This is a genomic window from Tenacibaculum aquaeponti (assembly GCF_057221555.1).
Genome location: NZ_CM170147.1, coordinates 115,343 through 173,013, shown reverse-complemented (window position 1 = coordinate 173,013; position 57,671 = coordinate 115,343). Strand labels below are relative to the sequence as shown.

Below are 57,671 nucleotides of genomic sequence, written 5' to 3'. Positions count from 1 at the left end.
AAAATATTATAGAAATACATATCAACACGGAGGTATTTCATTAGAAGAAATTATTATACCTTGCGCTATATATAATTCTAAATAATTTATGAATAAAAATTATTCGTTAGAAGAAATTGAAATGATTGCTAAAGAATTAATTAGCAATTCAAAACATAAAATTTTACTTTTTAACGGTGAAATGGGGGTTGGAAAAACTACACTTATTAAAGAAATCTGTAGAGTTTTAGGAAGTAATGATATTATCAGCTCACCTACTTTTTCTTTAGTAAATGAATATCACACAACAACAGATGACATCATTTATCATTTTGATTTTTATAGAATAAACCATGAAGAAGAAGCCTTAGATATTGGTATAGAAGAATATTTTGATTCAGGTCATTGGTGTTTAATCGAATGGCCTAATAATATTAAAAATTTATTACCTTTAAATGCTAGTGAAGTAACAATCACTTTAGCCGACAATAATCTAAGAAACATTCAACTTAACTAAATTAATGAGTTCTATCACACCATTTACTAAAGAGCAGCTACTTCCTCAACCTGAAATGCTAGAAATTAAGAAGCAAAAAGGCGAGTTATTTATAGGATTACCTAAAGAAACCAGATTAGAGGAAAAAAGAATAAGTTTAACACCTGACGCTGTTGCCGCTTTAGTAGCACATGGTCATAGAGTTGTTGTTGAAAATAACGCTGGAGAAGGCACTAATTATACTGACAGAGAATATTCTGAGGCTGGTGCTAAGATATCTTATGATATAAAAGAAGTTTTTGCTTGTAATTTGGTAGTCAAAGTTGAACCACCCACATTAGATGAAATTAAATTAATGAATCCACAATCATTTTTAATTTCTGCATTACAATTAAAAACTCAAGATAAAAAATACTTCGAAGCTTTAGCAAAAAAGAGAATTACTGCTATAGCATATGATTATATAAAGGACGAAGATGGTGTATATCCTGTTTTAAAATCGTTAAGTGAAATTGCAGGTATATCATCTATGCATATAGCAGCAGAATTAATGTCTTCTGCAAATGGAGGAAATGGTTTATTATTAGGTAATATAAGTGGTGTTCCACCAACAGATGTAGTCATTTTAGGAGCTGGAACTGTAGGTAAATATGCTGCTAGTACTGCCTTTGGTTTAGGTGCTCGTATAAAAGTTTTTGATAATTCAATTACTAAATTAAGAAAATTACAAGAAGCCATTCCTGGACCTATTTATACATCTACTGTTCAACCAAAGTCTTTATTAAAAGCATTAATGCGCTGTGATGTTGCCATAGGTGCAATCAGAGGAGTTGATAGATCTCCTATCATTGTTACTGAAACCATGATAGAACAAATGAAAATAGGCGCAGTTATTGTTGATGTTTGTATCGATAGAGGTGGTTGTTTTGAAACTTCTAGGGTTACCACACACAGTAAACCTACGTTTAGAGAACATGACGTTATTCATTATTGTGTTCCTAATATTCCATCTAGATATGCAAGAACAGCTTCCGTTTCTATTAGTAATATTTTAACTCCTTACTTATTAAACATTGCTGAAGAAGGTGGTTTTGAAAATGCTGCTAGGTTCGATAAAAGCTTACGAAATGGTATGTATTTTTATCATGGAATTCTAACAAATAAAACTGTTGGTGATTGGTTCGATATTCCTTTTAGAGATATTAATTTATTAATTTTGTAGTATTCGGTAGCGAAAACATAAATTCTGATCCTTTATTTTTTCCTTCTGAGAAAATCATAAGATGTGTACCATGCAATTCAATAATTTTTTTTGAAATAGCTAAACCTAAACCTCTACTTTCAATTGTATTTCCTGAAGTATACCACCTGTCTAAAACAGAATCAAGTTCGGTCTTTGTTATTCCTAAACCTGAATCTTTTATACTAACGATTATTTTATCTAATTTTGTTTCTAAAGATAAAGTTATACAACCTTTTTGGGGAGTGAATTTTAATGCATTATCTAAAATGTTTTGAATAACTCTTTCAATTAATAATTTATCTCCAAACACAAATTGATTTTCATCTAATTTACATATAACTTTTATCGAAATTTCTTTATTTTCAGATATCATCCCATAACGCATAACAATCTCATTTATTAATTTAGGTAAATTAAATTTCGTTTTGTTTAATTGTAATTCTTTTGCATCTAAATTAGAGTATTCATATAACTGATTAACTAAATCTGACAAGATGAAAGTACTTTTCTCTATAATTTTTAAAAAATCCTGTCTATTTTCTTTTGTCATTTTTATTTCATTTCCACTTAAAGTTTCTGCATATCCCCTTATAATTGTAAGTGGAGTTCTAAGATCATGCGAAATATTTGCTATTAGTTCTTTTTTAAAATTATTAATTGATTTTATCTCTTCTATATGGTAAGCAATAGTATCTGCCATTTCATTAAAAGTTGTTGCTAAAATTGACAAATTTGTAGTAGAAGCCTCTGGTATTCTACTTTGTAAATTCCCTTCTTTAAAATTATTCACATGATGAATTATAATCAGTAAACTTTTTGAAATGAAAAATATACTTAAAAAACCTACTACTAAAGATAAAAATGTAGTTATACATATTGTAGTGATAGTTAATTTAGAAAAATAAGATTTAAATAAGCTAGTACAAATCTGTTCAAAATCATGACTAGCAAGTAAAACATATATATAGCCTTGCTTTCCATTATTATTAAATGATGCTGCTGAAAATATTTTTCTTTCAGAAGTATTTTTAGGATCATCTCCTAAAATATATTCATTTTTATTTTTAATAAACTCTCGAATAGGAATCAAATCTACTTTTTTTATAGGTTCAAACTCATCTGAATGATCTAAAACCACTGAATGCAGTACTACTCCTTCAATATCTAACAAATACACTTCAATGGCCCTATTCACAGCCATCATATCGTGCATTACATCGTCAAATAACTCAACATTAACATCTCCATTTTCTAAAAAAGGTGCTGTATTTTTAAATTTTTCTTCAATTAAATGATTTGCTACATTAGCATTTAAACGTTGTGTTGTTTGACTATAAAATCGATTCAATAAAAAGAACGTTATCGATATATAAATTATACCAATTATTAAAATTATAAGTAGAAAAGAAATACTTAATTTAACAATAAATCTATTAGACAATGATCGGTATTTGCTCATCTAAATAGGATGTTAATGATTCATTAAACTTATAACCAACTCCCCACTCTGTTAGAATATATTTAGGATTAGTCATATCATACTCGAGTTTACTTCTTAATCTATTTATATGTGAATTTACAGTATGCGTATATCCTTTAAAGTTATATCCCCACACAAGCTGTAAAAGAGTGGACCTACTATAAATTTTACCAGGATTATTTGCGAATAAAGTCAATAAATCAAACTCTTTTGGAGAAAGATTAATTCTAGAATTCTTTTTATAAACTATTCGTTTAGGAATATTAATAGATAAATCATCAAAAACCAAAGTCTTATTAATATCTAAATTAAAATTGTATTCGTATCGTCTTAAAACAGCTTTAATTCTAGCCATTAACTCTCTAATTCCAAATGGTTTGGTCACATAATCATCTGCTCCAAATTCAAGACTTAAAACTTTATCTAGTTCATCAGTTTTTCCTGTAAGCATGATAATTGGAACTTCTTTTTTTTGACGAATTCTTTTACAAACTTCAATTCCATCGAGTTTAGGTAAAGTAATATCTAAAAGAATTAAAGCATATTCATTAGTTATTGCCAAATCGAGTCCTTGAGTTCCATCAAAAGCTAATTCTGCGACATAACCATGATTTAAAATGTTAATTTTTAAAAGATTTGAAACTGACTTATCATCATCTATAATTAATATTTTTTTCATTTGAGAGTAGATTTATTCGGGGTTGCGCTAATATAAAAAAATTAAAATGTTACATATATTTTATACTTCTGTGATACTTCTGTGATACTTTAAAAAGTTATTTGTTCTTGTAAAATTGAACTGCAGTTCTTCAATTTTAGTATTAACCTTTATTAAAATAGATCATGAAAAAATCAATTATCAATGATGATAATAACTTCTCTTTGATTTTAAAAGAAAAAATCAATCTACAACGAAAACAGATTAATTTAAAGGAAATTAAACATCTATCATCAGAAGATCAAAACTTATTTATTGAATATGGAATAGCTCCAACAATCGATACTCCATACAAAAATGTTATTCATGCTTTTGAATATTGGGTATCAAAAACACCTGGTAATATTGCCGCAACTTTTCAAAATTTAAGTATTACATACAAGCAACTTGATGATGAAGCTACAATACTTGCTTTAATCTTAAAACAAAAAGGCATAAAAAGAGGTGATAAAGTAGGTTTGTATACACATCGTTCTTTAGAAATGTTAATTGGAATTATAGCTGTTTTAAAATTAAGAGCTGTATATGTTCCCCAAGATCCAAGAATAGTTCCTAAAAACATGCTCAGTGAAATCACTAAACTTAGTGATATTAAAATCATTTTAACGCAATCGGATTATTCTGAAAAGTTAGACTTTTTCAAAAACGACAATCTAATTAAAATAGATATAGAGTTAGAGAAAGATATCTATAAGAACCTATATGGAAATATCAGATTAATTCATCATGTGAATGATGACACTAACAATTCTTGTTTCATTTTATTTACTTCTGGAACAACAGGAACTCCAAACGGTGTAGAAGTAACACATAAAAACTTATGTAATATTCTATATAATGCTCCAGGTAATCTTGGTATTTCTCCTGGAATAAAGGTTGCTCAAATTTTAAATATCTCTTTTGATATGGCTGCTTGGGAAGTTTTAGGCTGTTTAGGAAATGGTGGAACTTTACTAATCCGTGGAAAAGATATTGAAGAAACCGCTAAACAAGCCAATGTTATTATTGCTACTCCTACTATTCTTACCACTATAGATGCAGAACAATGTCATGAAATTAAAACTGTTGCGGTGGCAGGAGAACCTTGTCCTGTAATTTTAGCTAATACTTGGTCTAAGAAATGTGATTTTTACAATTGTTGCGGACCAACGGAAACTACTATTGTGAATACCATGAAAAAATGTGTTCCAAACAGTTATGAACTTTCTATTGGAAAACCAACACCAAATAACACCGTTTATGTATTAGACAATGATAAAAACCCAATAAAAATTGGCGATGTTGGCGTAATGTGGGCTGGTGGCGATTGTGTTACTAAAGGATACATCAATAACGACAAACTAAATAAAACTCGATATGCTAAAGATATTTTTTTGAAAGGAGAGAATATGATGTTCAATACTGGTGATTTAGGAAGATGGGATGAAAATGGAGAATTAATTCATTATGGAAGAATTGACGATCAAGTAAAAATTAAAGGTTTTCGTGTAGAACTTGATGCTATAACTAAAATCATCGAAAACTTTAATGAAGTTAAACGAGCAGTTACTTTGAAACATAAAAATCATTTGGTTTCTTTTATTAGTTTGACTGATCAAAAAGCTACTGAAACTCTTTTGAACCATATAATTGAAGCTATAGAAAGAGATTTACCTTATTATTATGTACCAAGTGAATTTAAGTTTTTAAATGAACTTCCGAAGACTTCTAGAGGTAAAATAGACAAACGTAAAATTAGAACTTCCTACTTAAAATAAGCAATCATGAATACGATAATTTTACCACCAAAAAAGAGTTTTCTATATCGATTAGGAAAACATCCTTTGCTTATTCCCTACAAACGATTATTTATTTTAATCACGTTAATAAACTTTATCGTTTTTTACAAAGGATTAATTTCATGGAATTGGTTTAATCCAGAAAGCATAGCTATTTATAAGATTTCTAGAGTAATTCTTTTCAATTTTACACTCGCGATATTAATTCGACAACAGTATGTAATAAATCTTTTATTTACAATAGCTACAAGTGTTCCAAAACATTGGCCTTTGTTTATTCGAAGAAAATGTGCCAAAGTATATCATTTTGGCGGTTTACACAGCTCTAGTGCAACTATGGGAACTTTATGGTACTTTGTGTTTGTTTGGGGGATTTATAAGAGTTTATCTAACAATGTATATCAAATCAATAATCCTATAGTAATTATTACCACATTCATCTTGGTATTATTAGTTACTATTGTAGTTATGGCTTTGCCAAAAATGAGAGCCAAATATCACAATCAGTTCGAAATTACTCACAGAATTGGTGGCTGGTCAGTTTTAATATTATTCTGGGTTCAAATGTTATTATTTGTACGACTAGAATCTCCTTCAATTCCTTTGTGGAATAAATTAGATTTTTGGATTTTAATTGTTCTAACCGCAAGTGTAATAATTCCGTGGTTACGTTTAAAAAAAGTAAATATCAATATCGATAGTCCTTCTAATCACGTTGCCTTAACTAGCTTCGATTACGGAGTTACACCTTTTGCTGGTTCATCTACAGCATTGAGCAGAAATCCGTTATTAGAATGGCATTCATTTGCAAATGTTCCTGCTCCCGATAAAACTGGTTTCCGCTTAACTATTTCTAGAGCTGGAGATTGGACTGGAAAATTCATTTCAGAAAAACCTGATAAAATTTGGGTGAAAGGAATTCCTACAGCAGGCGTTGGAAATGTAGATAAATTATTCAAAAAAGTAATTTGGGTTGCTACCGGAAGCGGTATTGGTCCGTGTTTACCACATTTATTACTCAATGAAACTCCTTCAGTTTTAATTTGGTCTACTCGATCTCCTGAAAAAACATATGGAGAAGCATTAGTTAATGAAATTAAAAATGTACAACCTAATGCTATTATCTGGAACACAGATGAACATGGAAAACCTGATTTGGTAAAACTTGCTTATAAGGCCTATAAAGATTTTAATGCTGAAGCTGTAATCTGTATTTCTAATCAGAGTTTAACGCAAAAAGTAGTTCATAATATGGAATACAGAGGAATTCCAGCTTACGGAGCTATTTGGGACTCTTAATAATCACAAAACTTATTACTTATGAATGTACTATTTGAAAAAATAGATAGGATCGTTATTGCCAAATTAAACCGTCCTAAAGCACTTAATGCACTGAATTCAGAACTTATGCATGAACTAATTTCTGGATTATTAGAATACGATAAATCTCCGAAAATTGGCTGCATCATAATTACAGGAAATGAAAAAGCTTTTTGTGCTGGAGCTGACATTAAAGAAATGGCTGAAAAAGATTTCACAGCAATGTTTAATGAAGATTATTTTGGGTATTGGGAAATTTTTTCACGTATTAAAACTCCTATAATCGCTGCGGTAAATGGTTATGCTTTTGGTGGCGGATGTGAACTTGCCATGATGTGTGATATTATTTACGCTTCTGAAAACGCACAATTTGGTCAGCCTGAAATTAAACTAGGAGTTATTCCAGGAATTGGCGGAACTCAACGATTAACAAAACTCGTTGGAAAATCTAAAGCCATGGAAATCATTTTAACCGGAAAGACAATTAACGCCGAAGAAGCAGAGAAAATCGGACTCATAACTCAAGTTCTGCCTCAGGAGAATTTTACAAAGCAAATTATTGAAAAAGCACACTTGATCGCTTCTTATTCTAAAACAGCATTAAAAGCAGCAAAAGAAGCTACAAATCAAGCTTTAGAGAGTAGTTTAAAAGACGGAATTGTATTCGAGAGAAAGTTATTCCACTCTTTATTTCATACTCAAAATCAAACCGAAGGTATGAGCGCCTTTTTAGAAAAAAGAACTCCAAATTTTAATTAATATTTAACCTCAATTTATCATGAAAAAATCAATCATTTTTATCACAATTTTATGTTTATCAATCACTTCCATTTTTGCTCAAGAAGAAGAAAAAAAATCGAAAACTTCTTTTGCCATTATGCCTATTCACAATAGTGGAGCTGGTTTTAATAATGTATTCTTAGGTTCATATGAACTTAAACCAAGAACAAAATTAACTTTTTATAGTGTTTTTTGGGTAAATCCTTCTTTTGGCAATCAAGGAAAAGATTTATTTCTAGAAACTGGTGTCGGTTTAGGTTTTGCTTCTAAAGACGGTAAACTATTTGTAAATCCTAGTTTAGGTTTCGGACATGGAAAGTTATTATCTCAAACTGCTGGAACTAAAATTGCAGAAAGTTTAATTCCTAGTGTCTTTGCTGTATACAATTCAGGAAGATTTGAATTTGAAACTTATCATGCGTATTACATGAGTTTACGTGGCGAAGGAAGCTCGCAAGATTTAATGTTGAACTGGGTAATTCCTGGTTTTAAAGTGAGCGATTCTTTTTCTTTTGGAGGATTTTATGAGCATTTAGGACAAACTAGAGTTGATAATGGAGACACTAAAACTTTATATCAGTTTTTAGGTGGTTATGTAAAAGCAACGCTTAACAATGGAGTTTGGTTTCGTTTTGCATTCGGACCAAATATTTCTAATGACAATTTAAATGCTGATGAATTTTATAAAATTCAAGCTTTTATCCCTTTATAAAATATTAAATTGGGGGAATTACTAAAACTTATGTTTTGGTAATTTAGAAGAAACCTTAAATACTTAAGGTTTCTTCTTATCAATTAAAAAATATATGTTTAAAAAAATTATTTCATCTGCTTATATATTAATATTTTTGACATGTAAATTTTAACAATGCAATTACTTAAAAGAATAGGGTTTTACTTAATCGGTGTGGCTTTAGGAACTTTAGCTGTTTCTTTCTTTTGGAAAAACAAAAAAGTTTCTTTTGATTATGGAATGGATGCAAGAACTTTAAAAAGTATTAGAACCAAAAAAAGATTATTTTCAGATAATGCAAAGTCTGTAATGCTATCAAACAATATAGATACTGCTCAAGTTTCTATTATTTTGAAAACAGGCGATGTTGATTTTGGAAAGAGTAAACCTCGTTTAAGACCTTGTGCAGAATATTACGTAACTAGTAAAAATTTAGATTTATATGTAATACGTTGTGATAGTACTGCAACTATTGATAAAATAATTCTAAAATAATTTTATTTTTTATACTTATCATTTAATCCTATGTTTTTCATAATCATAGGAATTATTTTTTGTAATCGACTTACTTGTGTAGATTCTCTTTTAGCAGAACTTAAATATTCTGTAAATTCTCTTTGTTTACTTAACGAAAAGGATTTAAAATTAATCATTAAATCTTCGCTCTTATTTAATTCGCTTATCAGTAATTCAGGAATTTCTAATGGTTTTGTATTTCTTTTAGGCTTAAGTTCTTTGCCTTCATCAACATTTTTTATAGCCTGTAAAACGTAATCTACAATTTTTACTTTATCTATTTCTTCTATAGAAGTAAAACGCCATTGACGCATAGCTTTCGTTTTTCCGTCCTGAGCATTCATCAAAACTTTATATCTATCGTTAATGAAAACTCCTTGATGAAACCATAATCCGAAATAATTTTTAAATCTAGCAATACCAATAATATTCTTCCCTTTATACAAATATGCTGGTGCTCCCCATTTGATAGCTTCTTCTAGATCTAATTCTAATAAAAAAGAACGCAAAAGGTTTAATTCTTGCGTCCATTTTTCTGAAGTTAATATATATGCTGTAACTCTTTCGTTCATTAAATTTCTTAAATTCTAGTTAGCGACATCACTAGTAAACTTAATTCTCATTAAACGTAATTCTTCATCGTCATAATCACCATCAAATTCATCTAAAGCATCTTGAATTTTATCTGTATCAGCCTCCATAAAATACTCATGTATTTCTTCTTGCTGATCTTCGTCTAATAAATCTTCAATTGCATAATCAATATTCAATTTAGTTCCTGAAAATACAATAGCTTCCATTTCTTTAATTAGCTCATTCATTTCTAAACCTTTCGATTTTGCAATATCCTCTAAAGGTAATTTACGATCGGTATTTTGAATAATATAAAGCTTTAAACCAGAGTTTACTCCTGTACTTTTTACCACTAAATCATCTGGTCTAGTAATATCATTATCAGTAACGTATTGTCCGATTAATTTGATAAAATCTTTACCGTATTTCTTAGCTTTACCTTCACCTACTCCATGAACTGTAGATAACTCCTCTAAAGTTATAGGGTATTTTAAAGCCATATCATTAATAGAAGGATCTTGGAAAACTGCAAAAGGAGGAACACCTAATTTCTTACCTACTTGCTTTCTTAAATCCTTAAGCATACTAATCAACTTATCATCTAACCCAACAGCACTTGATTTAGTATTCGTAATTATAGATCCATCATCAGTATCATTATAAACATGATCTTCTGTCATCATAAATGAAGATGGGGTTTCTAAATATACTTTTCCTGCTTTGGTTAACTTCACAACACCATATTGCTCTATTTCTTTTTTAATAAGATCAGCAACTAACATTTGTCGAATTAAAGCCATCCAATAATTACCATCTTTCTCTTTACCTATTCCAAAAAATGGTTGCTCTGTAGTTTTATGAGATTTTAATAAGGCATTTTCTTTTCCTATTATTGTATTCACAACTTCTTTAGCCTTATACATTTCATTAGTATCCTTTACTACTTTTAAAACAGTACAAACTTGTTCTTGGGCTTCATGTTTTTTCTTAGGATTTTTCATGTTATCATCCATATCAGCTCCTTCTCCATTTATTTCGTCAAACTCTTCACCGAAATAATGTAACAAGTATTTACGTCTATTCATTGAAGTTTCAGCATAACCTACAACTTCTTGTAATAAAGCATGTCCAACCTCTTGCTCTGCAACAGGTTTATTTGCCATAAACTTCTCTAATTTCTCTATATCTTTATAAGAATAGAATGTTAAGCAGTGACCTTCTCCTCCATCTCTTCCTGCTCTACCTGTTTCTTGGTAATAACTTTCTAAACTTTTAGGAATATCATGGTGAATTACAAAACGAACATCTGGCTTGTCAATTCCCATACCAAATGCAATTGTAGCAACAACTACATCACAATCTTCCATTAGGAACATATCTTGATGTTTTGCTCTGGTTTTTGCATCAAAACCTGCATGATATGGTAAAGCATTAATACCGTTTACTTGTAAAACTTGAGCAATTTCTTCTACCTTTTTTCTACTTAAACAATATACAATACCAGACTGTCCTTCTTTTTGTTTTACAAAACGAATGATATCCTTTTCAATATCTTTTGTTTTAGGACGAACTTCATAGAATAAATTAGCTCTGTTAAATGATGCTTTGTAAATATTAGCATCAGTCATTCCTAAAGTTTTTAAGATATCTTCTTGTACCTTTTCTGTAGCTGTTGCAGTTAAACCGATAACAGGAACGTTATCTATCTGTTTGATAATTGCTCTAAGGTTTCTGTATTCAGGTCTAAAATCATGACCCCATTCAGAAATACAGTGTGCTTCATCAATCGCTACAAAAGATATTTTCTGTGATTTTAGGAAATCTACATATTCCTCTTTAATCAAAGATTCAGGTGCAACGTACAACAATTTTGTAACGCCATCCATAATATCTTGTTTCACCTGATTTATCTCAGATTTATTCAACGAAGAGTTTAAAACATGAGCTATTCCGTGGGTTTCAGATATTCCTCGTATAGCATCAACTTGATTCTTCATTAAAGCAATTAGTGGTGAAACCACAATTGCTGTACCTTCTTTCATTAAGGCTGGTAGTTGATAACAAAGTGATTTTCCACCACCTGTTGGCATAATTACAAACGTATTTTGGTCGTTCAGTATGCTTTTAACTACATCTTCTTGAAGTCCTTTGAATTGATTAAAACCAAAAAACTTTTTTAAAGCATCGTATAAATTCATTCTCATAATGTTCCCAGAAAGCCAAAATTAAAAATTCAAACTAATACACAAAAATAATTACTTAAAGTTATCTAAAGTTTCTTTTAAAAGGAAAGTTTTTCTAGCTAAAATATTCCTATTTTTACACTTTAAATTAAACCTGTTTTACTTGAAAAATACAGACTTAATACTAAACAAGGCTAAAGAAACTATTGAACTTCAAAGCAATAGTATAGCTAATTTAACTAATTTTTTGGACAATTCCTTCGCTAATGCAGTTAACTTCATATTAAATTCTAAAGGAAGGGTAATTATTACTGGAATTGGTAAAAGTGCAAATATTGCAAATAAAATAGTTGCAACGCTAAATTCTACAGGAACTCCAGCAGTATTTATGCACGCTGCAGATGCAATTCACGGTGATTTAGGAAATATTCAAACGGAAGATGTTGTAATTTGTATTTCAAAAAGTGGTAATACTCCAGAAATAAAAGTTTTGGTTCCTTTAATAAGAAATTCGAACAATAAAATTATTGCCATAACGGGTAATGCGGATTCTTTTTTAGGTAAAAATGCTGATTATGTTTTAAATTCCTATGTAGAAAGAGAAGCTGATCCAAATAACTTAGCTCCAACAAATAGTACTACCGCACAACTTGTTTTAGGGGACGCATTAGCTGTTTGTTTGTTAGATTTAAGAGGCTTTAGTAATAAAGATTTCGCGAAATATCATCCGGGAGGAGCTTTGGGTAAGCGTTTATATTTAAGAGTATCTGATTTAGTTAATAATAATGAATTACCAAAAGTAATTCCTACAGATAAAGTTTCTAAAGTAATTGTTGAAATCTCTGAAAAAAGATTGGGAGTTACTGCTGTAATTAATACTGAAAATAAAATTGAAGGTATTATTACTGATGGAGATATTAGAAGAATGTTAAATAAAACTACTAAAATAGACGATTTAACTGCTGCTGATATTATGAGTAAACAACCTAAAACTATTCATATTGATGCTATGGCAATTGATGCCTTAGATACGTTGGAAAATAATAATATTACACAAATCTTAGTATGTGACAATGATAGCAACTATGTTGGTGTTGTTCATTTACATGATATTTTAAAAGAAGGTATATTTTAATGGCACAGGAAAAAGAAATGTCTTTCTTAGATCATCTAGAAGAGTTAAGATGGCATATTATAAGAAGTATTATTGCTATATTTTCTGTAGCAATTTTAGTTTTTACGTTTATCAAAGTAATTTTTGATGAAGTTTTACTAGCACACTTAAAACCTGACTTTATTACCTATCGTTTTTTCTGTAAAGCTTTTACTTTGATTGGAATTGATAGTAGTTTTTGTAATATAGATTTTTCTCAAGAATTACAAGTATTAAACCCTACTGAAGAATTAATGACTGCCATATGGTCTTCTTTAATCTTAGGTGTAATTCTAGCTTTCCCTTATATTTTATGGGAAATATGGAGATTTATAGCTCCTGGATTGTTAGAAAGTGAAAGAAAAAAATCGAAAGGATTTATCTTTTCTGCTTCTTCCCTATTCTTTTCAGGAATTCTTTTTAGTTATTATGTAATCTTACCGATGTCTGTATATTTCTTTTACAATTTTTCTATTGGAGATGCTATTGTAAAGAGCTTTAAACTTGGTGCATATATCAGTTTAATTACGAATACATTAATTGGAGTCGCGATATTTTTTGAGCTTCCAATTATTATTTATTTTCTATCTAAAATAGGCTTAGTTACTCCAGAATTTTTAAAAAAATATAGAAAACATGCATTAGTTGTTGTGCTAATATTATCAGCAATAATAACACCTCCAGATGTTGCGAGTCAGATTATTGTAGCTGTACCAATCATGTTTTTATATCAAGTCGGAATTTACATTTCAAAATATGTAATTAAAAAACAACAAAAAAATGTCGAAAAAAGTCCAAGAGTTCAATGAGTATCGCTCAAAAATGAACGAAAAGATACTATCAGGTGATAATAAAGTAATCAAAAGAATTTTTAATTTAGACACTAATGCTTATGCTGAAGGTCATTTATCAGTTAAAACCAAAGAGTTATTAGGATTAGTAGCTTCTGCAGTATTACGTTGTGATGATTGTATTGCATATCACTTAGAAACTGCATACAAAAATGGAGTTACCAAAGAAGAAATGATGGAAACTATGTCTATTGCTACTTTAGTTGGTGGAACAATTGTAATTCCTCATTTAAGAAGAGCTGTTGAATTTTGGGAAGCTCTTGAAGAGGAAACTCCAAATTAATTCAATTTAACAATCAATTAATACAATGTACTTTTATTAAATAGTAACATTGTACTTTTATTATATGATTTTAAGAGCAGATAACATACAGAAAATCTACGGTAGTCGTAAAGTAGTAAAAGGAATTTCTTTAGAAGTACAACAAGGAGAAATTATAGGTTTACTTGGTCCGAATGGTGCTGGTAAAACGACTTCCTTTTATATGATCGTTGGTATGATTAAACCTAATGGTGGAAATATTTACCTTGATGATGAAAGAATTACTGATGATGCAATGTATAAACGTGCTCAAAAAGGGATAGGATATTTAGCTCAGGAAGCTTCTGTTTTTAGAAAGTTATCTGTTGAAGACAATATCCTATCCGTTTTAGAATTTACAAATCGCACTAAAGAAGAACGTAAAAAAAGATTAGAAGAATTAATTGAGGAATTCAGCTTAGGACACGTTCGTAAAAATAGAGGTGACTTATTATCTGGTGGAGAAAGAAGACGTACCGAAATTGCTCGTTGTTTAGCTTCTGATCCGAAATTTATTTTATTAGACGAACCTTTTGCTGGTGTAGACCCTATTGCTGTAGAAGATATCCAAGGAATTGTTGCTAAACTTAAAAACAAAAACATCGGTATCTTAATTACAGACCACGATGTTCAGGCTACTTTAGCAATTACAGATCGTTCTTATTTAATGTATCAAGGTGGTATTTTAAAAGAAGGAATTCCTGAAGAATTGGCTGCTGATGAAATGGTTAGAAAAGTATACTTAGGTAAAGATTTTGAATTGAAGAAGAAGAAATTCTAAATGTTTCGTTCTAAACCTTATTATTTTTTTATACTTCTTGGTACAATATCTTTAATAATTTCTTTGATTTTTAATGGATACTTTGGTTTCAATAATGGTAGAAATCTAAAAGATTTAGTAATGGATATTAATATTCATGACACTTATTTTGTGATTACTTATAACCATATCTTTTTCTTTTTTTTTTACTATATATATTTAACTTTTTAATCTATAATCTGATTGATTTATTCAAAGGAAAACTATTTAAAAAGGGGTTAATTATAAAGATAGTATTAAGTACAACTCTATTAATATTTACATCTTATATATTATATCAAGATCATAATTATAATCTAACTAAAGAAGATCTTTGGAGTGGAAATTACAAAGATTATAACACTGCTTTAATCCTATCTTTTTCACTCTTCATAATACTATTAGTTGTAATTCCATTTATTAATATTATAGCTTCTTTAGTTTATAAATTTAAATCACGAACCAATAGTTAGTTCTCTGTGCTTTAATCGCCACTTTACCATACTATCAAAAACTTTGGTTATGGTTTTTCTTTATTCAATTAATTCATGCTCTATTAAAAACAGAGCAAAATTATATACAGTTCTTAATACTTTCTCAAAAAAACTTAGAAAAGTATTTATTTACTCTTAACAACAATGTTATTGAACACAGACAATAATATATAAATAATAATTATTAATGGAATTGCGATAAACTTCAAAAATATTAATAAAACAATTGACGTTAATAAGAATAAGTATTTTAAAAGATTATCTTTTAAGTTAGTTGACTTAAATTTCAATGAAAACAAGGGAAGTTCAGAAACCATTAAAACACTTAAAATTACAGTTACAGCAATTAAAAAGAATTGGTTATGAATAATATTTAAGATAAATTCTGATTTTGTGTATCCTGCAATCATTGGTAAAGAAACCACAAATAAATTCATTGCGGGAGTTGGTAAACCAATAAAACTATCTGTTTGTCTTGTGTCAATATTGAATTTAGCTAAACGATATCCCGCAAAAAGAGTAAGCAACAAACCTAGTAGTTCTATTGAAATTAAATTATCTAAACCTAATCCAATATCTAAAGCAGAATCCCAAGAAGAAAACCCAAATTCTCTGTAATAAGAACTATGAACCATAAACTGTAACATTACAATTCCTGGTACTACTCCACTTGTTACCATATCTGCCAAACTATCTAATTCTTTTCCTAATTCTCCTTGAACATGTAACAATCTAGCGGCAAAACCGTCTAAGAAATCGAGAACAATTCCAATTCCAACAAAAATTGCTGTTTCATAAAAAAATCCTCGAACGGCTAAAATTGCGGCAATAGTACCACAAAGTAAGTTTCCGAGTGTAATAATATTTGGAATGTGTTTTTTAATATTCATTTTTTTTTATGATTTTTACGAAAATATGAAATTGATTGTTTTTTTACTGTTTAATCTAAAAATAAATTGTTTTAAAGATGCCATTACTTAAAAATCAACTAACTACAAGTTTCCCTTTCAGAAACCCTCATGTAAACACGATTTACAAATTTTTTACTACAAAAGAAAAAGCTGATTATAAAAGAGTTAGAATTAATACTTGGGATAATGATTTTATAGATTTAGATTTTCTACCAAATAACTCATTCTCTCTAATAGTTTTAATTCATGGATTAGAAGGAAGTTCTCAATCAAGCTATATGGTATCAACAGCAAACTACCTGAATAATTTGGGTTACGATGTTGTATGTGTAAATTTGAGAAGTTGTAGTGGAGAAGACAATAATATTTTAAAAACATATCATGCTGGTAAAACAGATGATGTACATTTTATTTTAAAATATTTAGAAGAGTATTATGACTATCAAAATATTATTTTAGGTGGTTTTAGTCTTGGTGGTAACTTAACTTTAAAATACTTAGGTGAATATGAAGAGCAAATTCCTTCTATTGTAAAAGGCGGTATTGCTGTTTCTGTTCCTATCGATTTAACGAGTTCTCAGGCTGAATTAAGCAAACTAAAAAACAAACTATATATGCAAGAGTTTTTAAGAACTTTAAAAGCTAAAGTTAATTTAAAAGCTCAAAAATTTGAAGGGTATAATCCTGATAAAAAATTAATTGCAAAAGCTTCTTCTTTCAGAGATTTTGAAGAAATTTATACAGCTCCAGTTTTTGGTTTTGATAGTCCTGAGGATTATTGGGAAAAAGCAAGTAGTAAACCTTATTTAAAACTCATCAATCATAAAACCTTATTAATAAATGCTAAAGATGACTCTTTTTTATCTTTAGAATGTTATCCTTATGAAATTGCAGAAAAATCTTCTAATTTCTTTTTACTAACCCCTAAATATGGCGGCCATGTTGGTTTTGTTTCTTCTTTTAATGATCAATCCTATTGGATAGAAAAACAATTTGTTAATTTTATTCAAAATGAGTTAAATATCTATTCATAGTAAACAATAACTCTAAAAAACTACTGTTATTTACTAAGGAATTTGGATATTTGTTCTTATTAAATTAATCGTTTGAAAACAAAATTAGTTTACATTTTTCTTTTATTTTCTACATTGACTCAAGCACAGTTTAGAAATTTCTCTAATGAATTTTTAAATATTGGTGTAGATGCAGCTGCATTAGGAATGAGTAAAGCCGTTGTTGCAACTACAAATGATGTAAATGCTACCTATTGGAACCCTGCTGGTTTAGTAAATATCGAAGATTATCAAGGAACTTTAATGCATGCTTCTTATTTCGCTGGAATTGCAACATATAATTATGCAGGTTTTGCTATGCCTATCGATAAACAAAGTGCCGTAGGTTTATCTTTAATTCGATTTGGTGTTGATGACATTTTAAATACTACTGAATTAATTGATAGTGATGGAAATATCGATTTTAATAGGATCAGTCTCTTCTCTGCTGCTGATTATGCTTTTAATATCAGTTATGGTCGAAAAATGTTATTAGATGGTTTTTCTATTGGTGGAAATGCCAAAATTGTTAGAAGAATTATTGGTGATTTTGCTACTTCTTGGGGATTCGGGTTCGATTTAGGAATTCAATTTGAAAGAAACGGATGGAAATTTGGAGCTATGGCTCGAGATATTACAACAACATTTAATACTTGGTCTATAGATGAAGATGAATTTGAAAAAATTAGAAACGCAGTTCCAGGCCAAAATCAAGAATTACCAGAAACTACAGAAATCACTAAACCTAAACTTCAAGTTGGTGTAGCACGAGATTTTAAAATTGGTCGTTATTTTAATTTACTTGCAGAAGTTGATTTAAATATGAGATTTGCTGAAACTAACGATATTATTTCAACTTCTTTTTTAAGTATTGATCCTGCTTTTGGTTTTCAATTAGATTATGATCAATTGGTATATTTACGAATTGGTGCTGGTAATTTTCAGAATACTACAGAATTTAATGGTGAAGAATCTATCGCTGTACAACCAAATTTCGGATTAGGATTTAAATATAAAGGAATTCAAATCGATTATGCTTTAACTAATATTGGAAGTGTAGGAAATGCATTGTTTTCTAATATTTTTTCTATTAAATTGGACTACAGTTTTTACCGATAAATCATGATAAAAAAACTACTTGCCTTAAGTTTTTTACTTTCTATTTTTTATAGTTATTCTCAAACAGCTCAACTTTCTGCATATGCTGAAATTAGTATTATTACCTCTGGACCAGGTGATCATTTATATGAAAAATTTGGACATACAGCTGTAAGAGTTAAAGATCCTATGTTAAATATTGACCTACTGTATAACTATGGTATTTTCGATTTTAACGGACCTGATTTTTACATGAATTTTGTTAGAGGATTCATGAAGTATAAATTACAAAGATATCCTTTTCATTACTCTTTAAAATCTGCTAATGAAGATGAACGTTGGGTAAAACAACAAGTTTTAAACTTAACGCAAGAGCAAAAAAACGCGTATTTCAAGTTTCTAGAAATCAATGCACAACCAGAAAATGCTAGTTATTTTTATGATCCTTTTTTCGATAATTGTGCTACCAGACCAAAAGATATTCTGAAAGATATTTTAAAAGATAAGCTTTCATTTGATACTTCTATTTTAAAAGAACAAAAATCTCTTAGAGATTTAATGAATGAAAAAATAAATCCAAATACTTGGGGAAGTTTCGGTATAAACATAGCTCTAGGAAGCAGATTAGATCAAATTGCTACAATTGAAGAATACATGTATTTACCAGAGTATCTCTTTTCTATATTCGAAAAATCTAAATTTACAAAAAAAGGAGAAGTAACAAATTTAGTTAGAAGCACAAAAACACTTTTAGAATTCGAGACTAAAGCTTCAAGAGCAGACAGTTTTAGTCCTTTTTTAATTTTTTCGTTATTATTCTTTATCATTCTTTTTATGAGCTATAATGATATTAAAAAAGGTAAAAGATCTAAAATCTTAGATTTTTCGATTTTATTTATAACTGGATTAATAGGTGTTCTAATTATCTTTTTATGGTTCTTTACAAATCACTCGACAGCTCCAAATAACTTTAATTTTCTTTGGGCATTTGCCCCAAATTTAATCATGGCCTTTTTTGTAACTAAAGATGAAATTAAACCATGGATAAATAAGTATTTAACTATTTTATTAGTTTTCTTAGCTTTAATCCCTTTATTACATCTTTTTAGAATTCAAAAGTTTACTTATCCGCTATATCCACTAATTTTATTATTAGCCGTACGTTATATATTTTTAATAAAATTTCAAAAAATAGGGTTCAAGCAATAACTTAAACCCTATTTTTTGAAATTTTATTAACTACACCTAAAAATGTAATCTCAAAGATTACTTGATATTTATATATTATTTATAAAAAACTTTGTATTGCTAACTTATAACTATCCAAACCAAAACCTAAAATTACACCTTTAGCATTTTTTGCAATAAAACTTTTATGACGAAACTCTTCTCTTCCATGAGTGTTAGAGATATGCACTTCTACAACTGGTGTTTTAATAGCTTTAACAGCATCGGCTATAGCTATTGAAGTATGAGTATAAGCCGCAGCGTTTAAAATAATTCCATCATAGTCGAAACCTACTTCATGAAGTTTATTTATAATTTCTCCTTCAATATTTGACTGATAATAGGAAAGTTTTGTATTAGGGAAATTTTCTTTTAACTTTTCAAAATAAGATTCAAAAGAGCTATCTCCGTATATATTAGGCTCTCTTTTTCCTAATAAATTTAAATTAGGGCCGTTTATAATTAGAAAATTCATTTTTAAAGTTTAAAAAGAATATTGATTTGAACTTCCAAAAACATCAAAAACTAATCCTAAACCTGCATATCCATAAGTAGGAAGGTTCTTTTTAACCCCTGCATAAAATAAGTTTACTTTAACATTATTGGTTACTTTATAACCTAACATTGGCTTAAAAAACACTCCTCCATTATCTCCTTCTGGAGAAATACCAATTGCAAAACCAAAATCTGCACCTACATAAAATTTTTCTTCTAAAGCTTTAAATCTAACAGCTCCACCAATAGGCAAATACATTAAAGCATCTGGTTTCGATCCATTTACTTCATTCGTTAAAAAATAAATAAAATTCAATGATGGTCCGGCATTAAAGTTTTCAAAAATTTCAAATAAATAATTCGCATCTACACCAAAAGCAGCAGAAGAAATAGATTCTAAATTTCCAACTGTTATACCTCCATTTACTCCTAGGTTCAACTGTTCTCCTTGAGAAAAACTTTTAAGAGATAAAAAAACGATTAATACTAAGAATATTTTTTTCATAAGTGATGTATTTTATGCGAATATAAAATAAAAAAAGGAGCCAAAAGGCTCCTTTTAAATATCTTTATAAGATAATAGATTACCATGCGTAACCTAATGAAACACCTAATCTTGGTAAAAATCCATCAATACTAACTGAAGAATTTCCTTTTGGAGATGCTGAAACATACTGAGCTCCGAAATTTAAATCTAAAGCAAAACCAGAATCTCCTCCTCCAAATACCCATTGGTATCCAGCTAAAGCACCACCAGAAAATGCAGAGAAACCTACATCATCACCTCCATTGTTTTTAGCAGAAGCAGAAGAATAACTTACAAATGGAGCAGCATACCATCCTCTTGGTGCATTTTTATCAGAAGAGAAATAGAATTTATATTTACCTTCAGCTCCAATAGCACTTGTACTAATTTTCTCTGAACCAGAAGTTACATCCGCTCCAGCATAAGATAATCCAATTTCAAAAGAACTGTTATCAGATACAGCTCTTTCATAAGATAAATCAGCAACACCAAATGCTAGACCTAATGGATTAGCTTTAATAACGTTTTTTTGTGCATTAGCAGCAAATCCAAAAGCAACCACAGCAATTGTTAAAAATAATTTTTTCATAATTTAAAATTTTTGATATAATTATATGTTTGTAGAAGCAAAAGTATAATTATTTTCGAAATAAAAAAGGATTTTGATAAAAAGTATAGTTTAGTTTGGATTGGGATAAAAAAATAAAAGATTATAAAACTTTCTTAAAAATTGAGAGAGGCCTTTCAATAAATTCTATTGATAGTTATGTTAGAGACATTAAGAAACTACAAAATTTTTTAATTGAATTTAAAATTTTTAAATCACCTATTTTTATTCAAAAAATAGAAATTCAAAAATTCATTTATGAAATAGCAAAAATAATTAACCCTAAAACTCAAGCCAGAATTATATCAGGCCTAAGAAGCTTCTTCGACTATCTAATCTTTGAAGGATATAGAGAGGATAATCCATTAGATTTAATAGAATCACCTAAATTATCAAGAACATTACCCGATGTATTAACAAATGATGAAATCACCAAATTAATTTCGCATATCGATTTAAGTCATCCTCAAGGAGAGCGAAATAGAGCAATAATAGAAACTATATACGGTTGCGGACTACGTGTAAGTGAATTAGTTAACCTAAAATTATCCGATTTATTTTTTAACGAAGGTTTTATCCAAGTATTAGGTAAAGGAAATAAATATCGTTTTGTACCTATACATTCAACTACAATAAAATTTATCAAATTTTATATAGAACATACAAGGAATCATATTAATCCTGTAAAGGAAGATGAAGACACTCTTTTTTTAAATCGAAGAGGGAAAAGACTCACAAGACAAATGATTTTTATTGTTTTGAAAAATTTAGCAGCCAAAAGTAACTTAAATAAAAATATTGGTCCGCATACACTTCGTCATTCTTTTGCTACATATTTACTTAAAGAAGGTGTTGATTTAAGAGCTATACAACAGCTATTAGGTCACGAAAGCATCACTACAACAGAGATTTATGTGCATTTAGATAGAAGTCATTTACAAAAAGTAGTAGAAAAGTATCATCCTAGAAATGGAAAAGTATCATCATTGAATTAGATGAAATAAAAAAAGGCAAGCTACCTACATCACACTGCTACAACCTAATACCCTTGCTGCGTTCCCGCCCTGGGGGATTCAAAGGGAGCTAGTTGTGTAGAACTTGCCGGCTGCAAATTTACAACGTTTTTTTGAATTACAAACAAAAAAAAACACATCTTTTTTTGTAACATTTTTAAAACATTGAATACTAATAAAATGTTTTAAGTAATTTTATAAATTAATAACTAATCAAATCATTAACAAACATGGAAAATCAAGCAAGTAGTAAGAGTATAATTCTTAATTATGGTGGAATATTAGGTATAATTAGTGTATTTCAAGGATTAATAATGTATGCTACAGGTAATCATTTAAAACCACATTGGTCTTTATCTGTAATAGCAATAATACTTTTAATAGTGATTATTGTGCTTGGAATAAAAAAGTTTAAAACCATTAACAATGGCTTTATATCTTTTGGTCAAGCTATTAAAGTAGGAGTTGGAATTGCTATATTTTCTGCTCTAATAAGTGTTATTTATCAATATATTTTTGTGAGTTTTATTGAACCTACTTACATGGAGCAAATGGCTGAAATACAACTACAAACTTTGGTAGACAAAGGATATAGCGAAGAACAAATTGAAGCTAGTCAAGAAATGGCTAAAAAGTTTTCTTCCCCAGGAATAACAGCAGCTTTTAGTTTAATTGGCTCTGCTATTATTGGATTTATCATTTCTGCTATTGCTGGTGCTGTAATGCAAAAAAGAGAAGAAGACACATTTTAAGCCATAATAATATTGTAACTTTACCATCTAAAACTGGTAATAATATATTCATGGATATATCGGTAATAATACCACTTTTAAACGAAGAAGAATCTTTACAAGAACTATATGATTGGATTGCAAAAGTTATGCAATCCAATCACTTTTTATATGAAGTAATCTTTATAGACGATGGTAGTACAGATACTTCTTGGAAAGTAATTCAAGATTTAGTTGAAAAAAATCAAGAAGTTAAAGCAATACGTTTTCAACGTAATTATGGAAAATCTCAAGCTTTAGATGCAGGATTTGCTGAAGCTAAAGGAGATGTTGTAATTACTATGGATGCTGACTTACAAGATAATCCAGATGAAATTCCTGAGTTATATGATTTAATTATTAAAAAAGATTTTGATTTAATATCTGGATGGAAAAAGAAACGCTACGATAATATTTTAACAAAAAATATCCCTTCAAAATTATACAATTGGGCCGCTCGAAAAACTTCTGGCTTACAATTAAATGATTTTAATTGTGGTTTAAAAGCCTATAAAAAAGAAGTAGTAAAAGCTATTAAAGTTAGTGGCGAAATGCACCGTTACATTCCTATACTAGCAAAAAATGAAGGATATTCAAAAATTGGAGAAAAAGTAGTAAAACATCAAGCAAGAAAATATGGTGTTACAAAGTTTGGTGTAGATCGTTTTATTAATGGGCTTTTAGATTTGATTACCATTTCTTTTTTATCTAAATTTGGTAAAAGACCTATGCATTTTTTTGGTTTATGGGGTTCATTAATGTTTTTATTCGGGTTTACTACTGCTTTTTATATTGGTGTTATAAAACTTTATAGAGTTTATACAAAGGTAAAAACCATATTAGTCACTGATAATCCTTGGTTTTACATTGCCTTAACATCTATGATTTTAGGAACACTATTATTCTTATCTGGCTTTTTAGGCGAATTAATAATAAAAAGTAATCCGCTTCAAAAACATTATAAAATCAAAGAAAAAATAAATTTATAACACCTCTTTTAATAAACTATGAACGATATTTTAAGTAAAGCCAAACTTTGGTTAACTGATACTTTCGATGAAGAAACAAGAAATGAAATTTCTGAATTAATAAGTAATAATACAGAAGATCTTACAGATAGATTTTATAAGAACACAGAATTTGGTACCGGAGGAATGCGAGGTGTTATGGGGGCCGGTACGAATCGAATTAACAAATATACTTTAGGAAAAGCTACGCAAGGTTTAAGTAATTATTTAAACAAAGTATATACTAATGAAGAAATAAAGGTAGCAATTGCGTATGACTGTAGACATAATAGTAAAAAGTTTGCTCAGTTGGTTGCAGATGTACTTTCTGCGAACAATATTAGAACTTTTGTTTTTGAAGACTTACGCCCTACTCCTGAGTTATCTTTTGCAGTAAATCATTTAAATTGTCATGCTGGTATTGTATTAACCGCTTCACATAATCCACCTGAATATAATGGTTACAAAGTGTATTGGACTGATGGCGGACAAATAGTTCCTCCTCAAGACGTAGAAATTATATCTGGAGTAAATAATCTAGAATTTAGCGACATCAACTTCAATAAAAAAGAAGAGCTAATTTCTTTTATTGGTGAAGAAGTTGACGAAGCTTTTTGGAATGCTTCTTTAAAAAGTGGTACATTTAATATAAAAGGTAGAGAAGATTTAAAAATTGTTTTCACTTCTTTACACGGAACATCGATAAAATTAGTTCCTGAAGTATTAAAAAGAGCTGGATATACTCAAGTTCATGTTATAGAAGAACAAGCCGAACCTAATGGTGATTTCCCTACTGTTGAATCTCCTAATCCTGAGGAACCAGAAGCATTAGCCATGGCTATCGAATATGCTAATAAAACAAATGCAGATATTGTAATTGGTACAGATCCTGATTGTGATCGTTTAGGAATTGCTGTTCGTGATACTGATGGTAACATGAAACTATTAAATGGTAATCAAACCATGAGTGTTATGACAGACTTTTTAATAAACCAATGGAAAGAAAAAGGTTTATTAAATGGCAAGCAATTTATTGGTTCTACCATTGTATCTACCAATTTAGTTAATGTTATTGCTGAAAGTTATGGTGTAGAAACTAAAGTTGGTTTAACAGGATTTAAATGGATTGCTAAAATGATTAAAGATCATCCTGAATTAGACTTTATTGGTGGTGGTGAAGAAAGTTTCGGATTTATGGTTGGTGATTTTGTAAGAGATAAAGATGCTGTAACTTCTACCCTACTCGCTTGTGAAATTGCTGCTCAAGCAAAATCTGAGAATAGTTCTTTTTACTATGAATTACTAAAAATATATGTAAAACATGGTTTCTTTAAAGAAAAACTAGTTTCACTAGTAAAAAAAGGAATGCAAGGAGCTGAAGAGATCAAGCAAATGTTAATCGATTTGCGTAATAATCCACTTTCTGAAATAGACGGTGAAAAAGTAACATTTGTAAATGATTATAAGACTTCAATCCGAAAAAATATCATCACAGGAGAAGAAGCTACGATTGATATTCCAAAATCTAACGTATTAATTTACGAAACAGAAAATGGAACTAAAGTAGCTTGTAGACCTAGTGGTACAGAACCAAAAATTAAATTTTACATCGGCACAAAAGGTTCTTTAGATACAGTTGAAAATGCAGATGTAGTTGGAAAACAGTTGGATGAAAAACTCCAACGAATTATAAAACAGTTAGGAGTTTAATGAATTACTTTAAACGAATTTTATCTTTTGTAAAACCTTACAAAAAGCGTTTTATTTATGCTACTATGTTTAATATCCTTTACGCGATATTCAATATTTTGGCAGTCATGTCTTTTTTACCAGTACTATCTATTTTATTTAATCCTGATAAAAAAGTAGAAAAACCTGTTTATGATGGAATTTCATCAACTTTTGGATACTTAAAAAATAGTTTTTATGTAGAGATTGCTAATTATATAAATGAAGAAGGAGCTGTTAATGCTTTACTTATTATATGTATCATTGTTTTGATTCTATTTTTTTTCAAGAATCTATTTTATTTTTTAGGCTCGTATCAAATGGCATATTTATCAAATGGTACAGTTAAGGATATGCGAGACAATTTATATAGAAAAATAATCTCTTTACCTATTGGATATTTTACTGAACAGCGAAAAGGAGATTTAATGTCTAGAATGACATCTGATATACAAATTGTTGAAGGGTCATTTATTTCATCTTTTGGAGGAATTGTTAGAGAACCTTTAACTATAATTATTGTTTTACTAATGATGTTTGCTATGAGTTACAAGCTAACATTATTTGTATTTATAACCTTACCTCTATCTGGTTTAATAATTTCTTGGTCTACTAAAAAACTAAAATCTAAAGCTCTACAATCCCAACAAGAAAGTGGTACTTACCTTTCTTTATTAGAAGAAACAATTGCTGGTTTAAAAGTTGTAAAAGGCTTTACTTCTGAAAATCGTTTTTTTAGAAAGTTTTCAAATTCAACAAAAAGACAAGAAAATTTAAATATACAGGTTACTCATCGTCAAAAATTAGCTTCACCGTTAAGTGAATTTTTAGGAGTATTAACAGTATTAGCAATTTTATTGTATGGAGGAAGTTTAGTGCTATCTAATAACACTAAAACTCTTAGTGACTTTGATCCTGAGTCATTTATCATGTATATTGGATTATTTTATTCAATATTACAGCCTACTAAAGCAATCGCGGGAATTTTTACTAATATTAGAAAAGGTGATGCATCTGCAAAACGTTTATATGATATTTTAGATGAAGCTAATCCTATTTTAAATATTGAAAACCCTATTGATAAAGAATCATTTACAACAGGAATAAGTTTTAAGAATATTTCTTTTAAATATGAAGATGATTATGTTTTAAAAGATTTCAGTTTAGAAATTCCAAAAGGAAAAATGGTTGCACTTGTTGGTCAATCTGGTAGTGGAAAATCTACAATTGCTAATCTTTTAATGCGTTTTTATGATGTAAATCAGGGCGAAGTATTAATTGACAATGATAACATCAAAAATGTTTCTAAAGAATCGTTACGTTCTTTAATAGGTATCGTTACTCAAGATGCTTTATTATTTAATGATTCTATAGAAAACAATTTAAAAGTTGGTAATCCGAATGCAACTGAAGAAGAAATTATTGCTGCTACAAAAGTTGCCAATGCTTTAGAATTTATTGAAAATTCTTCAAAAGGTTTTGAAACTAATATTGCAGACAGTGCTAGTAACTTCTCTGGCGGACAAAAACAACGTTTATCTATAGCTAGAGCTGTGCTAAAAAATCCACCAATTATGATTTTAGATGAGGCAACTTCTGCTTTAGATACAGAATCTGAAAAAATAGTTCAATCTGCATTGGAAAATATGATGCAAAATAGAACTTCTGTAGTAATTGCACATAGACTATCTACTATTCAAAAAGCAGATTTAATTGTTGTAATGCGAGAAGGTAGAATCGTTGAACAAGGTAAGCATGAAGACCTTTTAGCTGCTAAAGGTGAATATGCTAAACTTGTAGAATTACAATCATTTGATAGAATTTAAAAACTTCTTATAAATAGATAAATATTTTTCAAGATATAAATCAGAAGAAAAATGTTCGTTATAAAGAGATTCGATCTGTTTAGATTGGATCTCTTTTACTTTATGATAGTTTGCCACCCAACTATCAACTTCAAAATTACTTTGAACCATTTCAGGATAATACTTTTTTACAACTTTTACAGCTTCTCCCAAATCTGAACATAAAAACGGTAATCCTTGCGCCATATATTCTACTAGAGCTAATGGATCACCTTCAGAAGTAGAAGTTAATAAAGCCATTTCATATTGCTTTAATTCAGCTTGAACATTACTACAACCAGTAATAAAATGGACTCTATCCTTAAATTCAATTTTATTAATATGGTCAACCAACATTTCATAATAACCTTTTTCTCCTCCTTTTAAGCTTGGAGTATATATTGTTAAATCTTTATTTAGTGATTTTGCAATATCTATAGCTAACTTATGATTTTTTACCTTTTTAAGACTTCCAACTAAGACTAAACCTTTAGGTGTATGGTTTTCATAATTAGTTTTATAATTAAGCACAAAATTACCTACCAAAAAAACATGTTCTTTTTTAATTTTTACTTTATTAACAGCCCAATCTGTTAATAATTTAGAACATCCTATGTAAAAATGTGGTTTTAGTAGTGATTTATAAAAAAGAGGAACTCGTTTTTTTATTGCTATTTTACCATAATGATCATGAAAAATCACTGGTTTTTTGACGCTTTTAAATAGCATTGCTTTTTTAACAAAACGATAATTCTGACGCATATGTACATGTACAATATCTGCATCTTCTAGTTCTTCTACTAAATTTTTATAAGCTTGAATTTTGTTTTGATTTTCTTTCAAAAAAACAACATCAACCCCCTGATCTATAAACTCTAATAATTTTCCTTTATTTTTAAATAAAATAAGTTTTACATCATAGCCTTTTCTATGAAATAGATTAACTAAATTAAGACATACTCGTTCTGCCCCACCTAAACTTAATTGATCTATTACTTGTACTATTTTCATACTTAAAATTCAGTTTGTGCTACTAAACCTATCTCTTTTGCTTTCTTTATCATAAAGTTGTAAGAAGCTTCATATTCATTAGGTATTTCTCCTTCTAAAATAGCTTCCTTAATTGCTTCTTTAATTTGCCCTATTTCTCTACAAGGTTTTAAATTGAAAGTTTTCATAATTTCCTCACCTGTAATTGGAGGTTGAAAATTACGAACTCTATCTCGCTCTTCAACTTCCTTGATTTTAAGACGAACAATTTCAAAATTTTTATGATAACGTCTAAATTTCTTTGGGTTTTTCGTTGTAATATCCGCTTCACACAATATCATTAAACTATCGATATCGTCTCCTGCATCAAAAATTAATCTACGAACAGCAGAATCTGTTACTTCAGAAGCTAATACAATTGGACGAGAACTTAATAACACCATTTTCTGTACAAACTTCATCTTATTATTCAGCGGCATTTTTAAACGCTTAAATAATTTGTAAACCATTTTAGAACCAATAAATTCATGAGAATGAAATGTCCACCCATTTCTTTTATCAAACTTTTTTGTTGGAGCTTTTCCTATATCATGTAATAAAGCAGCCCAACGTAACCAAACATCGTTTGTATTTTCAGAAATATTATCAACTACTTCTAATGTATGGTAGAAATTATCTTTGTGAGTTTGCCCTTCAACTTCTTCTACTCCTTTTAAAGCGATTAATTCAGGTAAAATTTTATTTAATAAACCCGTTTTTTCTAAAAGTAAAAAACCTATCGAAGGCTTTGGAGAAGCCATTATTTTATTAATCTCATCTACAATTCTTTCTTTGGTAATGATTTTAATTCGTTCTACATTACTTTTAATTGCATCTAATGAAGTTTTTTCAATTGTAAAGTTTAATTGAGTTGCAAAACGAATGGCTCTCATCATACGCAAAGGATCATCTGAATATGTAATATCTGGATTTAATGGCGTTCTGATTGTTTTTCGATCTAAATCACCAATACCATCAAAAGGATCTAATAATTTCCCAAAAGATTTAGCATTTAAGCTTAACGCTAAAGCATTAATTGTAAAATCTCTTCTATCTTGATCATCTTGTAACGTACCCACAGACACTTCAGGGTTTCTACTATTTTCCGTATATGATTCTTTTCTCGCTCCAACAAACTCAACCTCAATATCATTAAAACGTAACATAGCTGTTCCGTAGGTTTTAAAAACCTGTACTTTAGGTTTGTTTGGCAATAAACTTGCTACTTTTTGAGCTAGTTCAATACCACTTCCTATAGTTACAACATCTATATCTTTGGCATTTCCGCGTTTTAAAATAAAATCACGAACAAAACCACCAATAACATAGCTATCTAAACCCAATTCATCGGTTGCTTTAGTTATGTATTCAAAAACTTTATGTGTTAGTGCTTCTTTAAAAAATTGATCCTGCATAAACTCTATTCTCGTATCACTATTACTTTTTCTCCTTCTAATTTGAGTATCGTTGATGATTTCTCAGATACTTTATTTTGATGCAAATTTACTATATAATCAACATCATCCAAAATAGACTGTTCTATTTCAGAAAAAGATTTAGGAGTTGGGTTTCCGCTAACATTTGCTGATGTAGACACAATTGGCTTTCCAAACGTCTTTATTAATTCTTCACAAAACTCATCTTTGGCTATGCGAATAGCAAGTGTGTTATCCTCTTTATTGATAATGTTAGCAGCAATACCCTTTGGATTTTGATAAATTATTGTTGTTGGTTTTTCTGTTTTTTTAAGTATTTCTTTAGCAACATCAGGAACTGAAACATATTGTTCTAGCATTTCAAAGGAACTGACCAAAACAATTAAACTTTTACTTTCTTCTCTGTTTTTAATCTTATAAATCTCTTGTACTGCTTCAGAATTTGTTGCATCACATCCTAATCCCCAAACTGTATCTGTGGGATATAATATTGTTTTTCCTTTATTTAATTCAGTTACAACTTCGCTTATCATCATAATTTCGTTTTAAAATATGAAGGTTTACTTCTAAAAATACTCCTTTCGTAAATTATATCTTACGATACAGAAATTATATTACTTTAAAACCGCTAATTTACATTATGTTTGTTATAGTAAAACTATATTGAATGCATAAACATAAAATTAGTGCTGCACTTATTACTTTTAATGAAGAGCAAAATATTGCTCGTACATTAGAAAAATTAGTCTGGTGCGATGAAATTGTGGTTATTGATTCTTTTAGTAGTGATGATACTGTAGAAATTTGTAAATCTTACGGAGCAAAAGTTTTTCAAAAAGAATTTAATGGATATGGTGAACAGAAAAGCTTTTTAGTGAGTAAATGTTCTTATGATTGGGTTTTATCTATTGATGCTGATGAAGTTTTAACTAATGAGTTGATAGATGAAATAAAGACTGAGTTCTGTAAGGAAAAAATTCCCTATAAAGCTTATTTTATAAACAGAAAACATGTTTATTTAGGAAAAATTTTTGAATATGGATATTTAAAAAACACTCCTATTCTAAGACTTTTTAATAAAAATAATGCTGGATTTTCTGATAAAAAAGTTCATGAAACTGTTGAATACAAAGGAGCAAAAGGAAGATTTAAAAACTTCTTCTACCATTACACTGCAAATTCTGTAGAACAAATTAATTTAAAGAAAAACAGATATGCATCATTAGTATCTGAAGAATATTTTAAACGAAAAAAACGAGTAAATATAATTTTACTTGTCTTTAAATATCCATTTACTTTTTTTAAGGAATATGTGATTCGAGGAAATATGTTTAATGGTTATGAAGGCTATGTTTGGAGTACTTATATAGCAGAATATAGTGTATTAAAATATTTAAAATTAATAGAAAGACGTAAGAAATTAAGAAAGTAAATATTCTTTTACTTTTTCTTGGATTAAAGCACTACTAAACTCTTCTTCTATTTTCTTTCTTCCTTTTTTTCCCATTACAGTCATCATAGCTTTGTTATTAATGAAAAATTCAATTTTATCACTGAATTTCAACACATCGTCAAAAGGAAGTAAAAAACCATTTTCTTTATCTTCTATAATTTGACCGTTACTACTTATATCAAATGCTATTGTTGGTTTTTCGCAAAGCATAGCTTCTGCAAGAACATAACCAAAACCTTCCCATCTAGATGGAAGTAAGAAAATATCAATACTATTCATAAAACTTTTTGGATTCTTAATAAACCCTAAAAGAATTATTTCATTTTCCAAATTACACTTTTTAATTTTCTCTTGTAAAACTTCTTCTAATTTACCAGTTCCACCAATTAGTATTTTAAAATTCAATGCCCTTTTTCTTAGCTCCAAAGCTAATTGAATTAAAAACTCTTGATTCTTTTGAAAAACCATTCTTCCTAAATTCCCTAAGACAATTTCATCATCGTTTTTTGTATACAAAACTTCGAAAGCTAAATCATCAAATTTAGATATGTTTATTCCATTCGGAATTACAGTAATTTTATTTTTAGGAAATAAATTTTCATTTTTTTCATTGATAGTATGTTTAGTAGCTTCAGAATTTGCTAAAACTTCATTTAAAACATTTTTAAAAAAATATCTATTTATGAATGTGTTTTTTATTGGAATGGCACTTCCTCTTCTATAAATTATTCGATTTACTTTAGCTTTTTTAGCTGCTAAACCTCCAAGTTTCATATCTTCGGAAGAATTCATAACAATCGTAGAAACGTTATGATTTATTAGAAAAGCAGCCACATTTGTAACCTTCTTTGAATTTAAATAACTAAAGTTTGAAACTTTAACTTCTTCATATGGAATACCAACCGTATTTACTTTTTTTTGAAGTTCGCTATTTGGAGAGACAATAACCAAAACCTTAATTCCTTTTAAGAATAGATAAGATGACATTTCGTAATGCCATTTTTCTCCACCTCCCCAAGTTTTTGTGGAATTAAAGAAGCATATTGTTTTGTTATTATCCATGTAAAACCGATTTGTATACTTTCATTAATTGATTTGCAATAGCTTTATCATTAAATTTTTGCACAAATACATATCCCTGCTCTGCAATTACTTTTTGTTTTGTTTTATCGTCTAGCAATGTAGTAATTTCTAAACTAAGTTGCTCGATATTATAAGGTTCTACATAAATTGAATTTGGCCCACCAGCTTCTGGAAAAACTCCTCCATTTGTTGTAATTACTGGAGTTTTGGAATATAAAGCTTCTATAATAGGTATTCCGAAACCCTCGAAAATACTTGGATAAAGAAAAACTTTTGCTGCTTGATATAATGTTGCCAATTCTTTTAAATCTACACCTCCTAAAAAAATGACTTTATTATGTAAATTATTAGTATTAATATATTCTTGAACCTCATCATAGTATTTTGTTTTCCTACCAGCTACAACAAGTGTAATATCAATATCTTTAATTGCTTTTACAATACTTAATAAGTTTTTTCTTTCCTCTATCGTACCAACATTTAATATAAATTGATCTGGTAAATTGAACTTTTTCTTTACTATGGTTTTTTGTTCTTCTGTAACTTTTTCTTTGAAAATAGCATGACAGCCTTGATAAACAACATCTATTTTAGAAGGATCTACTTTTAAAAACTCTATAATATCCTGTTTGGTTTGTTCACTTATTGCTATAATCCTGTCTGAATTATGTGCTGCATATTTAAACTTATTAAAGTGTATTTTTCTATCGAAAAAAGAATATAATTTTGGGTAACGAACAAATATTAAATCATGTATTGTAACAATAGATTTTGTTCCTGTTTTATGTAGATTCCTAGGAATTTCTCCTGATAAACCATGATATACTTGAATTCTATCTTTTTTTATTTGATTGTTTATTGGACCTTGCCTCCAAATCGAGGAAAACTTCTTCCAAAATTTCGTTTCTGGAAGTATTTCTGTGAGTTTACTCATATCTAACCGATCTACTTTTTTCGGCTTGGTATTATACAAGTAATAATCTTCATCAGGAAAATATTCTGATAAAATTCGAATTAGATCTCTACTATAATTACCTAATCCAGTAGTATTATGAAATGCTCTTTTGGCATCAAAACCTATTCTCATACTATAGCTTTTCTAAACCATTTAAACAGATATAAAGATCTTTATTCATTTTATCTCTCAATAAAACTCTGTTTATTTCTACTCCTTCCTGAGAATATCCTCTTTCGTGATGTAAATGATAAACTATAGCTTTATTTTTCATGGATTTACTTCCAATTCCTATTCGTTTTAATCTCCATTCAATATCTGTATCTTCACCAACTGCAGCACGAACGTAATCTTCATCAAATCCATTAATTTCGATCAAATGCTTTTTCTGAATTCCCCAATTGCAACCTAATAAACCTTTGTCTTTCATTGTTACAATTAAACTTTTATTTTTCAAGTAAATACCTTCTTTCTTTTTATCGGAATCAGAAAGTAAAATAGATATCGTATTTAGAGGTTTAATTGTTTTATTTGAAGTGACTTTATTTGTTATTTTTTCTCCTAACATTACTCTTCTTCCTTTTAACATTACTCCTTCTTCAACATTATTTATATACGTTTTTACAAAATGTTTATGAGGAATACAATCACCATCAATAAAAACTAGAGTTTCTCCATTAGAAGCTCTGATAGATTTATTTAACATCATCGTTTTTCTAAACCCATCATCTTTTTCTTGATTTACATGTAAAATTTGAAAATTATATTGATTTCTAAAAGATTTCAAAAAATCTATAGTTTCCTGATTGTTATCATCTTCAGAAACAATTGCTTCAAATTCTTTTGAGCTTTGATGATTTAATGCTTCTAGAATTAACTTTAAATTATCTAGTGCTTTGTAATATGAAATTATGATTGATATTTTAATCACTATGGATGTTTTTTTATTCCTAAAAATCGTTTGATTTTATACTTAATTAATTTTGTTAAATAGTTTTTTCTTGCTGATGCTAAAAAATAAAAATATGAATTTCCTCTTCTTATATCTCCATCAATTATTTTATGAATAAAGTTATTTTTCCAAGCAACATAATTAAAACTTAATTGATCTCTTTTACTTTGAGTTGAAACTATCTTCCACCAATCTTCCATTACTTTAATTACTTCGACATCATTGTGTTTTCTAATTAAAACACCTCCTTTAATTAATCCGTTTTCTTTTGGATAATTATCTAACTCAAATCCAGCTATCTGATCAGACATAACTTTGGGGTTATCTTTTGCTTGTCCTGTCTGTTTCATTAATTCTAAAATAGCTTCATATTCTTTGTATATACAATCTCTTGAATCATCAGATTGAGCATGGTCAAAGGTAGCCATTTTAAAACCGTTGAGAGATTTTAAAAGTTCATAAATATCTCCTACAATTAAAAAATTGCTATCTATATAAATACTAATTTCATAATTGCTGAAATACAAATGTGGTAATAATTTAGGATGCCTATTTCTTAAAACATTATTATCTCCTTCAAACTTTGCTTCTATTGGTTTCCATGGAGCAACAACCTTTTTTATATCATCTGTGAAACAAAAAAAATCTACTCCTTTTATTTTTTTTTGTGGAATGAAACCATAGTTTTCTCCGAAAGCTGCTGTATATATAACTATTTTATTCATGCATAAAAAAAGACCAAATATAAAACTATATTTGATCTTAAGAATTAAAGTTATTTGTTTAAAATATTAAACAGCTACATCATACTCTCTTAATGCATCGTTTAATGATGTTTTCTTATTTGTACTTTCTTTACGTTTACCTATAATTAATGCACAAGGTACATTGTATTCTCCAGCAGCAAATTTCTTAGTATAACTTCCTGGAATAACTACAGAACGAGCAGGAACTCTTCCTTTCATTTCAACAGGCTCATCTCCTGTTACATCAATAATTTTTGTTGAAGCTGTTAATACTACATTAGCACCTAAAACCGCTTCTCTTTCCACTCTTACACCTTCTACAACAATACAACGAGAACCTATAAATGCATTATCTTCTATAATTACTGGAGCAGCTTGTAATGGTTCTAATACACCACCGATTCCTACTCCACCAGATAAATGAACATTTTTTCCAATTTGTGCACAAGATCCTACAGTTGCCCAAGTATCTACCATAGTTCCTTCATCTACATAAGCTCCGATATTTACATAACTTGGCATTAAAATAGTACCAGAAGAAATATAAGCTCCATGACGTGCTACAGCATTTGGTACTACACGAATTCCTTTCTCTTGATAGTTTCTCTTTAATGGAATTTTATCGTGATATTCAAAAATACCAGCTTCTAAAGTTTCCATTTTTTGAATTGGGAAATATAATACTACAGCCTTTTTTACCCACTCATTTACTTGCCAACCATCATCAGTAGGCTCAGCTACACGAAGCTCTCCTGCATCTAATAAATCAACAACTTTTCTTATTGCTGTTACAGTTTCCTCATTTTTCAATAATTCCCTGTTATCCCATGCGTTTTCTATAATAGAACGAATTTCAGTCATCTTGGTTAAATATTTTTTACAAATATAAGTCTCCCTAGAAAGAATTGGTAGTAAAACACATTTTTTAAACAGAAAATAATTCCTTGTTTAAAATGACTATTTTTGCTCAAAATAAAAAGTAAAACTTGGCAAGAATATTAGCAATAGATTACGGATTAAAGCGAACTGGAATAGCTGTTACTGATGAATTACAGATTATTGCCTCTGGGTTAACAACTGTAGAAACAGATACTTTAATTGAGTTTCTTAAAGATTATATTAATAAAGAAACTGTTGAACGTTTTATTATTGGAAAACCCAAACAAATGGATAATTCTGATAGTGAAAGTGAACAATTAATTAGTTCATTTATAGAAAAACTTAAAAAAGAAATTCCGTCTATTCCTTTTGAAAGAGTTGATGAACGCTTCACTTCTAAAATGGCTTTTCAAACAATGATTGATAGTGGTTTAAAAAAGAAACAACGAAGAAATAAAGCTCTAGTAGATGAAATTAGCGCTACAATTATTCTACAATCATATTTATACAACAAATAATTTTAAGTAAACAAGCTTATTTGTACTTTTGCTTGCATTAAAAAATTTACCATAGTATATGATACTACCAATAGTTGCTTACGGAGACCCAGTGCTTAGAAAAGTTGGGAAAGAAATTGATAAAGATTATCCTAATCTTTCTGAGCTAATTAGCAATATGAAAGAAACTATGTACAATGCTTCTGGAGTTGGTTTAGCTGCTCCACAAATCGGAAAAGATATACGTTTATTTCTTATCGACGCTTCTCCTTTTGCTGAAGATGATGGTTTACCTGAAGAAGAGAAAAAAGTTTTAGAATCATTTAATAAAGTATTTATTAATGCTAAAATTATTAAAGAAGAAGGAGAAGAATGGATTTTTAATGAAGGATGTTTAAGCATTCCTGATGTTAGAGAAGATGTTTGGAGAAAGCCTGTAATCACTGTTGAATATCAAGATGAAAATTTTGAAAAGCATACAGAAACTTATTCAGGATTAGCTGCACGTGTTTTTCAACATGAGTATGATCACATTGAAGGTGTTTTATTTACTGATAAATTATCTTCACTAAAGAAAAGATTAATTAAGAAAAAATTAGAAAATATTTCAAAAGGGAAAGTAAATTCTGGTTATAGAATGCGTTTTCTTAACTTAAAAAAATAATTTTATTATATGGAATTTAGTAAAATAATAGCTGTATCAGGAAAGCCTGGTTTATATGAAATTTTATCGCAAACTAAAGCGGGAGTAATTGTAAAATCATTACTAGATGGTAAAAGGATGCCTATTACTGCAACTCACAATGTTAGTTTGTTAGAAAATATCGCAATCTTTACATACGAAGAGGATATTCCATTAGCTGAAGTTTTTAAAAACATTGCTAATAAAGAAGATAATAAAGAAGCCATTTCGCACAAAGAAAGTGCTAATAAATTAACTTCTTATTTTTCTGAAGTTTTACCAGGTTACGATGAGGAAAGAGTATATACTTCTAACATTAAGAAAGTATTACAATGGTATAACATTTTAGTAAAAGCAGAATTTGATTTTACTTCTTTAAACGAAGAAGTTGTAAATTCAGAGGAAGAAGAATAAAATATGAATACTCGTAAACAACAATTAGAAGCTTTTAATCGTCTTTTAGACATCATGGATGATCTTCGTGAAAAATGTCCGTGGGATAAAAAACAAACATTAGAAAGTTTACGACATTTAACAATTGAAGAAGTTTACGAATTAGGTGATGCTATTTTAGATAATGATTTAGTAGAACTTAAAAAAGAATTAGGCGATGTGCTTTTGCACATCGTTTTTTATGCAAAAATCGGAAGTGAAAAAAAAGCTTTTGATATTGCGGATATTGCCAATGCAATATCAGATAAACTTATAGATCGTCACCCACACATTTATGGCGATGTTTCTGTTGAAAACGAAGAACAAGTTAAACAAAATTGGGAAAAACTTAAACTTAAAGAGGGAAAGAAATCTGTTTTAGAAGGAGTTCCTAAAAGTTTACCTGCTTTGGTAAAAGCTAATCGTATTCAAGATAAAGTAGCTGGAGTTGGTTTCGACTGGGAAGAACCGCATCAAGTTTGGGAAAAAGTTCAAGAAGAATTGAATGAACTCAATGAAGAAATTGAAAATGGAAATCAAGAAAACATAGAAAAAGAATTTGGAGATGTTTTATTTTCTATGATCAATTATGCGCGATTTATAAAGGTTAATCCAGAAAATGCTTTAGAAAAGACAAATAAAAAGTTTATCAATCGATTCCAATACCTAGAAGAACAAGCTAAATTAGCTGGTAAAGATTTATCTAATATGTCTTTAACTGAAATGGATATTTTTTGGAATGAAGCTAAGAAATTATATAAATAACAATTAATGAATGTACTTTTTGTAGTTGGTGGTGGTAATTTGAATGCACAAATTGCTCAAATAGCTTTGTATTTAGGCTTAAAAGAACAAGGAGTAAATATATATTTAATTGGTAATTTATCTGATGAAGTAATCAATTATCTTAAAGAAAAAAAATTAGATCATTCAGATTATCAATATTTACATCCAAAAGAGAAAATTGATAAAGAATATCAAAAAAATTTCACTGAGCTTTTAACTTCTAAAAAGATAAATGTTGTACATTTTATCAGTGGTAAAGCTAGTCGTAGCGGATTAGGCGTTTTAAAAAAGTACCCTAACATAAAAGCTGTTATTTATTACGGATCTGCAAGTTTACATTGGCATGATCCTAGCGCTTATTTAACTTACTTACATCCAAGAATTGATGCAATTATTGGAAATAGTAATTTCGTTTACAACCATGTAAAAAAACAATTATTTGGTAAACGTAAACAAAAAGCTGTACGCATATTTAAAGGTTATAGTACAGATTGGTTTGATAATGCTACTCCATTTGATTATACTTCTATAGGAATTCCTAAAGATGCTATAATTGTTTGTTCTATAGGTAATCACAGAAAAGTAAAAGGAACAAAATATTTTTTACAAGCATCTAATTATTTAACTTCTGAAAAAGAAATTCATTTTATATTAATTGGTGATAAAACTGATGCTCCTCACCTGTCTAAATTAAAAGAGGAAAGTAAAATAAAAAATCGTATTCATGTTTTAGGAAAGCGTGATGACGTTCCGTCATTATTAGCGGGTTGTGATATGTATGTACAATCTTCTTTAAGTGAAGGATTTGGTAGAGCAATAAGCGAGGCAATGAGTATTGGAAAACCAATTATAATGACAAATGCTGGAGGTTGCACCGAATTAATTGATGAAAATTCTGGAATTGTTGTGCCTTTAAAAAATTATAAAGGTATTGGTAAAGCTATTTCTGATTTAGCTAACAACAATGAAAAAAGAATTCAAATGGGTAAAAATGCTAAAGCTAGAATTCAAAATGTATATAGTATAGAACGAACAGTTCGAGAAACTTTAGCCCTTTATAAAAAATTATTAAATGAGTAATATATTAATTGTAACTGGAGGTAGTAAAGGAATTGGTAAAGCTCTTGTTGAAAAATATCTACAAGAAAATTATATAGTTTTTTCATTATCACGGTCAATTATAGACATTCAAAATGTTACTCAAATTTCTGTTGACTTATTAAATATTAAAGAAGCTAAGAATGCTTTTGAAATGCTTTTAGATGAAGTTAAAAAAACAGCAATTACTTCGATAACTTTAGTAAATAATGCAGGTAGACTTGGTGAAATAGCGAATTTAGAAGCTATTAATTATCAAGATATTCATCAATCTATATTTTTAAACACAACAATACCTCTTATTTTTTCTAGCTTGTTTATTAATAAATTGTCTGAACTTAATTGTAAGAAACAGATTATTAATATTTCTTCAGGCGCAGCACAAAAACCTTATGAAGGCTGGAGTGTTTATTGCAGTTCTAAAGCTGCACTGGATATGATAACCGCTACGATATCTAAAGAGCAAGAAAATGTAGAAAATGGTGTAAAAGCCTTTGGAATCCGTCCCGGTGTAGTCGACACAAATATGCAATCTCAAATTAGAACTACAGAAGTTTCTAACTTTAAAAACGTACAACGTTTTATAGATTTAAAAAATAATAACGAACTTTATTCTCCTCAATTTGTAGCTGAACGCATTTATAACTTAGATAGTAGCAATAAGCTCACAAATGGACAAACAATTGACTTAAGAGAAGTCTAAAATTAATTGACTTATGGCTTTAACAGAATCTAATGAATTTCAAATTGGTGCTTTCGCTCCAGATTTTAATTTAATAAACACAATAGATCATACAACAATTCAATTATCTGAAAATAAAGGAGAAAATGGAACTGCTATATTTTTCATTTGCAACCACTGTCCTTTTGTAATTCACATCAATGAAGAATTAGTTAGAATTGCTAATGATTATAAAACTAAAGGGATTAATTGTATTGCTATTAGTAGTAATGATGTTGTAAATTATCCTCAGGATGGTCCGGTTTTAATGAAAGAAAATGCAGAAAAACTTCAATACCCTTTTCCTTATTTATATGACGAAACACAAGATGTTGCTAAAGCCTATAATGCTGCTTGTACTCCTGATTTATATCTTTTTGATGGTGATTTAAAATGTGTATATCATGGACAATTAGATAATTCAAGACCTGGTAATAATATTCCTGTTTCTGGTAAAGATTTCAGAAACGCTATTGATGCTTTAATAGAACACAATACCATTCTTGAAAATCAAAAACCAAGTATTGGTTGTAATATTAAATGGAAGTAAGTTTTTTACTTATTTTTTATTAACTTTCATTGTCTAAAAAACCAACTATGATAATGAAAAATATATGCTATGCTTTCTGCATGTTATTTGTTGTTTATTCTGGAATTTCACAACAAAATGACATCAACAAAAACAACAGTACTTCACAAAAGAGACTTATAGTAAAATTTAAAAATTCAGGAGTTAAAAGTAAAAGTCAAGTTTTCTCTAAACTTAACAAAACACTTAACGTTACTAGAATTGAATCAATACATAACCTAAATGAAACCTTTTTATTAAAATTAAATAGTAATAAAAATTACAATAAAATAATTTCAGAATATCAAAATACAGGACTCTTCGAATATGTAGAAATAGACCCGATAGGAGAAGGACATGGCAAAGCTATTTTAGCTCCTAACGAACCTTTATTTAATCGTCAATGGAGCTTAGTTAATGATGGAAGCTTTTCTTTATCTCCATCTATTCCTGATGCTGATATTGATATGGATTTAGCTTGGGAAATTACCACAGGAGATTCAAACATTATTGTAGCTATATTAGATAGTGGCATAAAAACAGATCATCCAGAATTTTTAAATAGATTTTGGATTAACGAAGACGAGATTCCTGGAGATTTTATCGATAATGACAATAATGGCTATGTTGATGATCATAAAATTGGTTGGGATTTTGTAGAAAACAATAATAGTCCAAACGACCATCATGGACACGGAACTAACGTTGCTGGTATTGCTGTTGCAACGGGAAATAATAATATTGGGTATGCAGGTGTAAATTGGAATTGTAAAATTATGGCTTGTCGTGTTTTAGATAGAGAAAACTTAGGCTTTTATTCTAATTGGGCTAAAGCTATAATTTATTCAGTAAATAATGGTGCACATGTCATTAATTTATCTGCAGGAGGCATTGAACCTTCTAATGTTTTAAAAGAAGCTATAGATTATGCTTATAGTAAAAATGTTCCTGTTATAGTTTCTGCAGGAAATAAAAATACTTCTGTTGAATATCCAGCTAGATACGAAAAAGCTATAGCCGTAGGAGCAACAAATTCTAGTGATAGAATTGCTCGTCCATTTTCATGGAGCAGTACTAGTGGAAGTAATTACGGTCCTCAAATCGATTTTGTAGCTCCAGGTAATTATATTTATGGTTTAAATAATGCTTCAGATACTAACTACAATTATTATTGGAGTGGTACTTCTCAGGCAGCTCCACATGTAGCTGGTTTAATATCACTTATGTTATCTCTAAATAAAGATTTAACTATAGATGAGATAAATACAGTTTTAAGAAATACTTCTGAAGATAAAGTTGGAGGAAATTCAGATTTACCTGGTAAAGATGATTTCTTTGGTTATGGTAGAATTAATGCATACGAAGCATTAAAAAGTAACATGGTATTAAGTACAGAAGGTATGAATGAAATTATTAAAAATGACTTTGTAATATATCCTAATCCCTATAAAAGTGGTGATGATTTATTTATTAATAATAAACTAAATAACAAGTTCAATGCTAAAGTTTATAATACGCTCGGACAAATGGTTTTTGAAATAAACACTAATAAAGCAACTGAACCTTACAAAATATCAGGTTTAGAAAGTGGAACATATTTTGTAAAAATATCCAATATAGAAAACCACTCAAAAATCATCATCAATAAAAAACTCATAATCAAGTAGAAAGGCTATAAATTAATATTAGCACTCTTAAAAATTTAAATTTCTTTAACTTATTAACTTTACTTTTATGAAATACTCTTAAGTTTCGTTGAAAAGAAAAAATCTGTAGATGAACGAAGGGAGAAAAAGCTATCTTTTTCTTTAAATTGAATACATAACTTTTTAATCCCCAATCTTATGCGTAAATATTTACTATTACTTACTACACTTTTTATTTTTCAATTTTCATCTGATGCGCAACTTAAAGCATCAAAACTAATAGACAATGCGTTAATCAAAGCTAAAGAAGAAAATAAATATGTATTTGTAAATTATAGAGTAGAATCTTGTGAGTTAAGTAAAAAACTTAAACATCAAATGACAAACGAAACTTGTAAACCTTTGTACAATACTAGTTATATTGTTGTAGATATTGTGTTACCAGAAGAAAAAGCTAAGACTTATTTTGGTTCAAGAAACGACATTACTACAACTAATTCAAAAGTAAAAGGCTTTCCGTTTTGGTACATATTAGATAATAATGGAAACTTTATTGAAATGTCTTATGATGCAAATGGTAATAATATCGGATATCCAACTACGAATAAAAAAGTAGATGAGTTTATTAAAATAGTAGGTAAAACTTCTAAACTCACAAAAAGTAAACTTAATATTCTAGCTAATACTTTACATGAACAAAATAACGAGCAGTTACTTTCAGGAAAGTAAATTCTGTACTTTTTAAAATAAAAAAACTCCCTAATAATTAGGGAGTTTTTTTCATTTTAGTTTATTTTTTTTGCGTTTTTAACTTTCTGCTTTGTCAACGCTATATCAATTACTTCACTCATTTCTGTCACATAATGAAACTTTAGCCCTTTCAAATAACTCTGATTAATCTCATTAACATCTTTTTTATTATCCGCACAAAGAATGATCTCTTTAATATTAGCTCTTTTAGCAGCTAATATTTTCTCTTTAATTCCTCCAACAGGGAGTACTTTACCTCTCAAAGTAATTTCACCAGTCATAGCTACTTTATTTTTTACTTTTCGTTGTGTAAATACAGAAACTAAAGAAGTTAACATGGTAATACCTGCACTTGGTCCATCTTTAGGAGTTGCTCCTTCAGGAACATGAATATGCACATCATATTTATCTAAAACTTCAGGTTTAATTCCAAAATCTTCAGCATTAGACTTAATATATTTCATTGCTATTGTAGAAGATTCTTTCATTACTGTTCCTAAATTTCCAGTAATTGATAAAGCTCCTTTACCTTTAGATAAAATAGATTCAATAAATAAAATATCTCCTCCAACGCTAGTCCAGGCTAATCCAGTTACAACACCAGCTGTGTCATTATTTTCATATTTATCTCTTTCTAATCGAGCCGGACCTAAAATAGTTTCAATATCTTCAGAAGTTAAAGCAATATTATACTCTTCTTCCATAGCAATAGATTTAGCTGCATAACGTACAACTTTTGCTACTTGTTTTTCTAAACCACGAACACCAGATTCTCTTGTATAACCTTCAACAATTTTTTCAATTTGAGCTTTTCCTAGTTTTAAATGTTCATCATTTAATCCATGTTCTTTTAATTGCTTAGGCAGCAAGTATTTTTTGGCGATTTCTATCTTTTCTTCAATTGTATAACCAGTAACATTAATAATTTCCATACGATCTCTTAAAGCCCATGGAATTTGATTAATATTATTTGCAGTCGCTATAAAAAGTACTTTCGATAAATCGTAACCTACTTCTAAATAATTATCATAGAACTCTGTGTTTTGTTCAGGATCTAAAACTTCTAACATTGCAGAAGAAGGATCACCTTGATGACTCTGACCTAATTTATCAATTTCATCTAATACAAATACAGGATTAGAAGTCCCAGCCTTTTTTAAGTTTTGAATTAAACGTCCTGGCATCGCTCCAATATAAGTTTTACGATGTCCTCTTATTTCGGCTTCATCACGTAAACCTCCTAAAGACATACGAATATATTTACGTCCTAAAGCTTCGGCAACTGATTTACCTAAAGACGTTTTACCAACACCTGGAGGTCCGTATAAACAAATAATTGGAGATTTCATATCTCCTCTTAACTTTAAAACTGCTAGATGCTCAATAATACGCTCTTTAACCTTTTCTAGTCCGAAATGATCACGATCTAAAATCTTTTGCGCTTTTTTAAGATCAAATTTATCCTCTGAATATATTCCCCAAGGTAACTCTAATAATAACTCTAAATAGTTACGCTGAACACCATATTCTGCCATTTGAGGGTTCATTCTACGAAGTCTGTTTAATTCTTTATCGAACGTCTCCCCTACTTCTTTAGACCACTTTTTATCCTTCGCCTTGGCTTTCATTTCCTCTAACTCTTGGTCATGAGAAACGCCACCTAATTCTTCTTGAATTGTTTTTAACTGCTGATGTAAGTAATACTCACGCTGTTGTTTATCTAAATCAGATCTTGTTTTAGATTGAATATCGTTACGCAATTGTAACTTTTGCAATTCTTTATCTAAATTCTTTAGAGTTAAAAGTGCTCTTTCTTTTAAATTATCCTTCTCTAAAAGAACTTGTTTCTGTCCAACACTTAAATCCATATTTGATGAAATAAAATTCACTAAAAATGAATTCGATTGAATATTTTTAATTGCAAAAGAAGCCTCAGAAGGTAACATCGGATTTTCTTTAATTACTTCTAAAGACAATTCTTTAATAGAATCGATAATAGCATCAAATTCTTTTTTATCATCGATATCTCTTTCTTCAATTGCTTCTGTAACCTTAGCTTTCATATAAGGTTCTTGCTGAATCATTTCAGTAATTTCAAATCGCTTTTTACCTTGTATAATAACTGTTGTGTTACCATCAGGCATTTTTAATACTCTTAAAATTTGAGCGACGACACCTGTGTGGTAAATATCTTCATAAGTAGGATCTTCAACTTCACTATTACGTTGTGCAACAACTCCTAAAGTTTTATCTCCTTTATTAGCATCTTTTATTAACTGAATTGATTTATCTCTTCCGGCAGTAATAGGAATTACAACTCCAGGAAATAAAACAGTATTTCTTAAAGGTAAAATAGGTAACTCGTTTGGAATTTCCTCATTATTAATTATTTCTTCATCTTCTGGAGTTAATAAAGGAATTAACTCTGAATCTTCATTCAACATATCTTGCAAAGACAAATTGTCTAAATGTATTATTTTTGATTTACTCATAGTATGAATATCTGTCAATATGACATTGATTGCGTTATTTTTTTATCTACTGAGCTAGAAGAAAAACATCAACAAGCTATTTATCAGTAACATAAATTAAAAATATTAAATATTTTCAATTATAGATGTCAATAGTTATGCCATTTAAATATTAATTTAACGTAACAAAAAAATAAAATGATCGTCATATTTGTTGAGGTGATTAAACAATAAAAAATGAAAACCAAACTTTTAATATTAACTACTTTATTACTTTTAAGTTGTGCATCTAAAACAAACAATGATCAGTTTATTTCTAAAACTAAAGGAAGATACTTTTTTAATGCAGATGAAATAATAGAAGTATACTTTAAAAATAAAGAATTATTCTTAAAATGGAGAAACTCAGACTTAAAACCTTTAAAAATAAATGATAGTACTTTTTATGCAAGAGAACTAAATGAAAAATTAATTTTTGATACAACAGAGTCTAAAATTATTTTAGCTAAAAAAAGAGAACATAAAGGTGAAGAATTAATATTCACTAAATTGAAAGAAGGAGAGAAAACACCTACTGAATACTTAAAGGAAAATAATTTTGAAATGGCTTTAAAAGGTTTTCTTTTAATTAAAGAAAAAGACAGTTTAAATCCAGTTATTAGACAGAGAACTATAAATCAAAAAGGATATGCTTTTCTTAAAAATGATGAAATAGAAAAAGCAATTTCTACATTTAAAATTAATATTGAACTATATCCTAAAAGTTCTACATGTTATTATAGTTTAGGAGATGCGTTTCTTGAAAAACAAGATACAGCTAAAGCAATTACATATTATAATAAAGCTTTAAGTATAAATCCTGAAAATAGAAGAGCAAAAAAAAGTTTAAAAAGACTTAAAAAAGAATAGTTTTGGAAACATTAAGATACCCTATTGGAAAACCTAATTTACCTAAAAAAATTACTCAAGCAGAAATTGATAATTGGATTACGACACTAGCTGCTTTTCCAGAAAAACTGGAACACTTAGTTATGCCTTTAACTGCAGAACAACTAGATACTCCTTACAGAAAAAATGGTTGGACTATACGACAAGTTATACATCATTGTGCTGATAGTCATCATAATTCATATACTCGATTTAAGTGGACTTTAACCGAAAACACTCCAGTAATTAAAGCTTATTATGAAGATCGCTGGGCTAATCTAGATGACACAAAACATGGACCAATAGAGTTATCAATTAATAGTTTAAAAGCTTTATATGCCAAATGGGTTTATTTTTTAAAAACATTATCTAACGATGATTTAGATCAATATTTTATTCATCCTGAAGGAAATGAAAAAGTCTCTTTGAGAGAAAATATTGGTATTTATGCTTGTCATTGTGATCATCATTATGCTCATATAGAACAGCTTTTGATTAGAAAAAGATGGAAATGATAAATTATCTAACAGTATCACATTCAAAATTTTCAATATTATAACCTTTAAATTTAACCGTATAGCCCTCTTTATTGTTAAGAAAATATTGAGTTTTCTTTATTCTATCAAATATAACTTGTTTTGTTTTTTCACTTATCAAACCTGATACAAATGGAGTAACAATAGTATCCTTTTTTATATCTAAAATGATTTTGAATAAATCACTTTCAACAATCGATTCATACCCATATTCATCAGGAACTACAGATAATTCATTACAATTATAATAGTCTTGATAAATTTTTTTTAAAGTAAGATCTCCAACTTCTTTTATTGTATCTTTTGTAACCTTATAGATTTTGTTTAATTTCATTTTAAATCTATAACCCGTTATTTTTAATTCTACATCACCTCTTATAGTTAAAGAATTTAAAAAGTTAACCTTATCTATATCATATGTAACATTTAACGAATCGTTTTTATTATCAAATCCTTTTAAATAAAGTTGCCCATAATTAATTTCTGGAAATTTCAAATACTGTATACTCGTGCCATTTATTTTTGAATAAAGTTCAGGATTTCTTTTTTTTATAAACCCCTTGAATTCTTTTAAGTTTTCAGGAGGTCTTACATTTGTTATATCATATATTCTAAGATATTTTTTTAATGAAGATTCATTTATTATCTTATATTCTTTCTTGACTTTAGAAAAACTATAAAAATTATAAAGCAGTAAAATTACAAGTAGTAAAATTGAAAAGAGTAAAAATTTAACTGTTTTTTTTCTTAGTAATTTATTCATTCTCATAAAAACTTTTTTCTTTACAAGATAACTTTTAAGTTTTAAGGAATCAAAATAAAAATGGCAATACCAACAAATACAACTATTTGAAGCCATTTTAAAAATACCCCAACTTTATCATTCTTTTTAATTAAATCTGAAATAGCTCCGGCTAAAATGGCTATGGTAGAAAAAATGATAAAAGAAACTAAAATAAAAATCCCTCCTAGAACATAAAACTGATACACTGTAGAAATTGTTTCTGAAAATAAAAATTGAGGGAAAAATGCTAGAAAAAAGATAGTCACTTTAGGATTTAAAACATTCATCCAAAATCCTGTCTTAAATAACGATAAAGTCGATTTCTTTTCAATATTTTCTGTAGAAAAAGTAATACTTGCATCACTTTTAAACACTTTATAAGCTAAAAATAAAAGATACAAAGCTCCAAATAACTTTATTATAAAAAATAAATTATCGTTAGCTTTAATTACCTCTGAAACTCCGAACGCGACTAAAGTTGTGTGAATAATACAACCTGTCATTAAACCTAAAACGGTAGCAAGTCCGTACTTTTTTCCATTAACTATACTTTGTGTTAAAACAAAAATATTATCTGGCCCTGGTGATATAGCTAAAGCCATTGTAGATAAAGCAAAAGAGATTAAAATTTCTATCATAAGTTTACAATTTCAAAACAAATATACACAGTAAAATCACCTTTATAAAAATTACTAATAAAACGTTAATTAACAGTGGTTAACAATAGTTAACTATACAAGAAATGCAATTACTATAGGTTTGTATCATAATTAATTTTAAAATAAAAGAATATGAAAAATTTAATCATTTTAATCGCCTTATTGTCTAGCACTTTAACTTTTGCTAATGACATTACTATTCCTTCTAAAGAATTAAAAAAAGAATTAAGAACTGAAATCGTTAAACTATTAAATAACGAAAAACCTGATATTAATCTAGATTTTACAGTTAAAGTAGATTTTATGATTAATGAAAAAAATGAAATTGTAATTATAGATATTAATACAAGTGATACGGTAATAGAATCATTCGTTAAGAGGAAATTAAATTACAAAGCGATACAAGCTTCAACTATCAGCAAAGGAAAAATTTATCAATTGCCTATTAAATTTGTTAAGCAATAATTGTTAATCAAAAAACTCATAACCGAATTGGTTATGAGTTTTATTAAGTTTTAATATTTTTTCAAAATTGCTTTATTAATTCGTTTTATAAGCGATGGCCCTTCGTAAATAAAACCTGTATAAATTTGAACTAAATCTGCTCCGGCTTCAATTTTTTCTAAGGCATCTTTTTCAGAATGAATTCCTCCTACTCCTACAATTGGGAATGCTTTATTTGAGTTATCAGCTAAATATTTAATTACACGAGTACTTTTAGATTTAATCGGCTGTCCACTCAAACCTCCATTACCTATAGCTTTTAATCGTTCTTCTGATGCTTTCAAACCTGTTCTATCTACAGAAGTATTAGAAGCTATAACTCCGTCTATTTTTGTTTCAGCAACCAAATCGATGATTTCATCTAACTGATTGTTATTTAAATCTGGTGCTATTTTTAATAAAATTGGCTTCTGTTTTTCTTTAGAACTATTAATTTTTTGAACTTCTGTAATTAATTCTTTTAAATATGCTGCATCTTCTAATTTTGCATGACTCGATACATTCGGACAACTTACATTCAATACAAAATAATCTACATAAGGATGTAATTCTTCAAAACAAACTGTGTAATCATCTGTATAATTTTCTGGTTTTGTTGCTGTATTCTTTCCTATATTTCCACCAATAATTACTTTTCCTTTATTCTTTTTTAACTGTGATATAGCAGCAGATAATCCTTCATTATTAAACCCCATTCGGTTAATAATACCTTTATCATCTTTTAAGCGAAATAATCTTTGCTTTGGATTACCAACCTGACCTTTTGGAGTAACTGTACCTATTTCGATAAAACCAAAACCGAAATTAGCAAGCTCGTTATACAATACTGCATTTTTATCGAAACCAGCAGCTAAGCCTACTGGATTTTTGAATGTTAATCCGAATAAGTTTCTTTCTAATCGTTTATCATTTATTTGGTAAAGTCCTCTAAAAATAGATGAAACAAAAGGAACTTTAGATATTCCTTTTACCAAAGAAAAAGTGAAATGATGAATCTTTTCTGGATCGAAAAGAAAGAAAATAGGGCGAATTATTGATTTATACATATTATTGATTTGACCAGTTTTTATATTCTTTGCTTTTTGTAAAATCTATAAAATTTTCTTTAACTAACTCTTTTAAACTCTCTTTATCTAGCTCAAATCTTTCTATAAACAAATTTAAAATATTTATAGCTTTTTCATTTTCCTTATTCTCTATATAAGTTGTAAGTAAGCTATCTAATCCATCAAAGAAATTTGGATAAAGAGTTATTAAGTTCTCAAATTTCTCTATCGCTTTTTTATAATCCTTTTTCAAAAAATAAACATTACCTCTAAAATAATCTAGAAAGTCGTCATTCCCTATTGCTTTATCTAATTTGTCAAGAACATCAATTGCTTTATCATATTCTTCTTTTAAGATATAACCATCCATTGAAATTAAATATAAACTAGCATCATTAGGGTATTCCTTTTCATAATCATTTATATATTTAATGTATAGTTCATTATCAAAATTACTTGCAGCCATTAAGGCATAAATCATAAAAATCTTTCTTTTTTTAGAATTCTCAGTTAAAGACTCGTATAAATCAATAACCTCTTTATGTTGGTTTTGATCTTTATAAGCTTTAAATTTTACTATTTTTTCAAAATCAGCAACTTCTTTTCTATTTAAAATCCTTTTCAAAAAACTTCTATTGTTTACAGCTCTCTCGTAAAGAAACTTTATTGTTTCAGATAAATATTCTCCAGAAATATAGATATATGTGTCAGATATTTTTGGCTTCCCTTTTACATATTCTATTAAATGTTTATGATAGTTTAAACCATCTTCTCCATAAAGCCTAAATAATAAAAAGTAATTATCGTTTTCTTTGTATGATCTTATAAAGGTATACTCTGAACCTAATTCTATTTGCTTTAAAAGTTCTTTACCGAAGCTAAAAGATTTAGAAAAACCCTGATAAAATGACAAATTAAACTTTAATAATTCTTTATCCTCTGTTTTTATAAAAAATCTATTAGCTAATAATTTACTATCATAAACTTTATCAAAATATGTATGATCTTGATTAAATAAAGTACTATCTATTGCATATCCTAAATCATCTAACTCTACTAGCTTTTTATCATTGTCCCCTTGTGAATAGATTTGAAAAAAAACTAAGCTGAATATTAAAAAAAATCCTTTTCTCATAACATTTTAAATATTTAAAAAAAGCTCCCTAAGGGAGCTTAAAAATTTATTATCTTAATTCTGCACCAACATTCTTTTCGAATGTTTGCTGTAATTTTTGCATTATTTTGTCGATTTGCTTGTCGTTTAATGTTTTATCATCTTGTAAAATAAAACTAACAGCGTACGATTTTTTTCCTTCAGGTAAATTTTCTCCTTCGTAAACATCGAATAAGTCCACTTCTTTTAAAAGCTTTCTTTCAGATTGAAAAGCCAAATTGTAAATTTCTTTAAATTCAACTTTGCTATCTAATAATAAAGCTAAATCTCTTTTTACTGCAGGGAATTTAGGTAAATCGGTAACCTTTATTTTCCTCTTACCAACTAATCCTAAAATAACATCCCATTTAAAATCTGCAAAAAGAACTTCTTGTTTAATTGAGAACTCTTTTAATATAGAACGTTTAACAACTCCAAACTCTACTAATTTTGTTTTACCTAAACTTAATGTTAATCCTTCAGAAAAAACAGATGATTTTACTGGTGAATTCTTTAAATTTGATAAACCTAATCGATCAAAAATACTAGTAATTACTCCTTTTATGTAAAAGAAACTAGATGTTTCTGAAGCAATTTTCCAGTTATCTTTTAGTTTATTTCCTGTAACAAATAATGTTAAGTGTTTATCTTCTTGGTAACCTGACTCATATTTGTGATAGGTTTTTCCTAACTCAAATAATTTTAATGCATTATTCTTACGATTAATGTTATAAGAAATACTTTCTAACCCACTAAATAATAATGATTGACGTAAAACTTTTAAATCATTACTCAATGGATTTAACATTTCTACATTAAAGCTCTCATTTAAATCTTCAGATAAGCTAATATAATCAGCCTTAGTTAATGAGTTTGCCATAGTTTCATTGAAGCCTAAAGCAACTAAATGATCTGAAACTATGTTTTCAACTTTAACTTGAATATCATTATCAAAAGATATCGAAGTATTTAATTTATGAGAAAACTCAATATTATTATATCCGTAAACTCTTAAAATTTCTTCAATGATATCTGCCTCTCTTTGAACATCAACTCTATAAGAAGGAATAACTAAACCTAAACCAGCTTCTGTAATGCTATTAATTTTAATTTCTAGTGAAGCTAAAATATTTTTAATAGTTTCTTTAGGTATTTCTTGTCCTATTAATTTATAAACATTCTCGAATGATAAAAAAACTTCAAAATCATTTACTTTTTCAGGATAGAAATCCATAATATCTGAAGACATTTTTCCTCCAGCATATTCTTCAATTAATAAAGCTGCTCTCTTTAGAGCATATTTTGTTTGATTAATATCAATTCCTCTTTCAAACCTGAAAGAAGCATCTGTATTTAATCCATGTCTTTTAGCTGTTTTACGAACTGAAACAGGATTAAAGTATGCGCTTTCTAAGAAAATTGTAGTTGTGTTTTCTGTAACTCCAGATTTCACACCTCCAAATACTCCTGCTATACATAACGGATTAGATTCAGCATCACATATCATAATATCTTCAGCTGATAACTCTCTTTCAACTTCATCTAAAGTGGTAAACTTAGTACCTTCTTCTAAAGTTTTTACAACAACTTTATTTCCTTTAATTTTAGAAGCATCAAAAGCGTGTAAAGGCTGACCTAATTCATGTAAAACATAATTTGTAATATCTACAATATTACTTTTAGGAGCAATTCCTATTGCTTTCAATCTATTTTTTATCCATTCTGGTGAATCTTTTACTTCAACATCAGTAATGGTTATTCCACAATATCTTGGCGTTAATTCTTTATTTTCAACTTCAACATCAATCTTTAATCTTCTTTCATCAACATGAAAATCTGAAACTGAAGGTGAAATTAATTCTAATTTCACATCGTTTTGTAACAAACCAGCTCTTAAATCTCTTGCCACTCCATAATGACTCATTGCATCAGCTCTGTTAGGAGTTAGTCCAATTTCAAAAACATGGTCAGTTTCTATTTTAAATACATCGGCACAAGGAGTTCCTGGAACTAGAGATTCATCTAGTATCATAATTCCATCATGCCCCGATCCTAAACCTAATTCATCTTCGGCACAGATCATACCATGACTCTCTTCACCTCTGATTTTTCCTTTCTTAATTTTAAAACCTTCTCCTTTTTCGTCGTATAACATTGTTCCAATAGTCGCTACAGGAACTTTTTGTCCTGCATCAACATTAGGTGCTCCGCAAACTATTTGTACTGGTTCTACTTCTCCTAAATTAACAGTAGTAACTTTAAGTTTATCTGCATTAGGATGTTTTTTACATGTTAGAACTTCACCAACAACAACACCTTTTAAACTTCCTTTAATACTTTCTTTAAGTTCAATTCCCTCAACTTCCAGTCCTAAATCCGTCAATAATTCCCCTATCTTTTCTGGATTCCAGTCAAATTGTAAAAATTGTTGTAGCCAGTTATATGATATTTTCATTTTTTAGTCTAGTATTTAGCCTGCAAATTTACATTTTTTCTGAAGATTATTTAGGAATAATATACCATTTTCCACAGTGTTAATAACTTCTTAAAAATTAACACTTTATTAATGTTTTGTTAACATTACGATATGTTCTTTGCTTCGATTTAAACCCAACAAACTATTTCATGAAAAAAATAATACCTGTTATAATGCTGATAACTTCGTTATCTGTATTTGGACAAATACCATCGTACTATAACGATGTTAACTTAACCCTTAATGGTTCAAACTTAAAAGATGAACTATCTACAAAAATCATTAGTACTCATAATATATTTTTAAGCTATACACCAGGGGTTTGGAATACTTTAAAACTAACAGATATAGATCCAACAGATCCTTCTAAAGTTTTATTAATTTACGGATGGAATGATACTGATTCAGAAATTAATAATGATAGAACTAGAGGAAAAGATCAAAATGGAGGAAATTCTGGTGATTGGAATAGAGAACATGTTTACCCTAAATCTTTAGGAAATCCTAATTTAGGAACTACTGGTGCTGGTGCAGATGCACACAGCTTAAGACCTTGTGATGGCTCTAGAAATTCTTCAAGAAGCAACCGTAAATTCGCTGCTGGTAATGGAACTGCTTCATACATTACCCCTGAAGGTAATTGGTACCCTGGAGATGAATGGAAAGGTGATGTAGCTAGAATGATGATGTACATGTATTTACGTTATGGAAATCAAACATTACCAACCAATGTAGGTGTGGGTAATATTGTTGCTACAGATCCTAATATGATTGATCTATTTTTACAATGGAACACTGAAGATCCTGTATCAGATTTTGAAAAACAAAGAAACCCAATTTTAGAACAAGAACAAGGAAATAGAAATCCTTTTATAGATAATCCTGCTTTTGCAACACAAATTTGGGGAGGACCACAAGCTGAGGATTTATTTGGTAGTACTGGTGGAAGTGATACACAATCACCTTCTACTCCTTCTAATTTGATTTCTTCTAACATAACACAAAGTACTGTAGATTTAGCTTGGACTGCTTCTACAGATAATATTGCTGTATCTGGTTATAGAATTTATAGAAATGGTGCTCAAATTGCTACCTCTTCGAATCCAAATTATACCGCTACTGCTTTAAGTTCAGGTACTACTTATTCTTTTTATGTTAGTGCGTATGATGCCGCAGGAAATATTTCTGGGAACAGTAACACTGTTACAATAACAACACAAAATAGTGGTAATAATGGAGGTGGAAATGCTTCTGATTTATTAATTTCTGAATATATTGAAGGTTCTTCATATAACAAAGCTATAGAAATTGCAAACTTTACTGGATCGGCTATTGATTTATCCTCTTATTCTTTAAGAAAAGTTACTAATGGTTCTGGAAGTTTCTCTAGCGTATTAAACTTGAGCGGACAGTTAGCAAATGGTCAAGTATATGTTATAGGAAATAACAATGCTTCTACTGCAATTACAAATGTTGCGAACATCACTGAAAATAGTGTTACAACATTCAATGGAAATGATGCTATTGGATTGTTTAAAAATGAAGTTTTAATTGACTTAATAGGAAATCAAAATAGCAGTGCGACATTTGCACAGGACGTTACTTTAAGAAGAAAATCCACTATAACTGCTCCAAATAACAACTATACTGCATCTGAATGGGATTCTTTTAGTACAGATACTTTCTCTGGTTTAGGTACACATACCATGGACACTAATTCTGCAGACACAACGGCTCCTACTACTCCGTCTGGTTTAATTGCATCAAATATTACTCAAACTTCAACTAATTTAGCTTGGACAGCTTCTACAGATAATATAGCTGTAACAGGATATGATGTTTACAGAGGAACTACAAAACTATCAACAGTTACTACAACAAATTATACTGTAACTGGTTTAATAGCTGAAACTAATTATTCTTTTTCAGTAAGAGCTATTGATGCCGCTGGAAATACCTCAAATTCAAGTAATATTGTTAATGTAACTACTTTACCTGTTCCAGACACAACAGCACCAACTACACCTTCTGGACTAGTTGCATCAAATACTTCACAAACTTCAACTGATTTAGCATGGACAGCTTCTACAGATAATATAGCTGTAACAGGATATGATGTATATCAGGGGAATACAAAAATAACTACAGTTACCAATACTAATTATACAGTTAATAATTTGACTGCAAATACTAATTACAATTTCTCAGTAAAGGCTGTAGATGAAGCGGGAAACATTTCAAATTCTAGTAATGTTGTTAGTATAACTACTTTATCTGAACCTTCAACAAATGGAACTTTAATTATTTCTGAATATATAGAAGGTTCTTCTAATAACAAAGCTATAGAAATAGCAAATGTATCTGGAACTACTGTAAACTTAGCTGAATATTCTTTAAGAAAAGCTACAAACGGTTCTGGAAGTTTTTCTAGCATACTAAATTTAAGCGGGCAATTAGCTAATGGAGATGTTTATGTAATTGCTAATTCTAACGCTAATTCTACTATTTTAAATGTTGCTGACATTACAGAAGCTAGTATTACTACTTTTAATGGAAATGATGCTATTGGGTTATTTAAAAACGAGGTTTTATTAGACTTAATAGGAAATCCAAATAGCAGTGCAAATTTTGCTCAAGATGTTACCCTACAAAGAACTTCAAACATAACTAGTCCTAACACTACATATACAATTTCTGAGTGGGATGTACTTGCTGTAGATACGTTTGACGGCTTAGGCAATCTTAATAATGGAGGAACAAATCCTACAGGACCTGTAGTAATCTCTGAATCTTATTTTGAATCAGGTTTAGATAACTGGTCTGATGGTGGTAGTGATGTTGCGAGATACTCAGGAGCAAGATCTTACGAAGGATCTTATTCTATACGCTTAAGAGATAATTCAGGTACTGCTTCCGCAATGACATCTGAAGTTTATGATTTAACTACATATAACACTGTAGAAGTTGATTTCTATTTTTATTCATATAGTATGGAAAATGGTGAAGATTTTTGGTTAAGATATTACGATGGAAGTTCTTGGCAAACAGTTGAAGTTTGGGCAAGAGGAACTGATTTCGATAACAATACTTTTTATAATGCTAAAGTAGTGTTAAGCAATTCTAATTATAATTTCACATCAAATGCTCAATTCCGATTCCAAGCAGACGCGTCTACAAATAGTGATCATATATATATAGATCAAGTAACTATTAAAGGTACTTCTGGAGTTTTAGCTAAATCAATTAACGTTGCTTCTAGCAACTCTTCTTTAACTGAATTAGGCTATTTAAACACCAATGAATTTGATGTTTTTGAAGGTGATTTTAAAATGTACCCTAACCCTGTTACTGGAAACACATTAAATTTAAGGTTACAAGATTCAGAGGTAGAAAATATAACTTATCGAATAATTTCTTTACTAGGTCAAGAAATTTCAAAAGGTTATTTAAATAGTAATCAAATTCAAGTTAACGAATTAAAAACTGGTGTTTACATTCTTGAAATTAATGACGGAGAAGAAATTATGACTCAAAAATTTATAAAGAAATAAATCAATAGATTTTTATTAGAATTAAAGTTATAAAATCTCAGAATAAACCATGGTTTATTCTGAGATTTTCTTCATTAACTTGGGTTTAATTTTCAATACCCCCATCAAAAAAAGTTTTAAAACATAAATAACCAACACAACAACACATTAAAAAAATTCAAAATTTTATCATAATA

General features: G+C 28.9%; 56 protein-coding genes and 1 other RNA gene (1 of these 57 cut by a window edge). 34 read left to right on the top strand and 23 right to left on the bottom strand.

Annotation, left to right across the window (positions count from 1 at the left end; translation table 11 throughout):
* The 3 genes in view from porX to AC2TEO_RS00845 are tightly spaced (at most 4 nt apart) and all read left to right on the top strand, a layout consistent with a single transcriptional unit that may run on beyond the window.
* Positions 1-85, top strand: the 3' portion of a protein-coding gene (gene porX, locus AC2TEO_RS00855) for a T9SS response regulator signal transducer PorX (RefSeq protein ID WP_442266295.1). It extends 1,463 nt beyond the left edge of the window; the window shows 85 of its 1,548 coding nt (coding positions 1,464-1,548); the start codon falls outside the window, past its left edge; its stop codon occupies positions 83-85.
* A 3-nt stretch (positions 86-88) separates the two neighbouring features.
* The gene (tsaE, locus tag AC2TEO_RS00850) at positions 89-496 is read left to right on the top strand and encodes a tRNA (adenosine(37)-N6)-threonylcarbamoyltransferase complex ATPase subunit type 1 TsaE (RefSeq protein WP_442266294.1); all 408 of its coding nucleotides are present in this window, start codon (positions 89-91) and stop codon (positions 494-496) included.
* Between the two features lie 4 nt (positions 497-500).
* A complete protein-coding gene (locus tag AC2TEO_RS00845) occupies positions 501-1,697 on the top strand; it encodes an alanine dehydrogenase (protein WP_442266293.1) in 1,197 nt (398 codons plus the stop codon).
* Here the strand turns inward: AC2TEO_RS00845 and AC2TEO_RS00840 are convergent.
* Positions 1,678-3,066, bottom strand: coding sequence for a sensor histidine kinase (locus AC2TEO_RS00840; protein ID WP_442266292.1), 1,389 nt, complete (start codon positions 3,064-3,066; stop codon positions 1,678-1,680). The two genes, AC2TEO_RS00845 and AC2TEO_RS00840, sit on opposite strands and share 20 nt — an antisense overlap.
* Positions 3,067-3,151: 85 nt before the next feature.
* Positions 3,152-3,877, bottom strand: coding sequence for a response regulator (locus AC2TEO_RS00835; protein WP_442266291.1), 726 nt, complete (start codon positions 3,875-3,877; stop codon positions 3,152-3,154).
* Positions 3,878-4,041: 164 nt separating this feature from the next.
* On the opposite strand from AC2TEO_RS00835, the gene AC2TEO_RS00830 reads away from it, so the two are divergent.
* The 5 genes from AC2TEO_RS00830 to AC2TEO_RS00810 all read left to right on the top strand — a co-directional run bounded on the left by AC2TEO_RS00830 (position 4,042) and on the right by AC2TEO_RS00810 (position 9,022).
* Complete coding sequence (locus AC2TEO_RS00830; RefSeq protein ID WP_442266290.1) at positions 4,042-5,673, top strand: AMP-binding protein; 1,632 nt, start codon at positions 4,042-4,044, stop codon at positions 5,671-5,673.
* A gap of 6 nt (positions 5,674-5,679) precedes the next feature.
* Positions 5,680-6,993: an FNR domain-containing protein gene (locus tag AC2TEO_RS00825; RefSeq protein WP_442266289.1), complete on the top strand. Its 1,314-nt coding sequence runs from the start codon at positions 5,680-5,682 to the stop codon at positions 6,991-6,993.
* A 21-nt stretch (positions 6,994-7,014) separates the two neighbouring features.
* Positions 7,015-7,773, top strand: coding sequence for an enoyl-CoA hydratase-related protein (locus AC2TEO_RS00820; protein WP_442266288.1), 759 nt, complete (start codon positions 7,015-7,017; stop codon positions 7,771-7,773).
* 19 nt (positions 7,774-7,792) lie between these two features.
* Positions 7,793-8,506: a DUF6733 family protein gene (locus AC2TEO_RS00815; protein WP_442266287.1), complete on the top strand. Its 714-nt coding sequence runs from the start codon at positions 7,793-7,795 to the stop codon at positions 8,504-8,506.
* Between the two features lie 156 nt (positions 8,507-8,662).
* The gene (locus tag AC2TEO_RS00810; RefSeq protein ID WP_442266286.1) at positions 8,663-9,022 is read left to right on the top strand and encodes a DUF4258 domain-containing protein; all 360 of its coding nucleotides are present in this window, start codon (positions 8,663-8,665) and stop codon (positions 9,020-9,022) included.
* A gap of 2 nt (positions 9,023-9,024) precedes the next feature.
* On the opposite strand, the gene AC2TEO_RS00805 is transcribed toward AC2TEO_RS00810, so the two are convergent.
* A complete protein-coding gene (locus tag AC2TEO_RS00805; RefSeq protein WP_442266285.1) occupies positions 9,025-9,615 on the bottom strand; it encodes a YdeI/OmpD-associated family protein in 591 nt (196 codons plus the stop codon).
* Between the two features lie 15 nt (positions 9,616-9,630).
* On the bottom strand, positions 9,631-11,814 hold the full coding sequence (locus tag AC2TEO_RS00800; RefSeq protein ID WP_442266284.1) for a RecQ family ATP-dependent DNA helicase: 2,184 nt from the start codon (positions 11,812-11,814) through the stop codon (positions 9,631-9,633).
* A gap of 148 nt (positions 11,815-11,962) precedes the next feature.
* Here AC2TEO_RS00800 and AC2TEO_RS00795 point away from each other — a divergent pair, with 148 nt between their 5' ends.
* The 4 genes from AC2TEO_RS00795 (at position 11,963) to lptB (ending at position 14,885) form a co-directional block, all read left to right on the top strand.
* A complete protein-coding gene (locus tag AC2TEO_RS00795) occupies positions 11,963-12,934 on the top strand; it encodes a KpsF/GutQ family sugar-phosphate isomerase (RefSeq protein ID WP_442266283.1) in 972 nt (323 codons plus the stop codon).
* Complete coding sequence (gene tatC / locus AC2TEO_RS00790; RefSeq protein WP_442266282.1) at positions 12,934-13,761, top strand: twin-arginine translocase subunit TatC; 828 nt, start codon at positions 12,934-12,936, stop codon at positions 13,759-13,761. Before AC2TEO_RS00795 ends, tatC begins: the two co-directional genes overlap by 1 nt.
* Complete coding sequence (locus AC2TEO_RS00785) at positions 13,733-14,086, top strand: carboxymuconolactone decarboxylase family protein (RefSeq protein ID WP_442266281.1); 354 nt, start codon at positions 13,733-13,735, stop codon at positions 14,084-14,086. Before tatC ends, AC2TEO_RS00785 begins: the two co-directional genes overlap by 29 nt.
* A 64-nt stretch (positions 14,087-14,150) precedes the next feature.
* Positions 14,151-14,885: an LPS export ABC transporter ATP-binding protein gene (gene lptB, locus AC2TEO_RS00780; protein ID WP_299679206.1), complete on the top strand. Its 735-nt coding sequence runs from the start codon at positions 14,151-14,153 to the stop codon at positions 14,883-14,885.
* Positions 14,886-15,522: 637 nt separating this feature from the next.
* On the opposite strand, the gene AC2TEO_RS00775 is transcribed toward lptB, so the two are convergent.
* Positions 15,523-16,287: a CDP-alcohol phosphatidyltransferase family protein gene (locus AC2TEO_RS00775; RefSeq protein ID WP_442266280.1), complete on the bottom strand. Its 765-nt coding sequence runs from the start codon at positions 16,285-16,287 to the stop codon at positions 15,523-15,525.
* Positions 16,288-16,364: 77 nt separating this feature from the next.
* Here AC2TEO_RS00775 and AC2TEO_RS00770 point away from each other — a divergent pair, with 77 nt between their 5' ends.
* The 3 genes from AC2TEO_RS00770 to AC2TEO_RS00760 all read left to right on the top strand — a co-directional run bounded on the left by AC2TEO_RS00770 (position 16,365) and on the right by AC2TEO_RS00760 (position 19,667).
* Positions 16,365-17,342 carry a YheT family hydrolase gene (locus tag AC2TEO_RS00770; RefSeq protein ID WP_442266279.1) on the top strand — a complete coding sequence of 326 codons (978 nt, stop codon included), beginning with the start codon at positions 16,365-16,367 and terminating at the stop codon, positions 17,340-17,342.
* Between the two features lie 72 nt (positions 17,343-17,414).
* A complete protein-coding gene (locus AC2TEO_RS00765) occupies positions 17,415-18,479 on the top strand; it encodes a putative type IX sorting system protein PorV2 (protein ID WP_442266278.1) in 1,065 nt (354 codons plus the stop codon).
* A 3-nt stretch (positions 18,480-18,482) separates the two neighbouring features.
* Entirely contained in the window at positions 18,483-19,667 is a 1,185-nt protein-coding gene (locus tag AC2TEO_RS00760; RefSeq protein WP_442266277.1) for a lipoprotein N-acyltransferase Lnb domain-containing protein, read from the top strand.
* Between the two features lie 79 nt (positions 19,668-19,746).
* On the opposite strand, the gene aroQ is transcribed toward AC2TEO_RS00760, so the two are convergent.
* From aroQ to AC2TEO_RS00745, 3 genes are all read right to left on the bottom strand, one after another.
* Positions 19,747-20,160 carry a type II 3-dehydroquinate dehydratase gene (aroQ, locus tag AC2TEO_RS00755; protein ID WP_442266276.1) on the bottom strand — a complete coding sequence of 138 codons (414 nt, stop codon included), beginning with the start codon at positions 20,158-20,160 and terminating at the stop codon, positions 19,747-19,749.
* 9 nt (positions 20,161-20,169) lie between these two features.
* Entirely contained in the window at positions 20,170-20,685 is a 516-nt protein-coding gene (locus AC2TEO_RS00750) for a hypothetical protein (protein ID WP_442266275.1), read from the bottom strand.
* A gap of 79 nt (positions 20,686-20,764) precedes the next feature.
* Positions 20,765-21,295, bottom strand: coding sequence for a DUF3575 domain-containing protein (locus tag AC2TEO_RS00745; RefSeq protein ID WP_442266274.1), 531 nt, complete (start codon positions 21,293-21,295; stop codon positions 20,765-20,767).
* Between the two features lie 95 nt (positions 21,296-21,390).
* On the opposite strand from AC2TEO_RS00745, the gene AC2TEO_RS00740 reads away from it, so the two are divergent.
* Positions 21,391-22,308 carry a site-specific tyrosine recombinase gene (locus AC2TEO_RS00740; protein WP_442266273.1) on the top strand — a complete coding sequence of 306 codons (918 nt, stop codon included), beginning with the start codon at positions 21,391-21,393 and terminating at the stop codon, positions 22,306-22,308.
* 10 nt (positions 22,309-22,318) lie between these two features.
* Here the strand turns inward: AC2TEO_RS00740 and ffs are convergent.
* Positions 22,319-22,417: signal recognition particle sRNA small type (gene ffs / locus AC2TEO_RS00735), an RNA gene on the bottom strand.
* Positions 22,418-22,556: 139 nt separating this feature from the next.
* Here ffs and AC2TEO_RS00730 point away from each other — a divergent pair.
* From AC2TEO_RS00730 to AC2TEO_RS00715, 4 genes are read left to right on the top strand one after another with little or no spacing between them, the layout of a single operon-like run.
* Positions 22,557-23,078 (top strand): DUF4199 domain-containing protein, encoded by a 522-nt coding sequence (locus tag AC2TEO_RS00730; protein WP_442266272.1) that lies wholly within the window; start codon positions 22,557-22,559, stop codon positions 23,076-23,078.
* Positions 23,079-23,128: 50 nt separating this feature from the next.
* Entirely contained in the window at positions 23,129-24,085 is a 957-nt protein-coding gene (locus tag AC2TEO_RS00725) for a glycosyltransferase family 2 protein (protein WP_442266271.1), read from the top strand.
* Between the two features lie 18 nt (positions 24,086-24,103).
* Complete coding sequence (locus AC2TEO_RS00720) at positions 24,104-25,813, top strand: phospho-sugar mutase (protein WP_442266270.1); 1,710 nt, start codon at positions 24,104-24,106, stop codon at positions 25,811-25,813.
* The gene (locus tag AC2TEO_RS00715; protein ID WP_442266269.1) at positions 25,813-27,657 is read left to right on the top strand and encodes an ABC transporter ATP-binding protein; all 1,845 of its coding nucleotides are present in this window, start codon (positions 25,813-25,815) and stop codon (positions 27,655-27,657) included. The genes AC2TEO_RS00720 and AC2TEO_RS00715 overlap by 1 nt, the downstream gene beginning before the upstream one ends.
* On the opposite strand, the gene AC2TEO_RS00710 is transcribed toward AC2TEO_RS00715, so the two are convergent.
* From AC2TEO_RS00710 to AC2TEO_RS00700, 3 genes are read right to left on the bottom strand one after another with little or no spacing between them, the layout of a single operon-like run.
* The gene (locus AC2TEO_RS00710) at positions 27,640-28,686 is read right to left on the bottom strand and encodes a glycosyltransferase (protein ID WP_442266268.1); all 1,047 of its coding nucleotides are present in this window, start codon (positions 28,684-28,686) and stop codon (positions 27,640-27,642) included. The two genes, AC2TEO_RS00715 and AC2TEO_RS00710, sit on opposite strands and share 18 nt — an antisense overlap.
* A gap of 2 nt (positions 28,687-28,688) precedes the next feature.
* Complete coding sequence (locus AC2TEO_RS00705) at positions 28,689-30,119, bottom strand: CCA tRNA nucleotidyltransferase (RefSeq protein WP_442266267.1); 1,431 nt, start codon at positions 30,117-30,119, stop codon at positions 28,689-28,691.
* 5 nt (positions 30,120-30,124) lie between these two features.
* Positions 30,125-30,676 carry an L-threonylcarbamoyladenylate synthase gene (locus tag AC2TEO_RS00700; protein WP_442266266.1) on the bottom strand — a complete coding sequence of 184 codons (552 nt, stop codon included), beginning with the start codon at positions 30,674-30,676 and terminating at the stop codon, positions 30,125-30,127.
* 131 nt (positions 30,677-30,807) lie between these two features.
* Between AC2TEO_RS00700 and AC2TEO_RS00695 the strand changes: the two genes are divergently transcribed.
* Positions 30,808-31,572: a glycosyltransferase family 2 protein gene (locus AC2TEO_RS00695; protein WP_442266265.1), complete on the top strand. Its 765-nt coding sequence runs from the start codon at positions 30,808-30,810 to the stop codon at positions 31,570-31,572.
* On the opposite strand, the gene AC2TEO_RS00690 is transcribed toward AC2TEO_RS00695, so the two are convergent.
* From AC2TEO_RS00690 to AC2TEO_RS00670, 5 genes are all read right to left on the bottom strand, one after another.
* Positions 31,561-32,655, bottom strand: coding sequence for a glycosyltransferase family 4 protein (locus AC2TEO_RS00690; protein WP_442266264.1), 1,095 nt, complete (start codon positions 32,653-32,655; stop codon positions 31,561-31,563). The genes AC2TEO_RS00695 and AC2TEO_RS00690 overlap by 12 nt on opposite strands.
* The gene (locus tag AC2TEO_RS00685; protein WP_442266263.1) at positions 32,648-33,763 is read right to left on the bottom strand and encodes a glycosyltransferase family 4 protein; all 1,116 of its coding nucleotides are present in this window, start codon (positions 33,761-33,763) and stop codon (positions 32,648-32,650) included. The genes AC2TEO_RS00690 and AC2TEO_RS00685 overlap by 8 nt, the downstream gene beginning before the upstream one ends.
* Position 33,764: 1 nt before the next feature.
* Positions 33,765-34,562 carry a glycosyltransferase gene (locus AC2TEO_RS00680; RefSeq protein WP_442266262.1) on the bottom strand — a complete coding sequence of 266 codons (798 nt, stop codon included), beginning with the start codon at positions 34,560-34,562 and terminating at the stop codon, positions 33,765-33,767.
* Positions 34,562-35,308 carry a glycosyltransferase domain-containing protein gene (locus tag AC2TEO_RS00675; protein WP_442266261.1) on the bottom strand — a complete coding sequence of 249 codons (747 nt, stop codon included), beginning with the start codon at positions 35,306-35,308 and terminating at the stop codon, positions 34,562-34,564. The genes AC2TEO_RS00680 and AC2TEO_RS00675 overlap by 1 nt, the downstream gene beginning before the upstream one ends.
* Before the next feature lie 66 nt (positions 35,309-35,374).
* A complete protein-coding gene (locus AC2TEO_RS00670) occupies positions 35,375-36,190 on the bottom strand; it encodes a 2,3,4,5-tetrahydropyridine-2,6-dicarboxylate N-succinyltransferase (protein WP_442266260.1) in 816 nt (271 codons plus the stop codon).
* 125 nt (positions 36,191-36,315) lie between these two features.
* Here AC2TEO_RS00670 and ruvX point away from each other — a divergent pair, with 125 nt between their 5' ends.
* From ruvX to AC2TEO_RS00625, 9 genes are all read left to right on the top strand, one after another.
* Complete coding sequence (ruvX, locus tag AC2TEO_RS00665) at positions 36,316-36,726, top strand: Holliday junction resolvase RuvX (RefSeq protein WP_442266259.1); 411 nt, start codon at positions 36,316-36,318, stop codon at positions 36,724-36,726.
* 58 nt (positions 36,727-36,784) lie between these two features.
* A complete protein-coding gene (def, locus tag AC2TEO_RS00660) occupies positions 36,785-37,369 on the top strand; it encodes a peptide deformylase (protein WP_442266258.1) in 585 nt (194 codons plus the stop codon).
* 9 nt (positions 37,370-37,378) lie between these two features.
* Positions 37,379-37,801: a DUF5606 family protein gene (locus AC2TEO_RS00655; RefSeq protein WP_442266257.1), complete on the top strand. Its 423-nt coding sequence runs from the start codon at positions 37,379-37,381 to the stop codon at positions 37,799-37,801.
* Positions 37,802-37,804: 3 nt separating this feature from the next.
* Entirely contained in the window at positions 37,805-38,584 is a 780-nt protein-coding gene (gene mazG / locus AC2TEO_RS00650) for a nucleoside triphosphate pyrophosphohydrolase (RefSeq protein ID WP_442266256.1), read from the top strand.
* A gap of 6 nt (positions 38,585-38,590) precedes the next feature.
* Positions 38,591-39,685, top strand: a complete 1,095-nt coding sequence (locus tag AC2TEO_RS00645) for a glycosyltransferase family 4 protein (protein ID WP_442266255.1) — start codon at positions 38,591-38,593, stop codon at positions 39,683-39,685.
* A complete protein-coding gene (locus AC2TEO_RS00640; protein ID WP_442266254.1) occupies positions 39,678-40,406 on the top strand; it encodes an SDR family NAD(P)-dependent oxidoreductase in 729 nt (242 codons plus the stop codon). The genes AC2TEO_RS00645 and AC2TEO_RS00640 overlap by 8 nt, the downstream gene beginning before the upstream one ends.
* A 13-nt stretch (positions 40,407-40,419) precedes the next feature.
* Complete coding sequence (locus AC2TEO_RS00635; RefSeq protein ID WP_442266253.1) at positions 40,420-40,974, top strand: thioredoxin family protein; 555 nt, start codon at positions 40,420-40,422, stop codon at positions 40,972-40,974.
* Positions 40,975-41,027: 53 nt separating this feature from the next.
* The gene (locus AC2TEO_RS00630) at positions 41,028-42,659 is read left to right on the top strand and encodes a S8 family serine peptidase (protein WP_442266252.1); all 1,632 of its coding nucleotides are present in this window, start codon (positions 41,028-41,030) and stop codon (positions 42,657-42,659) included.
* A 177-nt stretch (positions 42,660-42,836) separates the two neighbouring features.
* Positions 42,837-43,367 carry a hypothetical protein gene (locus AC2TEO_RS00625; RefSeq protein ID WP_442266251.1) on the top strand — a complete coding sequence of 177 codons (531 nt, stop codon included), beginning with the start codon at positions 42,837-42,839 and terminating at the stop codon, positions 43,365-43,367.
* A gap of 56 nt (positions 43,368-43,423) precedes the next feature.
* On the opposite strand, the gene lon is transcribed toward AC2TEO_RS00625, so the two are convergent.
* Positions 43,424-45,880: an endopeptidase La gene (gene lon, locus AC2TEO_RS00620; RefSeq protein WP_442266250.1), complete on the bottom strand. Its 2,457-nt coding sequence runs from the start codon at positions 45,878-45,880 to the stop codon at positions 43,424-43,426.
* Positions 45,881-46,096: 216 nt separating this feature from the next.
* Here lon and AC2TEO_RS00615 point away from each other — a divergent pair, with 216 nt between their 5' ends.
* Both AC2TEO_RS00615 and AC2TEO_RS00610 read left to right on the top strand, forming a co-directional pair.
* Complete coding sequence (locus AC2TEO_RS00615; protein WP_442266249.1) at positions 46,097-46,768, top strand: tetratricopeptide repeat protein; 672 nt, start codon at positions 46,097-46,099, stop codon at positions 46,766-46,768.
* 2 nt (positions 46,769-46,770) lie between these two features.
* Positions 46,771-47,301, top strand: a complete 531-nt coding sequence (locus AC2TEO_RS00610; protein WP_442266248.1) for a YfiT family bacillithiol transferase — start codon at positions 46,771-46,773, stop codon at positions 47,299-47,301.
* A 4-nt stretch (positions 47,302-47,305) separates the two neighbouring features.
* Here AC2TEO_RS00610 and AC2TEO_RS00605 read toward each other — a convergent pair whose 3' ends face one another.
* Together AC2TEO_RS00605 and AC2TEO_RS00600 are read right to left on the bottom strand one after the other, a co-directional pair.
* On the bottom strand, positions 47,306-48,085 hold the full coding sequence (locus tag AC2TEO_RS00605) for a hypothetical protein (RefSeq protein WP_442266247.1): 780 nt from the start codon (positions 48,083-48,085) through the stop codon (positions 47,306-47,308).
* Between the two features lie 41 nt (positions 48,086-48,126).
* Positions 48,127-48,744 (bottom strand): LysE family translocator, encoded by a 618-nt coding sequence (locus AC2TEO_RS00600; RefSeq protein WP_442266246.1) that lies wholly within the window; start codon positions 48,742-48,744, stop codon positions 48,127-48,129.
* Positions 48,745-48,897: 153 nt separating this feature from the next.
* Between AC2TEO_RS00600 and AC2TEO_RS00595 the strand changes: the two genes are divergently transcribed.
* Positions 48,898-49,230 carry a hypothetical protein gene (locus tag AC2TEO_RS00595; RefSeq protein WP_442266245.1) on the top strand — a complete coding sequence of 111 codons (333 nt, stop codon included), beginning with the start codon at positions 48,898-48,900 and terminating at the stop codon, positions 49,228-49,230.
* Positions 49,231-49,280: 50 nt separating this feature from the next.
* Here the strand turns inward: AC2TEO_RS00595 and AC2TEO_RS00590 are convergent, their stop codons facing one another.
* The 3 genes from AC2TEO_RS00590 to pheT are packed head-to-tail and all read right to left on the bottom strand — an operon-like array spanning position 49,281 to position 53,923.
* Positions 49,281-50,315 (bottom strand): quinone-dependent dihydroorotate dehydrogenase, encoded by a 1,035-nt coding sequence (locus tag AC2TEO_RS00590; protein ID WP_442266244.1) that lies wholly within the window; start codon positions 50,313-50,315, stop codon positions 49,281-49,283.
* Position 50,316: 1 nt separating this feature from the next.
* Complete coding sequence (locus AC2TEO_RS00585; protein WP_442266243.1) at positions 50,317-51,450, bottom strand: tetratricopeptide repeat protein; 1,134 nt, start codon at positions 51,448-51,450, stop codon at positions 50,317-50,319.
* A gap of 49 nt (positions 51,451-51,499) precedes the next feature.
* Positions 51,500-53,923 carry a phenylalanine--tRNA ligase subunit beta gene (gene pheT / locus AC2TEO_RS00580; RefSeq protein WP_442266242.1) on the bottom strand — a complete coding sequence of 808 codons (2,424 nt, stop codon included), beginning with the start codon at positions 53,921-53,923 and terminating at the stop codon, positions 51,500-51,502.
* Between the two features lie 170 nt (positions 53,924-54,093).
* Here pheT and AC2TEO_RS00575 point away from each other — a divergent pair, with 170 nt between their 5' ends.
* Positions 54,094-57,495: an endonuclease gene (locus AC2TEO_RS00575; RefSeq protein ID WP_442266241.1), complete on the top strand. Its 3,402-nt coding sequence runs from the start codon at positions 54,094-54,096 to the stop codon at positions 57,493-57,495.
* The last annotated feature ends 176 nt before the right edge of the window (positions 57,496-57,671 follow it).

Coding starts and splice junctions, on each gene's coding strand:
- tsaE (WP_442266294.1), top strand. CDS start 89: ATGAATAAAAATTATTCGTTAGAAGAAATTGAAATGATTGCTAAAGAA.
- AC2TEO_RS00845 (WP_442266293.1), top strand. CDS start 501: ATGAGTTCTATCACACCATTTACTAAAGAGCAGCTACTTCCTCAACCT.
- AC2TEO_RS00835 (WP_442266291.1), bottom strand. CDS start 3,877: ATGAAAAAAATATTAATTATAGATGATGATAAGTCAGTTTCAAATCTT.
- AC2TEO_RS00830 (WP_442266290.1), top strand. CDS start 4,042: ATGAAAAAATCAATTATCAATGATGATAATAACTTCTCTTTGATTTTA.
- AC2TEO_RS00825 (WP_442266289.1), top strand. CDS start 5,680: ATGAATACGATAATTTTACCACCAAAAAAGAGTTTTCTATATCGATTA.
- AC2TEO_RS00820 (WP_442266288.1), top strand. CDS start 7,015: ATGAATGTACTATTTGAAAAAATAGATAGGATCGTTATTGCCAAATTA.
- AC2TEO_RS00815 (WP_442266287.1), top strand. CDS start 7,793: ATGAAAAAATCAATCATTTTTATCACAATTTTATGTTTATCAATCACT.
- AC2TEO_RS00810 (WP_442266286.1), top strand. CDS start 8,663: ATGCAATTACTTAAAAGAATAGGGTTTTACTTAATCGGTGTGGCTTTA.
- AC2TEO_RS00805 (WP_442266285.1), bottom strand. CDS start 9,615: ATGAACGAAAGAGTTACAGCATATATATTAACTTCAGAAAAATGGACG.
- AC2TEO_RS00800 (WP_442266284.1), bottom strand. CDS start 11,814: ATGAATTTATACGATGCTTTAAAAAAGTTTTTTGGTTTTAATCAATTC.
- tatC (WP_442266282.1), top strand. CDS start 12,934: ATGGCACAGGAAAAAGAAATGTCTTTCTTAGATCATCTAGAAGAGTTA.
- AC2TEO_RS00785 (WP_442266281.1), top strand. CDS start 13,733: ATGTCGAAAAAAGTCCAAGAGTTCAATGAGTATCGCTCAAAAATGAAC.
- lptB (WP_299679206.1), top strand. CDS start 14,151: ATGATTTTAAGAGCAGATAACATACAGAAAATCTACGGTAGTCGTAAA.
- AC2TEO_RS00775 (WP_442266280.1), bottom strand. CDS start 16,287: ATGAATATTAAAAAACACATTCCAAATATTATTACACTCGGAAACTTA.
- AC2TEO_RS00770 (WP_442266279.1), top strand. CDS start 16,365: ATGCCATTACTTAAAAATCAACTAACTACAAGTTTCCCTTTCAGAAAC.
- AC2TEO_RS00760 (WP_442266277.1), top strand. CDS start 18,483: ATGATAAAAAAACTACTTGCCTTAAGTTTTTTACTTTCTATTTTTTAT.
- aroQ (WP_442266276.1), bottom strand. CDS start 20,160: ATGAATTTTCTAATTATAAACGGCCCTAATTTAAATTTATTAGGAAAA.
- AC2TEO_RS00750 (WP_442266275.1), bottom strand. CDS start 20,685: ATGAAAAAAATATTCTTAGTATTAATCGTTTTTTTATCTCTTAAAAGT.
- AC2TEO_RS00745 (WP_442266274.1), bottom strand. CDS start 21,295: ATGAAAAAATTATTTTTAACAATTGCTGTGGTTGCTTTTGGATTTGCT.
- AC2TEO_RS00730 (WP_442266272.1), top strand. CDS start 22,557: ATGGAAAATCAAGCAAGTAGTAAGAGTATAATTCTTAATTATGGTGGA.
- AC2TEO_RS00725 (WP_442266271.1), top strand. CDS start 23,129: ATGGATATATCGGTAATAATACCACTTTTAAACGAAGAAGAATCTTTA.
- AC2TEO_RS00720 (WP_442266270.1), top strand. CDS start 24,104: ATGAACGATATTTTAAGTAAAGCCAAACTTTGGTTAACTGATACTTTC.
- AC2TEO_RS00715 (WP_442266269.1), top strand. CDS start 25,813: ATGAATTACTTTAAACGAATTTTATCTTTTGTAAAACCTTACAAAAAG.
- AC2TEO_RS00710 (WP_442266268.1), bottom strand. CDS start 28,686: ATGAAAATAGTACAAGTAATAGATCAATTAAGTTTAGGTGGGGCAGAA.
- AC2TEO_RS00705 (WP_442266267.1), bottom strand. CDS start 30,119: ATGCAGGATCAATTTTTTAAAGAAGCACTAACACATAAAGTTTTTGAA.
- AC2TEO_RS00700 (WP_442266266.1), bottom strand. CDS start 30,676: ATGATGATAAGCGAAGTTGTAACTGAATTAAATAAAGGAAAAACAATA.
- AC2TEO_RS00695 (WP_442266265.1), top strand. CDS start 30,808: ATGCATAAACATAAAATTAGTGCTGCACTTATTACTTTTAATGAAGAG.
- AC2TEO_RS00690 (WP_442266264.1), bottom strand. CDS start 32,655: ATGGATAATAACAAAACAATATGCTTCTTTAATTCCACAAAAACTTGG.
- AC2TEO_RS00685 (WP_442266263.1), bottom strand. CDS start 33,763: ATGAGAATAGGTTTTGATGCCAAAAGAGCATTTCATAATACTACTGGA.
- AC2TEO_RS00675 (WP_442266261.1), bottom strand. CDS start 35,308: ATGAATAAAATAGTTATATATACAGCAGCTTTCGGAGAAAACTATGGT.
- AC2TEO_RS00670 (WP_442266260.1), bottom strand. CDS start 36,190: ATGACTGAAATTCGTTCTATTATAGAAAACGCATGGGATAACAGGGAA.
- def (WP_442266258.1), top strand. CDS start 36,785: ATGATACTACCAATAGTTGCTTACGGAGACCCAGTGCTTAGAAAAGTT.
- AC2TEO_RS00655 (WP_442266257.1), top strand. CDS start 37,379: ATGGAATTTAGTAAAATAATAGCTGTATCAGGAAAGCCTGGTTTATAT.
- mazG (WP_442266256.1), top strand. CDS start 37,805: ATGAATACTCGTAAACAACAATTAGAAGCTTTTAATCGTCTTTTAGAC.
- AC2TEO_RS00645 (WP_442266255.1), top strand. CDS start 38,591: ATGAATGTACTTTTTGTAGTTGGTGGTGGTAATTTGAATGCACAAATT.
- AC2TEO_RS00640 (WP_442266254.1), top strand. CDS start 39,678: ATGAGTAATATATTAATTGTAACTGGAGGTAGTAAAGGAATTGGTAAA.
- AC2TEO_RS00635 (WP_442266253.1), top strand. CDS start 40,420: ATGGCTTTAACAGAATCTAATGAATTTCAAATTGGTGCTTTCGCTCCA.
- AC2TEO_RS00630 (WP_442266252.1), top strand. CDS start 41,028: ATGAAAAATATATGCTATGCTTTCTGCATGTTATTTGTTGTTTATTCT.
- AC2TEO_RS00625 (WP_442266251.1), top strand. CDS start 42,837: ATGCGTAAATATTTACTATTACTTACTACACTTTTTATTTTTCAATTT.
- lon (WP_442266250.1), bottom strand. CDS start 45,880: ATGAGTAAATCAAAAATAATACATTTAGACAATTTGTCTTTGCAAGAT.
- AC2TEO_RS00615 (WP_442266249.1), top strand. CDS start 46,097: ATGAAAACCAAACTTTTAATATTAACTACTTTATTACTTTTAAGTTGT.
- AC2TEO_RS00605 (WP_442266247.1), bottom strand. CDS start 48,085: ATGAATAAATTACTAAGAAAAAAAACAGTTAAATTTTTACTCTTTTCA.
- AC2TEO_RS00600 (WP_442266246.1), bottom strand. CDS start 48,744: ATGATAGAAATTTTAATCTCTTTTGCTTTATCTACAATGGCTTTAGCT.
- AC2TEO_RS00595 (WP_442266245.1), top strand. CDS start 48,898: ATGAAAAATTTAATCATTTTAATCGCCTTATTGTCTAGCACTTTAACT.
- AC2TEO_RS00590 (WP_442266244.1), bottom strand. CDS start 50,315: ATGTATAAATCAATAATTCGCCCTATTTTCTTTCTTTTCGATCCAGAA.
- AC2TEO_RS00585 (WP_442266243.1), bottom strand. CDS start 51,450: ATGAGAAAAGGATTTTTTTTAATATTCAGCTTAGTTTTTTTTCAAATC.
- pheT (WP_442266242.1), bottom strand. CDS start 53,923: ATGAAAATATCATATAACTGGCTACAACAATTTTTACAATTTGACTGG.
- AC2TEO_RS00575 (WP_442266241.1), top strand. CDS start 54,094: ATGAAAAAAATAATACCTGTTATAATGCTGATAACTTCGTTATCTGTA.